A 56,071-nucleotide genomic window follows, 5' to 3' on the forward strand; every position below is an offset into this window, starting at 1 on the left:
CCCGGCGGCGGGCGGCCCGCCGCCTTCTGGTACCACCCTCGCTCGTTGGATGTTGTGTTTCTTTCCCCGCTCCCACCCCCCCCCCCCAAACACTCACGACCCGCTAGGCGTCGGTCGACTTCTTCCAGAGGTTGATGTCGCCTTCGGTGGCGTACTGGTCGATGTCGCGGAGCTCCTCGGCGGTGAAGTCGAGGTTGGCCAGCGCGCCGACGTTGTCCTCGAGCTGCTTGACGCTGCTCGCGCCGATGAGCACCGAGGTCATGCGCGGGTCCCGCAGGCCCCAGGCCAGCGCGAGCTGGGCGAGGGACTGGCCGCGGCGCTGCGCGATCTCGTTGAGCGCGCGGACCTTCGCCAGCGCGGTCTCGTCGATCGTGTCCGGGTTGAGCGACTTGCCCTGCGCCGCGCGCGAGTCCGACGGGACGCCGTCGAGGTAACGGCTGGTCAGCAGCCCCTGCGCGAGCGGGGAGAACGCGATGCAGCCCGCGCCCTCCGCCTCGAGGGTGTCGAGCAGCCGGTCCTCTTCGGTCCAGCGGTTGAACATCGAGTACGACGGCTGGTGGATGAGCAGGGGAGTGCCCAGCTCACGCAGGAGCCTCGCGGCCTCGCGGGTCTTCTCCGACGAGTACGAGGAAATGCCCACGTACAGCGCCTTGCCGGAGCGGACCGCGGTGTCGAGCGCGCCGACCGTCTCCTCCAGCGGGGTGTCCGGGTCGAACCGGTGCGAGTAGAAGATGTCGACGTAGTCGAGGCCGAGCCTGCCCAGCGACTGGTCGAGCGAGGCCAGCAGGTACTTGCGCGAACCCCACTCGCCGTACGGGCCGGGCCACATGTCGTAGCCGGCCTTCGAAGACACGATCAGCTCGTCGCGGTACGGCTTGAAGTCGTCGGCGAGCAGGCGCCCGAAGTTGGTCTCGGCCGAGCCGTACGGCGGGCCGTAGTTGTTGGCCAGGTCGAAGTGGGTGATACCGAGGTCGAACGCGCGCCGCGCGATGGCGCGCTGGGTGTCGAACGGCTTGTCGTGGCCGAAGTTGTGCCACAGGCCGAGTGAGATGGCGGGAAGCTTCAGTCCGCTCCGGCCACAGCGCCGGTAGGGGAACGAGTCGTATCGGCTGGTCGCCGCAACGTAGGTCACGATTCGGGATACTAGGGCGCGTCTCGTAGGTCCTGTGCGATGGGAGTCGTGATCCAGGTGGTCGCTGGCGGTGCCGCGGGATCATCCTCGTACCGGGTTGTACTCGGGTGATCGCGCGGTGCCGTCAGCGACCACCTGGGCGCGGCTAGCGCGTGCAGGACCTACGAGACGCGCCCTAGCTGGTCATCCGAGCTTTGAGTGCCTGGACGCCGTCGCCGGAAAGATCAGGAAGCGCGCCGTCGACGCGCCCGGCGGCGAGCAGCAGGATGGCGCGCAGCGGACCCTCGACGAGCTCGCCGTCGCCACCTGACCAGTCGGCGTCGGTGGTCTTGAGCCGCAGCCCGCGGAGCTTCTTCTTCGCGTGGAAGGGAAAGCCGATCGTCCACACGCGCTCCAGCGCGACCAGGCCCGCCGCGGTCGGTATCGGGCGCTCGCGGCCGAGCGGGACCATGATGTCCTGGCCGTGCACCAGGATGTCGAGCAGCGGCTCGGTCGGCTTGGTGCCCGGCGCGCGCCGACGTGATCCGATCATTGACCGCAATTCGGTCACCAGTTCGGCGTTGGTGTGCCGCTCGGCGACCTCGGCCGTGACGTTGACGATCATCCGGTCGAAGTTGCCGCGAGCGCGGACGGCCTCGGTCACGGACCGGCCGACGCTCATCAGCTTCAGAATCGAAAGGTGGGCGGCGACGTCACGGACCAGCCACTTGTCGCACAGGCTTCGCCGGTTCCATTCCGCTTCGGACAGTTCGGTCAGCTGGTCGGCGAGTGTGGCCCGCTCGTGGTCGACTTCGCGCCAGTATTCGGTCATGACTACTCCTTGAGTGCCGCGGCGCCGTCGCCGGACAGGTGGGGAAGTGCGATCTCGGTCCGTCCCGAGACCAGCAGCAGGAGGTCTTCGACGGGGCCCTCGATCAGCTCGCCTTCGCCGGCGGACCAGCTGACGTCGACCGCGTTGAGGCGGAAGCCTTTCAGCTTCTTCTTGGCGTTGAACGGGAATCCCATCGACCAGATCCGCTCGACCGCTTTGAGCGCGGCCGCCGGCGGCATCGGCCGGGGCCGGCCGAGCGGGCGCATGATGTCCTGCGCGTGCAGCAGGATCTCGAACAGTGGCTCACTCGGCTTGGTCAGCGGAGCCAGCCTGCGCGAGCCGACGATGGCGCGCAGCCCGGCGACGAGTTCGGCGTTGCTGAACGGCGCGGCCTCCTTGATCGCGGACTCGTGGGTCATCCGGTCGAAGTCGCCCTTGGCCCTGATCAGCCCGCCGAGCATCTCGCCCCAGGTCTCGCGCGTCGGATACGTCAGGTGCGCGACGACCTCACGCGCCGTCCAGCCCTCGCAAAGTGAGGGCGTTTTCCACTCCGCCTCGGTGAGGTCGTCCAGCTGATCGGCGAGGCTCGCGCGCTCGCTGTCGATGTCACCCCAGTACTCGGTCACCGGCCCGCTCCCTTGGATTTAGTAAGGCTGCCTGAATATAATGCTGCCTGAAGAGTACGAGGAGGACGCTTGGAAGACAACACCCCGGCGCTGCTTTACCTGGCCTACCTGCGGCTGTCGGAGGAGATCAACGAGGCGGGCAAGGCCGCGGACCCCGACGTCCGGCCCGCGCACGCGACCGTGTTCATCAACATGGAGCACGACGGCATCCGCCTGACCAAGCTCGCCGAGAAGGCGGTGATGACCCCGCAGGCCATGGGCGAACTGGTCGACGACCTGGAGAAACTCGGCTACCTGCGCCGGGTGCCCGATCCCAGCGACCGCCGGGCCAAACTCATCGTCTTCACCGAGCGGGGTGAGCGCGCGCTCGACACCGCGTTCGCCGTGATCGGCGAGCTGGAGCAGAAGCTGCGCGACTTCATCGGGGTGGAGGCGCTGGAGCGGGTGCACCGAGCGCTTCGCAAGATCATCGACGAGTACTGAGGAAAAAGGTCAGCGCGGCCGCTGAACAACCATCCGGAATTTCGCCGTCCGTGAGCAGTGCTCGCACTTCTGGCCAGGTGAACCATCCCAGCTGGGAGGTTTCGCTCTTGTCGGCCTCGCCCTGCTGGACGACTCCGCCGCAGACGAAGAACTGGAACTGGTGCGTACTGATGCCCGCGAGTGAGTACTGCGTGACGAGATGCTCGGCCGAGGAGATCGCGTAGCCGGTCTCCTCCAAGACCTCGCGCCGGACGGCCTCCTCGGGGGTCTCGCCTTCGTCGCACCAGCCTGCCGGGATTTCCCAGCCCGGCCGTCCGATGGTGAAACGATGGCGCCGCGTCAGCAGCACGCGGTCGTCTTCGACGATCACCGCGCCGACGGACGGGCCTTCGAAACGGATCACGTGATGGTCGAACCGGCGCCCGCCGGGGATTTCGACCTCGTCGAGATCGAGGTTGACCCATGGCGAGGCGTAGATCCGCCGTGAGCCGTGCACGGTCCACCGCGTCGAGTCCCCAGACATGACTTCAACTCTAAACTCGTTTCATGAAACCGTTCCGGTTCGGCATCGTCGGTCATGGCTGGCGCGCGGACTTCTACCTCCGCATCGCCCATGCGCTGCCCGAGCGGTTCACGGTCGTCGGCGTCGTCACGCGCACGGCCGAGCGCGGCGCCGAAGTCGAACAAGCCTGGGGTGTGCCCACTTACCGGGACATCGACGGCCTGCTCACACGAAACCCGGACTTCGTCGTGACGTCCGTGCCGCGCGAGGCGAACCCCTCGGTCGTGACGGAGCTGGTCCGGCACGGTCTTCCGGTGCTGTCCGAAACCCCACCGGCGCGGGACCGCGATGAGCTTCGAAAGCTTTGGGCTGAGGTCGGCGCGTCGGGCCTGGTGCAGGTGGCGGAGCAGTACCCGTTCCAGCCGATGCACGCGGTCCGGGAAAGCCTGGCGCGTAAGGGAATTCTCGGCACGGTCACCGGCGCGCAGGTGTCGTCGACGCACGACTACCACGCCGTCGCGCTCATCCGCGGGCTGCTCGGCGCCGGGTTCGCGCCCGCGACCGTCAGCGCGCGACGGTTCGCGGCGCCGCTGGTGAAAGGCCCCGACCGCGCGGGCCGGCCTGACCACGAGGTCATGACCACCGCGCACCGGGTGGTCGCCACGCTCGACTTCGGGGACGGCCGCGTCGGGCTTTACGACTTCACCGACGGGCAGTGGTGGCATCCGCTGAGGACACATCGGCATGTCGTCAGCGGGTCGCATGGCGAGATCGTCGACGATGTCGTGCATCGGATGGCCGCCAGCAGCCGGATCGAGCGCAGGCAGACCGGAATGGACAGCAACCTCGAAGGCCACGCGCTCGACTCGCTGACCCTCGACGGCGAGGTGTGCTGGCACAATCCTTATTTCCCCGCAAGGCTTTCCGACGAAGAGATCGCCATCGCGAGCATGCTCGAGCAGATCGGGAACCAGCCGTACCCGCTCGCCGAGGCGTGCCAGGATCACCTGATCGCTTTGGCCATCAAGGAATCCTGGGAAACGGGCAGGCCGGTCACCACCACTCGGGAAGCGTGGGCTACCGAACCGCGTGCAGCGACAAGCGATTCAGGGCCGCTTCGAGACCATTGAGGACGGCGTTGCAGTCGCGGCGCAGGGTTTCGGCGTCGTTCGCGGTCACCAGGAACACGCCCAGCCAGTTGCGTGAGCCACCCGACGGGTCGTATGGCGGCACCGGCTGGCAGGTCGGCATCGCGAAGGCCTTCGACTCCTCGATGGTGCTGCCCTCTGACAGGATGCTGCTCCAGTCGACGGCGCCCGGATTCCACAAAGGAGTTGTCTGCCAAGGGTTTCCGGCGGAATCGGTGGCGATCACCGCGACCGAGGCCGCCGCGCGGGTGCCCTCGACGAGCATGCGGGACGGGTACTCGACGTCCTCGCCGAGCAGCTGCCGGGTGAGCATGCCGATCACGTCGAGGCCGTAGACGGTCTCGATCTCCTCGGTGATCAGCACACCGCCGAACCGCGCGCCGGTCTCGATCAGCTTCGGGCCGTCGGCGGTGAGCTTGAGTTCGGTGTGCGTGCCGCAGGTGTCGAGGCCGAGCGCGTCGACCGCTTGGCGGGACACCTCTTCGAGCTGTCGCTGCAGGTCGACCGGCAGCGCGCACGGCGCGGTGCTCGCGACCTCGGTGAACGGCGGGATCGACGGCAGCCGCCCGGTGATGCACAGCGGGTGATAGACCCCGTCCGCCACGATGCCTTCGACGCTGACGTAGTCGCCGTAGCCCGAATCCGGGTACCAGCCCTCGGTGGAGCTGTCGATGATCTCTTCGACCAGCAGGTCGCCGTCGGTGCCGGACTGGTACAGCTCGTTCATTCCGACCTCGCTGCCCTTCTGCAGCGCTTGGGCGACTTCGGCCCACGCCGGGCCCGCCTCGTCAGGCGTGTTGAGCACCAGCTGGGCGACCGAACCCGCACCCCAGGCCGGCTTGAGCAGCATCGGCGCACGCAACGTCTCGAGGGCTTTGCGCAGGTCGTCTTCGCTGGTCACGCGCCGGAAAGCGGGGATCGGCGAGCCGGAAGCCGCCCACGCTTCGCGCATCAGCCGCTTGTCGCGGGCTTTGACCAGGTTCGGGCCGGCGCCGCGCAGGCCGAGCTTGGCCGCGACCTGCGAGACCATCAGCACGGCGAACTCGGACAGCGTGAGGATCGCGTCCGCGCCCAGCTCACGCGCGAACTCGGCGATGTAGTCGACGAGCGCGTCGCCGCGCAGGTCCGTGCGGCGCTCGGTGATGCTGGTGCACGCGGGCCGCCAGTCGTCCTCGCCCGCTTCCGGCATCGGGCTCAGCGCGAGCACGTGGAGTTCGCCGCAGGCCGCGATGCGCGGGAACGCGTACTCCAGCGGCGCGCCGCCCCTGACGTAGAGGTAGAGGATCTTGCTCATCATGTTCCTTTCAAGCTCGGCACGCGGTGCTGCCGTTTGACCAGATAGATCAAGGAGACGAGTGCGCCCATCAAGACGGCGGTGCCGATGGCCACGAGGATCAGGAACTCGTTCATCTTCCCGGCGGACAGATAGCTGCCGAGCGCCAAGATGACCAGCGCGCACACCGCGCGGTCGATCAGCGACTCGAGCGAGAGCAGGGTGGCGCGGCAGCGCGGGTCGGTGATCGCGTTGTTGATCAGCTGACGCTGGATCGGGAACGCCAGCCCGCTGGAGAACGAGAACACGCACAGGCACGCGATCGTCGCCGCCAGCCCGGCCGGGACCACCAGCGCGAGGCAGCCGCCCATGATCAGGGTCAGCACGAAGATCGCCCGGATGTCCCCGAGATAGCGTCGCGGCCAGGACGGGCGCGCGGCGCCGAGCGCCTCGAACACCGTCGTGCCCGCCATCACCAGGCCGAACGCCGCGACCGGCAGCTGCTTCGAGTCGAGGATCGGCTGGAACAGGTTGCTCTGCAGGATTCTGACCAGCGTGAACACCGCGACACCCTGCACCATCAGCAGGATCAGCATCCGCGACTTGCGCAGCAGCACCCAGGACGGCCCGAGCGAACCCCACTTCTCGGCCTTCTCATGCGGCTGGTCGCCGGGCAGCGGTGGCAGCCGCATCGCGACGACCGCGGCGACGCCGACACTCAGCGCCGAGAGCAGGTATGGCGAGGGCATGTACCACTGCATCAGCAGACCGGCGGCCGGGAGACAGACGATCCGGCCGACCAGGCTGTACGCCCGCGCGCCGCCCTCCGCCTGGCGATAACGGTCGTCGGCGCCCCGGCGGTGCAGGTATTCGTACAGGTAGGCACTTCCCGCGCCGGAGGTGAGTGAATAAGCGACCGCGGTCAGCAGGAAATGCGACAGAAAACCGAAATAGGACGGCCACAGCACCGGCGCCAGATTCGCGAGCAGGAGCGTCCCGGCCCCCGCGACGAGGAATTTCCGGTAGTCGAACCGGTCGGCCAGCACACTCGCCGGGATGTCCAGCAGCAGGAACGCGACGTAGTAGATGCTCTGGATGCCGAAGATCTCGCCGTCGGAAAGCCCGACCTGCCGCTGGTACAGGTAGAAGATGGGCAGCCACCAGAGCAGCCCGTTGAACAGGGAGAAGGTCTTGTAGAGCCGGATCACCCGGCTGACGTCGGTCACCCCGCGTACGGGCGTAGCTGGAGCAGGTACACCGTCTTCGCGTCCGCCGCCCACTCGATGTCGACCGGGCTGCCGAAGGTGTAGTCGGGCGCGAAATGTGACTGCAGCAGGCGGCCCGCGAGCGCGAGCTTCTGCAGCTGGTCCTTGGCCGCGCTGTCGAGGTCGACACCCGCGGCGCCGAGCGAGACCGTGCGGCCGCCGCCCTCGACCGTGTTGTAGAGGTACTGCAACGGGACCGTGTTGCCCTCCATCACGTCGGTGACCTTCGGCGTGGCGTTGAGGTAGACGTTGCGGAAGTCGCTCTGCGCCATGGGATTGCTGGTCACCAGCACGCCACCGAGGTCGGCGGCGACCTGCTCCTGGATGATCACGCCCATGTAGCAGTCGTCGAGCGAGATGCCAGCCTGCTCGCGCAGCCGCACGCTGCGCGCCGACACCAGCGAGGCCCAGACCTCCTTGATGCTGTCGACGATCGTGAGCGCGGTGCTGACGTGGTTGATCGACTCGTAGATGCCCGCCGCGGAGAAACCCGCCAGGTCTTCGGCGTTCGACGAACTGCGCACGACGAACGTGCTGGTGCCGGACAGGTGCTCGACGATCGCGTCGTCGATCTCCTTGAGGATCGGCTGCGGGATCTTCGCGCCGCGGATGAGCCGCTGCAGCTGCACGCAGAGCGCGTCGATTTCCCGGGCGCCGAGTTCCAGCGCCATCTTGAGCTTGCCGATGGCCTGCTGGATGCTCGGCGAGGACTCCAGGAACCGTTGGTGCAGTGAGAAAGGAAGCGCGATCCCGCGTGGCACGCTGAGGTGGTCGGCGAACAGCTTGGCCGCGGCGGCCGCCATCGCGCTCGAGTCTTCGGGATCGGCGACGCCGAGCTGCTTGGCCAGATAGCCCATCAGGTTCTTCCGCGGCGGGCGCGGGATGCGGTAGAAGCCGAACAGCCGGTTGGAGCCGTGCTCCATCACCTCGAACAGCTCACCGAGGTTGGCTGCCTTGGTGCCGTAGCGGTACGCGTCGTCCCAGCGCAGGCCGGGCAGCGGAACGATCGGGCTTTCGGTGACCTCGGGCCGTTCCAGCACGACCTGGCTGGCGACCCACGAGGGATGGTTGTCCGCTTCGGACGGCCGCTCGATGCGGTCGAGGCCGATCGCGGTCCGCGAACCGTCCACTGTGTACTCGACCCACTGGCCGTCGAGCGGCTCCGCCGTCTCGAACACGCCGAGCTGGACCGCGTTGGGGATCTGCCAGCCCGCGGCCAGGATGTTGGTGTGGGACAACGGGGTGGTGTGCTCGGCGTTGATGATCCCGGCGAGGCGCGGGATGTCGTCCGGCACCCGGTGCATGGCGATGATGTCGTGCCACTGCAAGGGATCCGTGGTCTCGCGATACTCCTGCTCGGTGCGGAACAGCCGGAGCCTGCCCCAGGTCTTGCCGGGGTTCAGTGCGACGAACGGCGCGGAGGAGAACAGTTCGTGCGCGAGGATGCGGGGCAGTTCGGCTGCCGGGATCTGCTCGACGTAACCCTCTTGCAGATGGTTGGCGGGCTTGAGCAGCAGCGGCAATGCCTGGTCGACGTGATCGCGGACGAAATTGTAGAAGAACTGGAGCATCTCGGCGGTCATGGTGTCCGCTTCGACGGTTTCCAGTGAGAAGAACCGCGGTTCCTGGTTCACCTCGGGATCGGCGAGCCTGTGCAACGAGAGAATGCCGAGGCAGAATCGGCGATCCGGTTTGTTGTAGACCTCGTAATTGAATGAGTCGAGCGAATTTTCCAATTCCATCATGGGAATTCCGAGAATATGCCGTGCGATGTATTTCACGTGGAAGAGGTCGTGCGCGCTGTTGATGAAGTGGATCTTCGAGGTCTCCCCGTCCACCACCAGTTTGACGTACGGGTAGCTGGACAGCGTGCCCGAGAGCTGCGAGAACGCCGACAGGGTCAGCCGCTCGCCGATCAGTGCCGGAATCGATCCGGACAGTTCCGGCGTGCTGCCGGGTTCGCTATTCGTCGTCATGCCTGCCACATCAGTCGCGGTTGTTCCGTTCGCCTTCCAGGAGGCCGATACTCAAGGCTATAAGCGGCACTCGCGCGGATGCTACCCCTAATTGTCCGGAATAGGGGAGCGTCCGGCCTGCTAGTGTTCATCCTTACAGGTGGAATGCCGAACAAGGGGTCCAAAAGATGCGCGTTCTGTTCGCCGGTGTCCCGGCCATCGGGCACCTGTTCCCGTTGGTGCCACTGGCGGCCGCGCTGCAAGCCAGAGGTAACGAGGTGTTGTTCGGCTCGCTCGACGGCGGCGAAGTGGTGACCTCCTCCGGTTTGCCTTTCGTCAACGCGCTGCCCGGTTTGGACTGGCGCACCGAGCTGCGCCGTCGTGCCTCGGCGGAACGCCCTGACCTGCTCGCCCGTACGGTCGAGACCAACTCGGGTGACCGCGAGGTCTTCGTCAGGCTCGCGGCTCTGGTCAACGACTCGGTCGTCGAATCCTTTGTGGACCTCGCGCTGCGCTGGCGCCCCGACGTGGTCGTCTACGACTACCTGTTCCCGGCCGGTCTGCTCGCCGCCGCCCGGCTCGGCGTCTCCGCGCTGCAGTGCGACCTGGGATTCATCCGGACGGGTCGGCTGCGCGACCTGATGCTGGCCGACCTGGCCCCGGCGCTGGATCGCCTCGGCATCGATGTCCCTGCGCCGGTGGGCGTGCTCGACGTCGCACCGCCCAGCATGGCTCTGGCTCAGAAAGACGGCTGGCCGATGCAGCCCATCGCGTTCAACGGCGTGTCCACCCTGCCCGCCTGGCTCGCCACCCGCGCGGACCGGCCACGGGTGGCGGTCACGCTCGGCACCGTCCCGCCGAAGGTCGACGGACTGACCAGGGTGGACCGCCTCATCGCGGCCGCCGCCCAGGTCGAGGCCGAGTTCGTGCTGGTCATGGGCAAGATCGACATCTCGACTCTCGGCGAGTTACCGGCCAATGTGCGCGCGGTGGGCTGGGTACCCTGGGACGGCGTCGTCGCGGGCTCGGACGCGACCATCCACCACGGCGGCGGCGGAACCGCACTCACCACGCTGGTCCACGGCGTCCCGCAACTCGTGCTCCCCGACGGCTCGGACCGCTACGCCAACGCCGACGCCGTCCACGCCAGGGGAGCGGGCCTGCGCGCGACCGCCGAAGACCTCTCGCCCGCCTTGCTGGGGCGGCTCCTCACCGACGAGAAGCTTCGCCTGGCCTCGCGTGAGGTCGCGGCCGAGATCGCCGCGATGCCCACGCCCGCCGACATCGCCGCCCGCGTCGAAGCCCTGGCCTGACCTGGGAAAAAAATCCCAATGCGGCTTTCGTCAGGTTTCAGCACGCCAATGTGGCTTTCGTCAGCTCAAAGCTGACGAATGCCACATTGGGATTTTTTGAGGGCGGGCGCCGGTTACTGGCGGGTAGAGTCGCGGGCGTGACCGGGACCAAGTTCTTTGAGTCGGTGGACGATGTCGAGGCCAGGCTGGCCGAGACCGGGTATCTGGCGTCCGAGGCCGTGGCGACCACTGTGTTCCTCGCCGATGTGCTGGGTAAGCCGTTGCTGATCGAGGGACCGGCGGGCGTCGGTAAGACCGAGCTGGCCAAGGCGGTCGCGCAGGCCAGCGGGTCGCGGCTGGTGCGGCTGCAGTGCTACGAGGGCGTCGACGAGTCGCGGGCGCTTTACGAGTGGAACCACGCCAAGCAGCTGCTGAGGATCACCGCGGGGCGCGATGAGACGTGGGATGACGCGCGGACCGACATCTTCAGCGAGGAGTTCCTGCTCGCCAGGCCGCTGCTGACCGCGATCAAGGGTGATGAGCCGACCGTGCTGCTCATCGACGAGACCGACAAGGCCGATGTCGAGATCGAGGGGCTGCTGCTCGAGGTGCTCGGCGACTTCCAGATCACCGTGCCCGAGCTGGGCACCATCAAGGCGACCCGGCCGCCGTTCGTGGTGCTCACGTCCAACGCCACCCGTGAGTTGTCCGAGGCGCTGCGCCGTCGCTGCCTGTTCCTGCACATCGGGTTCCCGGACGCGGAACTCGAGCAGCGGATCGTGCGGCTCAAGGTGCCTGGACTCGATGACACGGTGGCCGAGTCGCTGGTCAAGGTGATCACCGCGCTGCGGGCGATGGAACTGCGCAAGGCGCCCTCGGTGGCTGAGACCATCGACTGGGCGCGGACGCTGCTCGCGCTCGGTGCGGACAAGCTCAGCGACGATGTCGTCCGGGCCAGTCTCGGCGTGATCCTCAAGCATCAGGATGACGTGCTCAAGGCCGGTGCCCGGCTGGAGCTCGACCAGCCATGAGCGTGCCGACGCGGCTCGTCGAGTTCGTGGAAGCCTTGCGGGAGCACGGGATTCCGGCAGGCCCGAGTGAGACGGTCGACGCCGCCGCCGCGCTTCAGGTGCTCGGGCTCGCCGACCGTGAACGCATGCGCGAAGGACTGGCCGCCGCGCTCGTGCGGCGCGGGGGACAGCGGGCCGTGTTCGACGCGACCTTCGACCTCTACTTCCCGCTCGGTGAAGGAGCGCCCGAGCGGGCGCGCGGCAACCCGGCCGACACCGAGGACCTGCGCGCTCAGCTCGCGGACGCGCTCGCCGCCAACGACCAGGCCGAGCTCACGCAGCTGGCCGGGCTCGCCGTCGACATGCTCGGTCAGTACGGCGAGGCCAACGGTTCGGGCGGCGGCTGGTCCGCGCACCAGGCGCTGGACAAGCTGCAGCCGCAGACGTTGATCGTGCGCGTGCTCGCGGCCATCCGCGCCGGCACGCCCGCCGAGTTCACCGACCGGCTCGACCGCGACGACGTCCGGCGCCGTGTCGAAGACTTCCGTGAGCTGGTGCGGACCGAAGCCCGACGCCGGGCCTCGGAGCTGCGTGGACGCGAGCGCGTCGCGCGTCATGGCGTGGCCCCGAGCGCCGATCGCGTCGACTTCCTGCTGGCCAGCCGCGCGCAGCTCGCCGAGTTGCGCCGGGCCGTTCATCCGCTCTCACGCAAGCTTGCCACCCGGCTGGCCGCGCGCAGGCGCAGGCACGCGCGCGGGCAGATGGACCTGCGGCGGACGTTGCGGCGGTCACTGTCCACCGGCGGGGTTCCGCTCAAGCCGGCGTATCGCAGGCACGCGCCGGGGCGGCCGGAAATCGTGCTGCTGTGCGATCTTTCCGGTTCGGTGGCCGGGTTCGCGAACTTCACCATGCTGCTGGTCCAGGCGCTGCGGGATCAGTTCAGCAAGATCAGGGTCTTCGCGTTCATCGACGCCTGCGACGAGATCACCCACCTGGTGGACAGCGGCGCCGCCGATCCGGAGGACCTCGGCGCCCGCATCCTCGCCGACGCGACGCTGACCCGCTGGGACGGGCACAGCGACTACGGCAACTCGCTGCGGGAGTTCACCGAGCGCTACGCCGACGCCGTCGGTTCGCGGACCTCCGTGCTCATCCTCGGCGACGCCCGCACGAACGGCGGCGACCCGAATCTGCCCGCGCTGCGCCAGATCCTTGCGTCGGCTAAACATGCTTATTGGCTCAACCCCGAACGCACCGAACTGTGGTCGACGGGCGACTCGGCCGCACGTGAATACGCCACTTGCATTCCGATGCATGAATGCCGCAACGTGCGGCAATTGACGCGCTTGGTCACGCGTCTACTGCCGGACTGACAACGGTTCGCACCACCGCCTCCCGCGCCCGTCGTGATCGGCGGGCCGCTCACGTACCGTCGGTGGGTCCTAGCCGGCACGCCTGCACGGGGGAGTCGCATGACCGAGCCGAGCGCGTTCGGCCGACCGATCCGGCGGGGCGTCGTGTTCGGTGCCGGGGTGCTGCTGGGCCTGTTGGTCGGCGGCGGCGGGGTCGCTGTCGCCTGGTCGGCCACGGCGACGTCGGAGACGCCGAGCGGTGCGGACGCGGACGCCGCCGCGGCCTGTCTCGTGATCGACAAGGCGGAGACGCCGACGCTGAAAGGCCTCGATCTGACCGTAGCGCGCCGCTGGGACGCGGCGGCCGAACTCGCGGAAGCGGCCGCGGCCGGTGACGCCGGATATCAGCCGCTGGCGGATTCGCTGACGAAAGTGCGCCAAGCGATGCAGTTGACCAATCTCGGAATCGAGTTCACCACGTCGATCAAGCGCGCCAAGGAATTCTGCGCGAATCGCTAGGGTTTCAAAGCGGCTTTTCCGTAGGCGTCGGCATTGCTGAACACCTCGCGGCCATAGGCGGCCGAGTTGTTGTACGTCAGCACCGCGGTCCACCAGCCGACCGGGTCGGCGAGGTCGCCGCCCTTCGCGCACATGTAGCGGGCCGTGGTGAGCGCGGCGTCGTCGATGTTCTGCGGATCGGGCGCGGCGCCGTCACCGCTGGCGCGGGCGCTCCACCGCTTCCAGGTGGCGGGCAGGAACTGCATCGGGCCGACCGCGCGGTCCCACTCGGCGTCGGTGTCGAGCTTGCCCTTGTCGGTGTCGGCGATCTTCTGGAATCCCGGCGAGCCGTCGAGCGCGGGCCCGATGATCGGCGGGCTCACATCGCCGTCGGCGTCGACGTCGGAGTTGCCGTGCCTGCCGTGCTGCGACTCGATCCGGCCGATGCCGGCGATGGTCGCCCAGGTGATCTGGCAGTCCGGGGTCTTCGCCGCGGTGACGGTGGCGGCGTTGACGTACGCGCGCAGCGCGCGCAGGGGAATGTCAGTGCGGTCGGACACCTTCGCGACCCAGGCGTCGAGCGTCTCCGCCGACGGCAGCGCGCCCGCCTCGCCGGGGATCGCCGTCCGGGGCTCCGGCAGCAGCGCGGGCACTTCGAACCGCGGCTTGATGGGCACGACCGGGCGGCTGCTCAGGCTGTCGAAGATCCAGATCGAGACGGCGATCAGGCAGGCCACCACGAGCATGGCGACGATCGCGCAACCACGGCGGCTTTTCCGCTCGGGGTGCGGCGGCTGCTCCTGGTCCAGCAGGCTCAGCGGCGAGGTGCGCGAATCGGTCACCAGTCCCACGGTACGGGAACTCCGGGCTACCGGCCGGTCGCCCGTGCTCGGGCGCGATCTAGCTCACGCCCGAGCAACCTCGGAGCTTCAAGGCGCCGAGGGACCCACGTCGGCCGTGGTGAGCGGAAGCCGCACCGGCGCGGTGGTCGACGACGCTTCGACGGCGCCGATGTCCGGCGGCGAAAGCCGTTGCCGCCCTTCGACGTCCTCGGTGAGTATCGCGTTCGCCGCACCGGCTCGCAGCGCGGGACTGTCCGGCCCCGGCTGGAACACGCCTGCCACGCGGACCAGTTTCGGGTCGGCCACGCGGAAGCCCGGGCCGCTGATCCCTGGTGTGCCACCGAAGAGGAGGTTGGCCGCGTAGGTCGATTTCGTCGGCGTGGAACCATGTCCGATGTTCGTGCCGCCCGAGCGGACGATGTTGCCGGAGAAGGTCAGGTTCAGCGGCGGCGCGGAACCGCCGCCGAAGTCGACGCCGGACGTGATGCCGATGAAGGTGTTGCCCGCGACGACCGCGTTGCGCACCTGCGCGTGCCCCTTGAACTCACCGCTCGGCGGCACGCCGGGTGGCGGGTTGCCCGGCTTCGGGTCGCCCGCGTTGAGGATCAGCGGTTTGTCGATGACTTCGACGTAGTTGTTGTAGATCAGGTGGTTGTCCTCGCTGAGCCGGATGCCCTGCGCCTTCTTGTTGCCATCGCTGAAGACGAAGTTGCCCTGGATGACGTTGTCGACGCCCGCCCTGATGTTGATGGTGCCGGAACTGGCGCGGACCGTGTTGAAGCGGAACGTGTTCGCGGATCCCTTCAGCGACAGGATCTCCGCGTCGCCGTCGCAGTGCACGAGCAGGTTGTACTCGAACACGGTGTGGCTCTTGAAGTAGTCGCCCGGCGGGCCGAAACCGCCGACCCGCAACGCCTCGCCGCCCTGGTCGCCGGAGGCAAGGTCGTGGAAGTAGTTGTGGTCGACGAGCGTCGTGGTCGGCGTGTACGGGTTCTGTCCTATCTGGACGAAGTGGCCTTCCTGCTTCTTCGGGCCCATCTCGTTGTGGTCGACCCGGTTGCCGTCGCCGTTCTTGCCGTACAGCTGCACGAACTCCTTGGCGGAACTGCGGAATACACTCCGGGTCACACGTGAGCCGACCGTGTCGGTCATCCGGAAGTTCGCACTTCCGGTGAATGTGAAACCTTCAAAGGTGACATGGGACCCGGTGACCGCGACGGTTCCGGAACTGAATCCGGCCTTCAACCGGTTCTTCGCGGAGATGACGATCGGATTCGCGGCCGAGCCGGAATTCTTGGCCGCGACCGCGTTGTAGGTGCCGTCGGCCAGTGACAGGCAATCGCCGGGTTTCGCGGCGGTGAGCGCGGCGGAAAAGGCGCTGTTACCGCTCACCGGGATGGTCCGAAGGCAGGAGTCCCCCGACGGTGGCGCCGCGCCCGCCGGTGTCGCGGGAGAGAGCAGCAAAAGTGCTGTGAGCAGTGAAAACAGGCGTGAGCCTGCCATGGTTCGTCCTCTCGGCTGGACGTCTCACGGCGGCTCGAACAGCCTAATCGTAAGGGGATTTTCTCGCAATCGTCGAAGGTATCTTGTTCCTCGCTGACGGAACTCTTACGCTGAGCGCGCCGCCGCCACCCGCCTCCCAATGTAGAGAGGTTGCCGCACATATGTTGAGGAAGACGGCGGTTCTAGCCGCCCTTGCCGCGCTCGTTTTAGGCGCGCAGACAGCCGAAGCCCAGGTCGAACCCGGTGGCTGGAGCAGTGATTCCCCGGGATTCAACGTGCAGGAGCGAGGCTGTGGCAAGGTCGACAATCTGACCTTCACGCTGACCTGTTCCACCGCCAGTGGTGACCAGCGGGCGGAACGGCGCTATAACACGTACTCCGGTGGTACACACCAATTCGAAGGCTCGTTCCGGATCGTCAGCATGGGCGGGACGCGCATCAGCTTGAAGCAGACGTTCCGCGACGCGCCCAACGCGGGCCCGGACTTCATGATGGCCGTCGAGCGCGGCGGCAGGCTTTACGCCGTGCACGGTGGCGCCACGATCGCCTCCGGTGCGACCGTCGGCACCACGGTCAAGGTCAACACCGTCCACCAGGTCGGCAAGGAGCACCGCACGTACATCAACGGTTCGCTGAAGTACAAGTCGGCCAGCGCGGGCGGCAACTACTACGACAAGTTCGGCGCCTACCGCACGGCGAGCGGTCAGGGGCCGGTGACCGTGGTCTGGAGTGGCATCCAGTTCTGGAAGAAGTAGCTTGAAGCTGCTGAAACTGGCCGTGGTGGCGGGTATCGCGCTGAGCGCGTGCTCGTCACCCGGCCAGGCCCCGCAGGCGGAGCGGCTCAGCGCGGAACTCGTCACGCCGATCGAGGTCCGGCTGAACTGGCGCGCCGACGAACCGGGCGTCGCCGGTCGCGTTGTCGAGTTCGCGAACGATTCATCCGGCAAGTTCACGATCCTGCAGTTCATGCCGCCGTCGCAGACCACGTACACGCATCCGGACCTGATGCCGGAAACGCCGTTCTATTACCGCGTGCGGCCGTTTTACGGACCCGTCTCCGAGACGGCCGAGGTGACGCTGCCACCCGGTGACTTCGACGAGAACGACCAGCGGAACGACCATGAATGGGCGCCGCCGAAAGCGCTTCCCGAACCCGGCGTGGCCAAGCAGCCGATCAAGGGAACCGCCGGGGGAGCGCCCGGCAGGCTGACCGCGGAAGTCATGCACGCCAACGGGATCAAGTTCACCTGGTCGGACCAGGCGAGCGACGAGGATGGCTACCTGCTTGAGGTCAAACCGGAAGGCGCGCCGGACTTCCGCGAGGTGACCGTGCTCGATCCGGACATCAATTCCGTCGGTCTTATCACCATGCCCGACGAGAAGAAAGCCACCTACCGGGTCAGGGCGTTCTACTACGGCCCGGAGTCGAACGTGGTGCATGAGACGACCGGTAAGGACCCGTTGGACCGATGAGCGACCGGTGTCGGATTTGACCGTTGACAGCCGATCGGGGAGCTGGTGTGATCGGGCGCACAATGGTTAGGAAACTTTACTAACCATGACTCCGCCGCCGTCGTCACGTTCCGCCAGATGAACCAACCGGAGGCATTCGATGTCCCGCTCAAGATGGCGTGTACCACTGCTGACCCTGCTGGCCACCGCGGCCGCGACGGTCATCGCCCAGCCTGCCGTCGCGGCTCCAGTCCTGTACGAATCCGAAAACGCCGTGATCACCAAGGGGGTGGTCGAGTCCAACCACGCCGGGTTCACCGGCACCGGCTTCGTCAACTACGACAACACCACCGGCGGGTACATCGAGTACACCGTCACCGTGGCGCAGGCGGGCTCGGCGAAGCTGACTTTCCGCTACGCCAACGGAACCACGGCCAACCGGCCGCTCGACATCAGTGTCAACGGCACCCTGGTCTCGGACAACCTCGCGTTCCCCGGCACCGGCGCGTGGACGACCTGGAAGACCACCACCATCACGGCGAGCCTGCCGGCGGGCACGTCCAAGATCCGCGCGACGGTGGCGGGCATCGACGGCCCGAACTCCGACTCGCTGTCGGTCGAGGTCGGCGGCCCGCCGGACGATGTGCCGCCGTCCGCGCCCGGTACCCCGACCTCGTCCGCGGTCGGCTGCTCCAGCGCGACGCTGAACTGGGCGCCCTCGACCGACAATGTCGGCGTCGCCGGGTACAACGTCATCGCGAACACCGGCAACATCGTCGCCACGACACCGCAGCCGCCCGCGACGGTCACCGGCCTCAGCCCGGAGACGAGCTACACCTTCAGCGTCGAGGCGTTCGACGGGGCCGGCAACAAGTCCCCGCGCAGCGCGCCGATCGCCGTCACCACGACGAAGTGCACCGGCGGCACCACCCCGGTCGCGATCAACGGCCAGCTGCACGTGTGCGGTGTGAAGTTGTGCAATCAGTACAACAAGCCGATCCAGTTGCGTGGCATGAGCACGCACGGCATCCAGTGGTACGCCCAGTGCGTCAAGACGGCTTCGCTCGACGCGCTCGCCACCGACTGGGGCGCTGACATCCTGCGCATCGCCATGTACATCCAGGAAGGCGGCTACGAGACCAACCCGCGCAAGTTCACCGACCTGGTGCACGGCTACATCGAAGAGGCGACCAAGCGCGGCATGTATGCACTTGTTGACTGGCACCAGCTCAGCCCCGGTGACCCGAACTACAACACCGCGCGCGCGAAGACGTTCTTCACCGAGATCGCCCAGCGCCACAAGGACAAGGTCAACATCATCTACGACGTCGCCAACGAGCCCAACGGTGTCAGCTGGGCGAAGGTGAAGTCCTATGCCGAGCAGGTCATCCCGGTGATCCGCGCGCAGGACCCCGACGGCGTCGTCTTCCTCGGCACGCACGGCTGGGCGACGTTCGGCATCTCCGACGGCCGTAACGAGAGCGACATCCTCAACAACCCGGTCAACGCCACGAACATCATGTACACCTTCCACTTCTACGCGGCGTCGCACCACGACGAGTACCTCAACGCGCTGAAGCGGACCGTGGACAAGATCCCGGTGTTCATCACGGAGTTCGGCACGCAGACCTCCAGCGGTGACGGTGGCAACGACTTCGCGTACTCGCAGAAGTACATCGACTTCCTGAACGCGAACAAGATCGGCTGGACCAACTGGAACTTCTCGGACGACGAGCGGTCCGGCGCGGTCTTCAAGGCCGGCACCTGTGCGGGGAACAATTTCACCGGTACCTCGGTGCTGAAGCCCGCCGGTGTCTGGGTACGAGACCGTATCCGGACCCCCGACGACTTCCCGACCAGTTAGCCGGAGTTCCGACCTCTTAGTGGAACGGGGGTTTTCGCTCGCCGAAACGGTGAACGAAAGCCCCTGTTCTCGCGTATCCCTCAGTGGGGTGACGCATGTCATACCGTGCGGTATGGCAAGCGCGATCGAGTAACGGAATGGGTACGGGAAGGGGCGATCATGGCGATTGTGTGACTCTGGTTACCGCACGGTAACCAGGCAATGCGACCTAAGTCACCGACGGTGGTTGCCGCATTTCCGTGTCACCTTTTCAGCGGTCAGCGGTTCACCGGTTTCGCGGTACCGCGCACGGGTCGAATTTGACTGGAAGACCACTCATGTTTACGGTCTGTGCCGGGACTGAGCGGGACCACGGTTGAGCCGATCCGGCCAGCGAAACTTGGGGGCGTGACCCAGGTAACGGACACCAGACCGCGCCGAAATCGCTTGGCGCGCCGGAAGGACAACTGACCGCGGTGAAGAAGATCTCCATTCGGCGTAATGGTACTTCGTCTATTCGGACGCGAGTACTGATGATCGCCCTCATTCCGAGTGTCGTGCTGATGCTGGTCGGATTCGCGGTCGGCGGATATTTGATCTATGACGCGGTGCACGGCCGCGAGTACGCCACGAAGATCCGCGAATCGGAAGCCCCGTCGATCCCGTTCTTCGTCGCGTTGCAGGAAGAGCGCCGCCTCACGCTGCGTGAGCTCGCAGGCAACAAGACCGAGCACGCCGCGCTTGTCGCCCAGCGCACGAAGACCGATGCCGCCTCCGCCGGCGTCTCGGCCAACCTGCAGAAGTTCGTCGGCGACGCGCCGGACAGCGTCCAGCGCAACATCGCCACCGTCGGCGGGCTGTTCCAGAAGCTGCCGCAGACCCGCCAGCTCGTCGACAGCGGCCAGATCCCGTCGCTCGACGCGTTCAACTTCTACAACAAGATCCTCGACCAGTTCGTCGACGGTGTCACCGGTCTCGCGCAGGACGCGCCCAACGCGGAGAACGCCTACCAGCGGATCACCGCGGTGCCGCTGTTCACCGCGATCGACCAGCTGCAGCGCTCCGACGCGCTCGCCGCGGCCGCGGTCACCGGCGGCGGCTTCTCCGACGACGACTACCGCGCCTACATCAGCCAGATCGGCGCCTATCACACCCAGCTCGACGCCTCCGTCGGCCGGATGATCCCCGAGGTCAAGGCGAAGTACGACCAGCTGATCGCCAGCGACGCGTGGCGCACGGTGCAGACGGTCGAAAACGCCTTGCTGCGCAACAACCAGGCGAAGCTCCCGGCCGCGGTGCCGGAGGACCAGTGGCGCGCCGCCGCCCGCCAGGTCGGCGACACGATGATGAGCGTCTTCGTCGCCCAGAGCTCGAAGGCCACCGAGGGCGCCATCGACGAGGCCGACAACACGCTGATCGCCTCGTCCATCGCGGCCGCCGCGGCACTGGCCATCGCGATCGCGATTTCGATCATCGCGCTGCGGCTGTCGAACCGGCTCATCGGCAGGCTCGCCAGGCTGCGTGAAGACACCCTGGACGTCGCCGAGATCCGGATGCCCGAGATCGTCGACCGGGTCCGCAGCGGCGAGGACGTCGACCTCGACACCGAGGTCCGCCTGCTCGACCACGGCAACGACGAGATCGGTGAGGTCGCCGCCGCGTTCAACACCGCGCAGCAGACCGCCATCGCGGCCGCCGTGGAAGAGGCCAAGATCCGTGAGGGCACCAAGACGGTGTTCCTCAACATCGCGCACCGCAGCCAGATCATCGTGCACCGCCAGCTCAAGGTGCTCGACGCGGCCGAGCGCAAGCAGGAGGACCCGGAGCAGCTGGAGACGCTGTTCCAGCTGGACCACCTGTCCACGCGTGCCCGCCGCAACGCCGAGAACCTCATCATTCTCGGTGGCGGGCAGCCGGGCCGCCGCTGGCGCAACCCGGTCTCGCTGACCGAGCTGACCCGTGGCGCTTCGGCCGAGACCGAGGACTTCGCGCGGGTGAAGGTCGCGAAGCTGCCGAACATCGCCGTCAACGGCCCGGTCGTCGGTGACCTCGTGCACCTGCTCGCCGAGCTGATCGACAACGCGACCTCGTTCTCCCCGCCGGAGGCACGCGTCGACATCCGCGGCAACGTGGTCGGCAAGGGCGTCGTGCTCGAGGTCGAGGACCAGGGCCTCGGCATCGAAGCGGCGCAGGCGGAACAGCTCAACTCGATGCTGCGCAACCCGCCGGACTTCGGCATCATGGCGCTGTCCACCGAGCCGCGCCTCGGCCTGTTCGTGGTCGCGCGCCTGGCCGCGCGCCACGGTATTTCGGTGACACTGCGGGAATCCGCGTACGGCGGCACCCGCGCGATCGTGCTGATCCGCTCCGAGCTGCTCGGCGCCGTGCCCAACGACTCCGGCGACATGCCGCCCGCCGCCGCAGAGGAGACCGCCGTCGTGGCGCCTGCCGAGCGTCCGGAACTGCCGGAGCGCCGTCCCCGGCACCGGACCGAGCCCGAGCACACGTCCCGCCTGCAGCCGCAGCCGGAACCGCAGTACGCCGAGCCGCAGGAGCCCGCGTTCGAGGCGCCGTACGAGTACGAACCCGAGCCGGAACCGGAGCCGCAGCGCCTGCCGGAGCCGGTGATGGCCGCCGCGCCGCCGCGCTCGCCGGAGGTACCGCCCCGGGTGGACATGTTCCGCCCGCAGCAGCCGCCGACGCAGCAGGCGATGCGCCCGGTCGAAGCGCCGCGCCAGGCACGGCCGCCGCAGCCGCCGCGTCCACCGCAGCCCAACGCGCCCGCCGGTCCCGGCGGGTCCATGGCACCCGGCCGCCCGCCGTTGCCGCAGCGCCGCCGCCAGCAGAACCTGGTGCCACAGCTGCAGAACGACGCACCGGCCGACTGGCCGGAGGAGACCCGTGAGGAGTCGCCCGACATGGCACGGAACCGGCTCGCCGCGTTCCAGCGGGGCACTCGCCGGGCCCGTGACGAGGAGTTCGACAACGACACGTATGGAGATCGCACGTAATGGCCAACGCAGGAGTCAGTGAGCTCGACTGGTTGCTGGACGACCTGGTCAAACGGGTCGCGGGCGCCGACAGGGCCGTGGTGCTCTCAGCCGACGGACTGCTCATCGGCCGGTCCGGCAACCTGTCGGAGGAAGACGCGGAGCACCTTTCCGCCGTGGCGTCGGCTTTCCAGAGCCTCGCCCGTGGCACCGGCCGCCACTTCGGCGGCGGCCAGGTGCGCCAGACCATGGTCGAGATGGACCACGCGTTCCTCTTCGTCACCGCGGCGGGCCACGGCGCGTGCCTCGCGCTGCTCGCCACCGAGGACGCCGACATGGGCATGGTCGCCTACGAAATGAACATGATGGTCAAGCGGGTTGGCGCGGTTCTAACCGCCGCACCGCGCGTTCAGCACACGTCGCCGTGAACCGCGCGGGAGACATCTGGTTCGACGACCAGGCCGGTCCGCTGGTCCGGCCGTACGCGGTCACCGGCGGGCGGACCAAGTCGGACACGATCGGGCTCGACCTGATCACCCTCGTGGTGGCGCTGCGCACGGCGGCGGACGTGTACGACATGGAGCCCGAGTATCTGCAGATCCTGCGGATATGCCAGCATCCGATGTCGGTCGCCGAGGTGGCCGCGATGGTCGACCTGCCGCTGCCGGTCGTCAAGGTGCTGCTGAGTGACCTGATCGAAGGCAACCTGCTGATCTTCCGCACCGCGGCACCCGTCAGTGACAGGCCCAACAAACACGTACTCCAGGCGGTTCTTGATGGCATCCGGAAACTCTGAAGGTCGGCGAAGCCTCACCGCGACGGCGGTGAAGGTGATCATCGCCGGCGGTTTCGGAGTAGGCAAGACCACGCTGGTCGGTTCGGTCAGCGAGGTACCGCCACTGCGCACCGAGGAGGTCATCACCGAGGCCTCCGAGGGCGTCGACGACCTCTCGGGCGTGGAAAAGAAGAAGACGACCACCGTCGCGCTGGACTTCGGCCGGATCACCATCAACCCCGAGCTGATCCTGTACCTGTTCGGCACACCTGGCCAGAACCGCTTCTGGTTCATGTGGGACGAACTCGCCCGCGGCGCGCTCGGCGCGGTCGTCATGGCCGACACCCGCAGGCTCGACAGCTGCTTCCCGGCCGTCGACTTCTTCGAGCGGCGCGGCCTGCCGTTCGTGGTCGCGGTCAACTGCTTCGACGAGGCCTACCGCTACGGCACCGAAGAGGTCCGCGAGGCACTCGACCTCGACCCGTACGTGCCGATCCTGCTCTGCGACGCGCGCGAGCGCGACTCCACCAAGCAGATCCTCATCACGCTGATGGAACACGTCATGGCCGACGCCGACCTCGCCGCCGCCGGAGGCCGCCGCTAAGCCTGCCGCGCTGGTCGGCGTGTCGCCCGTTCACGCACGGGTGTCGTCCGTCTGCGCACGGATGGCGTCCATCGGCGTACGTTCGCTTGGGCACCGCGCGTGTGCGCGAACGGACGGCACGCGTGCACAGACGGACGACACGCGTACCTGGATGGACGACACGACGTCCGCAGCCGTTAGGCCTCGAGGTGGGCTTTGAGGCGGGCAAGGGTGGTCGCGATGTTGGCGTTGTTGGTGCCGGCGCGGTCGGGCTGGCCGGTGATGAAGTTGGCGATCGGCCGGAACCACATCGGCACGCGCAGCCAGCAGTTCTCGACCACGGTGCAGCCGCCGTCGCCTGGCCGGATGTCGTACTCCCATCGCGAGATCGGCACCATGAACGGCGTCCGCACCTCGAACGCGAAGTTCCGGCCGGGCTCGGCGTCGGTGATCCGGCAGGTGGTCACCCACCGGCGCCAGCCATTGCGGTTGTGCCCCTTGAACCGCGCGCCGACGGCCGGTCCCCGCACGCCGCCGAGCCAGCTGGCGCGGACGACCTCTTCGGCGAACTCGACCATGACGGTCGGATCGCTGACCAGCTTGTAGATCTCGGCCGGGGGCGCGGCGATGGTCACCTGCCCGGACGCGAACGGCTCACCCATGCTGGGACTAGAGCAGTACAGCGTTCAACAGGTCAAGAACCGCCCGGCGATTCGTGCGTTGCGCGCGTAGCGGGGGTGACGCATTCCCATGGCCCCCATACACCGGCTCACCCCAAAGCCCCGCCTGGCCTTCCCCATCCCCGAACGGTCGGCACGCGTGCCTGAAGGGTCGGCGGAGTCCCGACCCCGCAGGCACGGGTTCCGACTGCTCAGGCACGCGTGCCGACCTTCCAGGTACGGGTGCCGACTCCCTGGGTACGCGTGCCGACCGGTTGAGTGTGTGAGGGCAGGGGTCGTGAGTGTTGCCGCCGGTTAGAACCGGCCGTACCACTCACGACCCGGGCTCACGAGTCCGACAGGGTGTCGAGGATGCCTTGGCCGTATTTGGCGAGCTTGTTTTCGCCGACGCCGCTGATCGTGCCCAGCGCTTCGAGCGAGCTTGGCTTTTCGGTCGCGATCTGGCGCAGGGTGGCGTCGTGGAAGATGACGTACGCGGGCACGCCCTGCTCCTTCGCCGTCGCGCCACGCCAGGCGCGGAGCTTCTCGAAGGTCGGGGCGGCCTCGGCGGGCATGTCGATCGACGAAGGGCGCTTGGCCTTGGCGGGCTTCGAAGCGGCCGTGCGCTCGGGCTCGCGGCGGAGCATGACCTCGCGCTGGCGGCCGAGTACGTCGGCGCTGGTTTCGGTGAGGACCAAGGTTCCGTAGTCGCCTTCGACCGCCAGGAGGCCTTGCGCGAGCAGTTGCCGGACGACGCCGCGCCACTCCGTGTCGCGCAGTTCGGTGCCGATGCCGAAGACCGTCAGCTCGTTGTGCTTGAACTGCTCGACCTTCGGGGTCTGCTTGCCCAGGAGGATGTCGATGATCTGGCCCGCGCCGAACTTCTGGCGGCGCTCGTTCTGCAGGCGGTAGACCGTCGAAAGCAGCTTCTGCGCGGGGATCGTGCCGTCCCAGGACTCCGGCGGCGTCAGGCAGGTGTCGCAGTTGCCGCACGGCTCGCCCTGCTGGCCGAAGTAGTTGAGCAACTGGACGCGGCGGCAGGTCACCGTCTCGCACAGCGCGAGCATCGCGTCGAGGTGCTGGGACAGCCTGCGGCGGTGCGCCAGGTCGCCTTCTGAGGTGTCGATCATTTTCCGTTGCTGCACAACGTCTTGCAGGCCGTACGCCAGCCACGCCGTCGACGGCTGCCCGTCGCGACCGGCGCGGCCGGTCTCCTGGTAGTAACCCTCGACGGACTTCGGCAGATCCAGGTGGGCCACGAATCGGACGTCCGGTTTGTCGATGCCCATGCCGAACGCGATGGTCGCGACCACGACCAGGCCGTCCTCACGCAGGAACCGGGACTGGTTCTTCGCGCGGACACGGCTGTCGAGCCCCGCGTGGTACGGGACGGCCTTGATCCCGTTCTGGTTCAGGAACTCCGCCGTCTTCTCGACCGAAGCCCGGCTGAGGCAGTACACGATGCCCGCGTCGCCGGCGTGTTCGTTGCGCAGCAGGTCGAGCAGCTGCCGCTGCGGCGAGTTCTTCGGCACGATGCGGTACTGGATGTTCGGCCGGTCGAAGCTCGCGACGAAATGCCGGGCCTCGCCGAGGTTCAGGCGCGAGGCGATCTCGGCGTGCGTCGCCTTGGTGGCGGTCGCCGTCAACGCGATCCGCGGGACCTCCGGCCAGCGCTCGTGCAGATCGGACAGGCCCAGGTAATCGGGCCGGAAGTCGTGGCCCCACTGGGAAACACAGTGCGCCTCGTCGATCGCGAACAGCGAGATCTTGCCCTTGTCGAGCAGTGACAGCGTCGACTCGACACGCAGCCGTTCCGGCGCCAGGTACAGCAGGTCGAGCTCACCGGTCAGGAAAGCGCGCTCGACTTCGCGTTTCTGCTCGAAATCCTGGGTCGAGTTCAGGAATCCGGCGCGCACGCCGAGGTCGGTCAGCGCGTCGACCTGGTCCTGCATCAACGCGATCAGCGGCGAGATGACCACGCCGACACCCGAGCGCACCAGCGCGGGAATCTGGTAGCACAACGACTTCCCGCCACCGGTCGGCATCAGCACCAGCGCGTCGCCGCCGGAGACGACGTGCTCGATGATGTCCTGCTGCCCTCCCCGGAACGAGTCGTACCCGAAGACGCGGTGCAGCACCTGCAGCGCGTCGCTGGTCGCGAGGTCGTTGGGGGAAGCCACGCCGCGATACTACGAGCAACCACCGACACCCGGCCGGACCGGCAGGCCTACCGGACCGAAAGCACCGGATTTCACGACCATTCGACCACGGTGATGTACTCGTCGGACGTGACCGCGAACCGCGTGCCGTCCGGATGCACGGCCACGGTCTCCGGCTCGTAGGTCCAGCCGTAGGGCAGCGCGCGATGGCCGGTCGGCAGGTGCGGCCACGAGGCGACCACTTCGCCGGTCACGGGATCGAGAAGCTTCGGATACTCATAGAAGCTGAGCAGGTGATCGCCGAACCTCGCGATCGTGCCGAGGTGCCCCTGGTAGGAGACCTTGCTCGTCCAGTCCGCGGCTTCCATCGACCAGACACCGAGTTCGCCGTCGTTCTCCGAGCCGATCGAGAACACCGCCAGCCGGTCGTCATCGAGCCAGCACGCCGACTCGACCTCACCGGCGGGCGGTTCCGGAGACCGGGGTGTCCGGACCGCGTCGAGCGTGCGGGGATCGGCGAGCGCGGCGTCGAGATCGAAGACCTCGGCGATCCCGATCGGATGCCAGACCCAGCCCGCGCTCAGCAGCCACCGTCCACCGGGACTGACGGCCAGCCGCGAGTGGTAGATGTCCGACTCGTAGACGCCTTCTTCGAGCGGACGGGAGGTGAGCCGTTCCCCGGTCTCCGGCAGTTCGATCTCCAGCCGGTCGCGGCGCTCGGGGCAGTGGATGAGCACTTCCCGTCCGTCCGTGAGCCGCCCGAACGTCACGGGATAGAAGAACGCGTCGGGATCGTCGTCGTCACGGGTGAGTTCGCGGAGGATCTCGCCCCGGTCGAGCAGCAGGCCGTCGACGCCGTACTCGTGGTAAATGACCTGGTAGCGCCCGGACGGCGACACGGTCGCGCCGTCGTAGAAGTCGGGGAAGGGATACTGCGGACCGCCGTCCAGTGGGCCGTCGGGGTACCAGGTGTAGCCGCTCACCCAGTCGGCGAGTCCGTCGCCGTGCCAGGTCAGGGTCTTCGGTGCTTGGCCGGTCGTCGGCCATTTCTCTTCACTCTTCATTTCACCTCGCATGGTGACAGGCCGCCGCGCCGCGCGCCGCCGAATTTCGGGTGTATCAGCGCCGCGCCGTCCGGCTCCGTCCGGGTGGAGGTGGGGCAAATGAGTGTCGTGATCTTGCTGGCTCTGCTCGGCGCCGGCCTGCTGGCGGCGGTGTTCGTCTACCGCAGGAGGAAGGGACGCAAGCCGAAGGCGGCGAGCGCCGCGGCCGCGCTCGACGTGCCGAAGTTCCGGGTGGTGACGCTCGGCCTGCAGGGCTCGGGCAAGACCTTGCTGCTGACCAGCATGTACCGCAGGCTGCAGGTGCCTGGCGGCCGCGGCTTCCACGTCAAGGCGCCCTACGAGCAGTTCATCGAGCTGAGCCGCTGGTACCGCCAGATCGCCGACGACGGCGAATGGCCGGAGGGCACCACGCGCGGCGAGATGCGCGAGTTCGAGTTCAGCGTGATGACCGACGTCGGCGACGACACCAAGCCGGTAGTCAAGATCGGCTACCTCGAATACCCCGGCGAGCTTCTCACCGACCCGGACGTCGCGGGGTCGACCGCGCAGGCGCGGCTGCTGGAGTCGATCGGGAAGGCCGACGCGCTGATCGGCATCATCGACGGTCTCCGCGTGCTCCAGGCTTATCAAGGCGATCGACGCGGCATGGCGATCCTGCAGGTCACGCTCGACGCGATGATCAACGCGATGCTGGAGTCACGCAAACCGATCGCCTTCGTGATCACCAAATGGGACCTGCTCGACCAGCTGCACGCCGACGAGAACACCCGGCTGCACATCGTGCGCACGCTGCTGATGAGCATCCCCGGTTTCCGTGACCTGGTGCGAGTGCAGAGCACGCGGCGGGTGATCCGGCTGATCCCGGTCACCGCGGTCGGTCACGACTTCGCGGTGCTCGACGGCGGGCAGGTGCGCAAGAAGGCCACCGGCAAGCTGGAACCCGCTCATGTCGACATGGCGCTTTCCGCGGTGGTGCCGGACATCCTGCGCCAGGTCGAGCTGTCACTCGACCGCGAGACGCGCGAGGCGATCATGACCGAGGCGCGCCGCCGTACGAAGATGGGACCGGCCGAAGCGTTGCAGACCTTGGCCGAGTTCGTCGCGACGCGTGCCGGGAAGATGCTGCTCTCCACGGCCGGTGGCGGGCTGCTCGCCGATTCGGGGCTGGCGTTGTTCCTGGACTCCCATTTCGACGACGGCGGCCGCAAGGCGACCGCGCTGAACGAGGCGGATCGGCGCGCCGACGAGCACATTCTCGCCAGGCGGCGGGTGGTCTCCGAGCTGCAGCAGCAGGTGGCCGTGCTGGAAGCGAAGCTGCCGAGTTCGCGGCTGGGGGACTGACCGATGCGTGCGTGGCCGTTCCTCATCGCGCGGGGCAGGCGCCGGGGCTACTCGGTGCTGCTAGCGCCGGATTTCCTTGTCACCGAACAGGATTACGGTTTCCTGGAGGACAACGTCCGCCCGTTGCCAGGTTCGGCGCCGTTCGCCGTCGCCGGGGTGACGAGCCCGTTGGGCAGGCCCGTGTGCCTGGTCTGGGCGGACCATCCGGTGGCCGAAGCGGACATCGACGGCGGGCCGACCCGTGACGAGCACAGCCGCCCGTTGCGGCTCATGGCCGGATTCCTGTGCTCTGGCAAGGTATCCGAGCCGTCCACAGTGGACATAGACAAGGCGCGTCAAGACGCGCTGGCGACGTATCGCCGTTTCCTCGAAGACGAGGAGCACTTCGCGGTCGAGTCCTCGGCGGCCTTCGAAGCGGTTTCTGCAGGCACCGAGCCGCCCGAGGAACAGCCGCCGCCCGAGCCCAAGCCGCGTTACTGGGTGTGGCTGGGACTGGCGGGCCTCGTCGTCGGCGGTGCCGTCACCGGGGTGACGCTGCTGACCGGCTCGGAGCCGGAATCGCCGCCGCTCAACCCGTGCGGCAAGGCGACGACCAGCCTGGCCGTGCTGACCACCGGGTCGAGCCCGACGGTCAGCTGCCTGCCAACGAAGTCCAGTCGGTGAGCACGGTCTTCCCGTCGGCGGTGCGCAGCCGGAGCCTGAACGTCCCAGCGGGCTTCGGCCGCACCACGAACCAGCCCACCGCGTCGACCGGCACGGTCGTGGTGCCACCGTCACGAAGCCGCACGTCGAGCTCGCCCGCCTGCGGCGGCACGACCTGACCGTGCAACGCGTCCGGCCCGACCTCGACCTCCAGCGTCACCTCGGCCGCGGAGTAGGTCAGCGCGCGCACCGACGCCGAGTCGGCGCGCGTGCCTGCCACTTCGGCGCCTGCCGAGTCGAAGGTGAGCGCGGCGAGTTCGGCGTCGACCCCGCGCCACGCGAACGCGGCCTTGCCCGCGTTGACGAACCCGGCGGGCACCTCTTCGGCGGTGCGCAAGGCCGCTTCCAACTCGGCCAGTAACTCTTCCTCGGTCATGGTTCAGCCCTCCGTGCCATTGATAAAGGGCGTCAGCGCGGAACTCTTGCGCAGCGTGCCGAGGCAGCGCATGCGGTTGGGCCCGATCCCGCCGACCGGGATGTCCAGCTCGCCGGAGATTTCGGCATACGGCCTCGGCGGGTCGGCGAACAGCATGGTCAGCAGGCGGCGGCACCGTTCCGGCAACTCCGCGAACGCCTGCCGCAGTGCGACGAAGCGTTCCTGCCGGAGCAGCCATTCGTCGGCGGCCGCGCCCTCGGCGTCGGGTAGCCGGTCGTCCTCGACCGGCACCTGCTTGCTCTGTCCACGCAGGACACGGAGGCATTCGTTGCGCGCGACCGTCGCCAGCCAGCCCGGGAGCGCGGCGGGCTCGCGAAGCTTCTCAAGGCCTTCGACGAGCCGTAGCCACACGCTCGCGCCGACATCGTCCGCATCGGCGCGCGAGAGCCGGTGCCGCATGCATACCGACCAGACGAGTGGCGCGTAGCGCTCGACGAGCTGGTCCCAGGCGCGCTGGTCGCCGTCCTGGGCCCGCTTGACCAGTGCCACCACCGACGGGTCATCACGCATGGTGGCAATCATTGCGGGAAGTGCACCTTTTTGGCCACCGCGCCGGGACCATCGGTGACGGCCGCGAGTGCCGCGGCGCCGGAGAGCCCTTCGCCCATCGCCTTCGCGAGCGCGCCGGTGACGGTCGCCGCGGCGAACGACGTGCCGCTCCAGGTGGCCTTGCCGGTGAAACCGGTGTGCGCGAACTCCAGCAGATCCACCTCGCCCACGACGTAGGCGCCCTGCTGGACCATGCCCGGCGCCTCCATGTCCACCCACGGCCGGATCATCGAGAAGGGTGCGTCCACCGCGCCGACCGCGATGACGTCGTCGAACGCGGCGGGGAAGATCTTCAGCGGGTTCGTCTGCAGCCGCCGGTTGCCCGCGGCCGCGACGACCACCACATCGTCGCCGAGCCGGTCGAGCGCGCGCCGCAGTGCGAGCGGCTCCACGTCGTTCTCGGTCACCACGCCGAGTGACAGGTTCAGGATCTTGATGTCGGTGTGCCGGAAGCTCGCGATCTTGCGCGCGGTCTCCCAGAGCGAGCGGGCGCCGCTAGTGCCGTCGAGCCCCGCCTTGACGGTGATCCGGGCGCCTGCGGCGTGTTCGCGGATCTTGCCGACCACGAAGGTGGCGTGCCCGGCCCAGACATCGACGATGTCCTTCTCGGCGATGACGATTTCCTCGTCGGCCACGACTTCGCCGCCGAAGGTCGAGTGCCGGAACAGCGGCGTGTCGACCACTCCGATGTGGATGCCCTTGCCACCGGACGGCGGGCCGACCACGACCTCGACATCGGTGTCCAGCGGGTCGAGGACGCCCTTGTGCTGCGGGTAGCCGATGACCGCCGAGTCGTTCTTGCCGAGCAGCGGCAGCGGTCCGCCCTCCGAAAGCATCTTCGCGGTCAGGTTGGCGATCAGCGTGTCGAGCTCGGCTTCCGAGTGCACCGCCAGGTTCCGTAGGAGCGCCAGCCCCAGGTCCTCGCTGACCTCCCAGTCACCGCCCCAGGCGCCGAGGTTCTTCAACGCGGCGGTCACGGCGTCGAGATCCTGGGTGTCGACGATCAGCTCATCGTGCGCGGTCATGGGGAGCCTGCCTTCCTGGGTCACTACCTCAACGGAGTGGTTCGCCACCGGTTTGATCCCACTCCCGCGAATTTCGTTTCACTCCGGGCCGGCACCGTTCATGCTTTCGGGGTGGAAAGACCGACGGCCCGGCAGCAGGCGCTCGCGGCGCTGCGCCGTGCCGACGTCGACGCGGGCCGGGCGGCGCCGGTCGCCGAGCGGGCCGTCAACCGGGCGCTGCGTGAGGGTGACAAGGAAGCGGTCTCACTGGCCGAGCGCGCCTGGGGACGGGCGGTGCTGCAGAAAGACGTCGACAGCGCGATCCGGCATCTGCGGCGGTCGATCGACTTCGCGGGCGGCTGCCCGGTGCTCGCGGGGGAGTCGCGGATCCCGCTGGCCGGCGCCTTGTTGCAGCGAGGGAGGCCCGATGCCGCGCTGCGGGAGATCGAGCTGGCCATCGAGGTGCTCGACGGGCCCGGTCTCGCGCGGGCACGGGCGCAGCGCGCGGACATGCTGCATCAGATCGGCAGGCTGGACCGGGCACAGGCCGAGTACCAGGTCGCCGTTCCGCTGCTGCGGCGCGCCGGTGACCAGATCAGCCTGCAGCGCACGCTGGTCAACCGGGGGATCCTGTTCACCGAGCGGTACGCGTTCGCCGCCGCGGAGGCCGACCTGACCGAGGCCGACGCGCTGGCCAGGCGGCTCGGCAGGCAGCTCGCGGTCGGGATCATCGCCGAGAACCTCGGCTTCCTGGAGACGGTGCGCGGTGACGTGCCCGCCGCGCTCGCACACCTCAGCCGGGCCGAGCACATCATCGGCGAGCTGGGCGGGCAGCTCGGGCCGGTGTTCTCCGACCAGGCCGAGCTGCTGCTCTCCGTCGGCGCGCGTGCCGAAGCCGGGGAAGCGGCGGGCCGGGCCGTCGAGGCGTTCGAGAACGAACGCCGCCGGTTGCTGATCCCGCCTGCCCGGTTGCTCGTCGCGCAAGCGGCCCAGCTCGGTCAGGACTGGGCGACCGCGCTCGACCAGGCGACGCGGGCACGTCGCGAGTTCACGCGCCAGCGCCGGAGTGAATGGGCCGAACTCGCCCAGCTCGCCATTCTGCGCGCGCGGCTCGCGTCGGGGACCGGCACGCGGATCGCCAACAGCCGGGTCGAAACCATGGTCGACACCCTCGCCGCGGCCGGCTGGCCGGCCTCGGCGCTGGAAGCCAGGCTGGCCGCCGCGCGGTTGGCGTTCGAGCGCGGTGACCGGGTGCGCGGGCATGCCTACCTGAGCGCCGCGAGCGCGTCGACACGACGTGGACCTGCGACTTTGCGTGCGCGCGGGTGGTACGCGCGTGCGCTGCTGGCCTGGGAGGACGGTGACGCGCGCGCGACCACTCGCGCGGTTCGCGCCGGGCTGCGCATCCTCGACCAGCACGCTGCGGCGCTCGGCGCGACCGACCTGCGTGCGCACTCGGCCGCGCACCGGATCGAGCTGAGCGAGCTGGGGCTGCGGTTCGCGCTGCGGTCCGGCACACCGTCGGCGGTCTTCGAATGGGCCGAGCGAGGCAGGGCGAGCAGGCTCGCGCACCGGCCGGTCCGCCCGCCCGACGATCCGGAACTCGCCGCCTTGCTGGCCGAGCTGCGTGCCACGGCCGAGCAGATCTACCGGTACGGCCAGACCGGGCTGCGCGCCAAGCAGGCCGCGCTCGAACGCCGGATCCGCGACCGCACCCGGCTGCGTCCCGGCGCGCCGGTCGAGGGCGTCGAGCCGGTGAAGGCGCCCGCGCTCGGCGACCGCGCGCTGGTCGAGTTCGTGCAGCTGGACGGCATGCTGCACGCGGTGACGCTGGCCGGCGGCCGGTTGCGGCTGCGGACGCTCGGCGCGGCCGCGCCGGTGGCCGACCTCGTCGACCGGCTGCCGTTCGCGCTGCACCGCCTCGCCAGGCGCGGCGGGTCCGCGGCTTCGCGTGCCGCCGCGATGACCTTGCTCGACAGCGCCGCCGCCGCGCTCGACCAGGCGTTGTTCACCGCGCTGCCCGAGGTCGGCGACCGGCCGCTGGTGCTGGTGCCGACCGGCTCGTTGCACAGCGTGCCGTGGTCGGTACTGCCTTCGTGCCACGGACGGCCGGTCACCGTCTCGCCGTCCGCGACGCTGTGGCACGCCGTCGCGGCCAGGCGCACCGGTTCGTTCGGCACGGTCGCCGTCGCGGCAGGCCCCGGGTTGACCGGCGCGCACCACGAGGCGCACGCCGTCGCCGCGTTGCACGGCACGACCCCGCTGGCAGGCGACGCGGCCACAGTGGACGCGGTGCTCAAGGCGGTCGCGTCGGCCGACGTGCTGCACCTGGCCGCACACGGCAGGCTCGCCGTCGACCAGCCGCTGTTCTCCGACTTGAGGCTGCACGACGGGCCGCTGGTCGTGCACGATCTGGAACGGCTCGACCGGGTGCCGCGCCTGGTCGTGCTGGCCTCGTGCGACAGCGGCCGGTCCGTGGTCTGCACCGGCGACGAGCTGCTCGGCCTCAGCGCGACGTTCATGGCACGCGGCACCGTCCAGCTCGTCGCTTCGGTCGTGCCGGTCCCGGATGCCGAGACCGCGCCGCTGATGATCGAGTTCCATCGCGGACTCGCCGAAGGGCTGCGGCCTGCCGTCGCGCTGGCCGAGGCCCAGAAGGCGTTGCGCGGCAACGGCCACGCCGGTCTCGTGGCGGCCGCGGGCTTCGTCTGCTTCGGTGCTGGGCACTGAGCGTCCGCGGGCGGTGCGCTAGGCTTGCCGCATACCGGAAAGGTTGAGCAACCAGCCGTCTGGATTCGCCGTACGCCCTGAAACGGAGACGCCTGTGGTTGCTGAGTTGTTCGAGGTCACCGTCGAGCCGGATGAAACGGTCACCAAAGTGATCGCCCGAGGCGAGATCGACCTCATTTCCACCCCCGAGCTGGAGACCGCGCTGCGCACGGCGCTGGACGATGCCAGACCGCCGATGACCGTGCTGGTCGACCTCGCCGGGGTCTCGTTCCTGTCCTCGTCAGGCATGTCCGCGCTGATCCAGGCCCACCAGAGCGGCCAGGAGCAGGGCGTGGCCGTGAGCATCGTGGTCGAGGAGCGCGCCGTGCAGCGCGCGCTCACCGCCGCCGGGCTGGACCAGCTGCTCGACATCGTGTCGCGGGACGCACACAACCCCGCGCAGTAAGGACGACCGGCTTGCTCACGAGTCTTTGTCGTGGCGGGCTTGGGCGGCGAGCACCGCGTGCCCGTTGGCCGCGATCCAGCGCACCAGGCCGTCCAGCGGCCGCGAAACCCCGCGCCCGAGTTCGCTGAGCTCGTAGCTCACCTTGGGCGGGACGGACGGCTCGACCGTGCGGTCGATCAGGCCGTCGCGCACCAGCAGCCGGAGCTTCTGGGAAAGCATCTTCTCGCTGACACCGTCGATCTTGTCGCGCAACTCGAAGAACCGCAGCGGTCCGGGTTTGAGCGCCGCGATGATCAGCGTCGACCACCGGCCGGTGATGTGCTCGACGATCATGCGTCCCGGGCACTCTTTGTTGAACACGTCACCCACCGGGGCGGGGTCACCGTCGCTGATCAGCGAGCCGTCACGCATGTCAGGAGCTTACCAATCAGTATGTACTTACGAAAGGTAAGCCCGATGGCTAGCGTCGGACTCCTTGAAACCAAAGGAGAAACCCATGAAGATCGCCATCGTCAGTGGAGCCGGACGCGGCATCGGCGCGGCCACCGCCCGTGAACTCGGCCAGCGCGGTCACCACGTCCTCGTCAACTACCACCGCGACGCGGCCGCCGCCGAACTCGTCGTCAAGGACATCGCGGCCGCCGGCGGTTCGGCCGAAGCCGTCCAAGCCGATGTGCGAGATCCGGCGCAGGTCGCCGAACTGGTCTCACGCGCGGGCGGACGCGTGGATGTGCTGGTGTGCAACGCGAACACGGCCAACCCGCCGTTCGCGCCGTTGGCCGTGCTGCCGTGGGAGGACTTCGCGGCGAAGGTCAACGGCGAGCTGGCCGGGGTGTACTTCCTGACCCAGCAGGTGCTCGAGCTGATGCGGTCGCGCGGTGCGGGGCGCATCGTCTACGTGTCGAGTACCGCCGCGGACAAGGTCGGCAGCGTCATCGCGCACTCGACCGCGAAGGCCGCGCTGAACACCTTCAGCCGTCACGTCGCCGCGGACGCGGCCCGCCACGGGATCACGGTCAACACGGTCGCGCCCGGTCCCGTGCGCACCGACGCGACCGCGGCCGTTTTTCCCGCCGCGGCAACGGACTACCTCAGCGAGCGTTCGATCGCCGGGCGGGTGCTGGAGCCGTCGGACATCGGGCGTGCGATCGCGCTGGTGGCCGATGACGGCTTCGGCGCGGCGACGGGCCAGGTCATCCGGCTCGATGGCGGGCTGGACGTGCTCGAGCAGCAACTTGACGGCTTGGCCCGCATCTTCGCCGGTTAAGGGGGCGTGAGCGTTGCATGTCCCGGCAAGTCGCCCACCTCGCGCCGACTGAGCGCACAGACGCCACTTATGCAACGCTGAGTGACACATATGCCCCGTTCGTTCCTGCGCAAAAGCGACAACGCGGGACAAAAAGAGCCGACAAGGTTCCTTTGTGGACGTTTGCGGGTACCCGGGCGAAGGGTGATCTTCGCGAAACCCGAGTTTGGGCCATTGGACTGCCTGAACTCGGGTTTCGCGTATCCGACTTTGCCGAGCCCCCTGAAGTTCGGGTTGTGAAGGGAGCCTTCACAACGCTCGGCGTGGTGAACTAGGCCCTCATCCGCTCCGCCCGCAACGCTCACGAGCCTTTAGTTCTTCAGCGACGGGGTGGCGTCGGCTTCGAGGTGGACGGCGATCAGGTTGAGCAGGAGGTCCGTGTCGACGGGCTTGGTGACGTACTCGTCGGCTCCCGAAGCCAGTGTCCTGGCGCGGTCCTCCTCGGTCGCCTTGGCGGTCACCGCGATGACCGGGAGGTCGGCGTGCGCGGCCGTCTCCCGGATGGCGGAGATGGTCGCGTTGCCGTCCAGTTCCGGCATCATCACGTCCATCAGCACCAGCGCGGTGTCCTCCTGCTGCTCCAGCACCCGGATCCCCGCGACGCCCGTGTCCGCGTAGACGACCGTGAGCCCGTGCTGCTCCAGGACAGCGGCCAGGGCGAAGACGTTGCGCAGGTCGTCGTCGACGATGAGCACCTTCTCGCCGTGGAAACGGGGCAGTGTCGCCGACACCGCGGGCAGCGTGTCCGGCGCGATCGCGGGCATCGTGGCGCGTGGCTTCGACGGGATCACCCAGTGCGCCGGGTCGACCGGGAGGTACAGGGTGAACGTGCTGCCCTGGCCCGGCTCGCTGTGGACGCGGAGTTCGCCGCCGAGCAGCTCGGTCAGCTGGAGGCTGATCGACAGGCCGAGGCCGGTGCCGCCGTACTTGCGGCTGGTCGTGCCGTCGGCCTGGCGGAACGCCTCGAAGATGATCGCCAGCTTGTCGGCGGGGATGCCGATGCCGGTGTCCTCGACCGCGAACGCCAGCACGCCGGGCGCCGCGCGCAGGCTCTCTTTGTCCACTTCGGACGGATCGGCCATCCGGATGTGCAGGCGGACACTGCCTTCGTCGGTGAACTTCGCCGCGTTGGACAGCAGGTTGCGCAGCACCTGCTGCAGCCGGTGCTCGTCGGTGTGCAGGCTGCTCGGCACCGGCGGGTCGATGACCACCGCGAACTCCAGGCCCTTGTCCTGGGTGAGCGGGCGGCACAGCGATTCCACGTAGTCGACGACCTCGGGCAGCGTCACGTCGGACACCTGCAGGTCGACGTGGCCGGACTCGACCTTCGCGAGATCCAGGATGTCGTTGATCAGCTGCTGCAGGTCACTGCCCGCCGAGTAGATCGTCTTGGCGAACTGGATCTGCTTCTCGGTGAGGTTGCCTTCGAGGTTGTCGGCGAGCAGCTTCGCGAGGATCAGCGCGCTGTTCAGTGGCGTGCGCAGCTCGTGCGACATGTTCGCCATGAACTCCGACTTGTACGCCGAAGCCATGGTCAGCTGCCGCGCGCGCTCTTCGAGTTCCTGGCGTGCCTGCTCGATCTCGGTGTTCTTGATCTCGATGTCGGCGTTCTGCTGCGCCAGCAGCGCGGCCTTCTCGGCGAGCTCGATGTTGGAGCTCTGCAGTTCCCCTTGCTGTGCCTGGAGTTGCTCGGTGCGTGCCCGCAGTTCCTGTGCCAGGCGCTGGGACTCGGTGAGCAGTTCCTCGGTCTGGGAACTGGTCTGGATGGTGTTGACGTTGATGCCGATGGTCTCCTTGAGCTGTTCGAGGAGATCCAGGTGCACGTCGCTGAACTCGTTGACCGAGGCCAGTTCCACCACGCCGAGCACTTCGCCTTGGAACAGCACGGACAGCACGATCAGGTTCACCGGCGACGCCGAGCCGAGCCCCGACGAGATCCGCGTGTAACCGGCAGGCGCGTTGCGCATCAGGATCGTGCGCTGGTCGACCGCGGCCTGCCCGACGAGCGACTGCCCGAAGTTGAACCGCATCTGCTCGGAGGAGTCCGGCAGCCCGTAGCCCGCGATGCGGTCGAGTACCGGCTGCCCGGCTTCGTTTTCCCTGGTCAGGAAGAACGCCGCCTGCTGCGCGCCGATCAGCGGCGCCAGCTCGCTGAGTACGCGCGACGTCATCGTCGCCAGGTCGCGGTGCCCCTGCATGAGACCGGAGATCCTGGCCAGGTTGGTCTTGAGCCAGTCCTGCTCGCGGTTGGTCCGCGTGGTCTCCTTCAGGTTGGCGATCATCTGGTTGATGTTGTCCTTGAGCTCCGCGAGCTCACCGGACGCCTCCACGGTGATCTGCCTGGTCAGGTCGCCCGCGGTCACCGCCGTCGCGACCACCGCGATCGCGCGGACCTGCGCGGTCAGGTTGCCAGCCAGCTGGTTCACGTTCTCGGTGAGCCGCTTCCAGGTGCCCGACACGCCTTCGACCTCGGCCTGGCCGCCCAGCGTGCCTTCCGTGCCGACCTCGCGGGCGACTCGGGTGACCTCCGCGGCGAACGCGGAGAGCTGGTCGACCATCGTGTTGATCGTCGTCTTGAGTTCGAGGATCTCGCCGCGCGCGTCGACGTCGATCTTCTTCGTGAGGTCACCGCTGGCGACCGCGGTGGTGACGGTCGCGATGTTGCGGACCTGGCTGGTCAGGTTGTCCGCCATGAAGTTGACGTTGTCGGTCAGGTCCTTCCACGTGCCGGCCACGTTCGGCACCCGCGCCTGGCCACCCAGGATGCCTTCGGTACCGACCTCGCGTGCCACACGCGTGACCTCGTCGGCGAACGCGCGCAGCGTCTGGACCATGCCGTTGATCGTCTCGGCGAGCGCGGCGATCTCGCCCTTCGCGTCCACGGTGATCTTCTTGCCGAGGTCACCGCCGGCGACCGCGGTCGCCACGGCGGCGATGCTGCGGACCTGGCCGGTCAGGTTGTCGGCCATGACGTTCACGTTGTCGGTCAGGTCCTTCCACGAACCCGCGACGCCGCGCACCTGTGCCTGGCCGCCCAGCTTGCCTTCCGTGCCGACCTCGCGGGCGACTCGGGTGACTTCGTCCGCGAAGGCGGAGAGCTGGTCGACCATGGTGTTGATCGTGTTCTTGAGTTCGAGGATCTCGCCGCGCGCGTCGACGTTGATCTTCTGCGTCAGGTCGCCCTTCGCCACCGCGGTGGTCACCTGGGCGATGCTGCGGACCTGGCTGGTGAGGTTGTCGGCCATGAAGTTCACCGAGTCGGTGAGGTCGCGCCACGTGCCCGCGACGCCCGGCACCTCGACCTGGCCGCCGAGCTTGCCCTCACTGCCCACTTCCCTCGCCACACGGGTGACCTCACCCGCGAAGGCGGAGAGCTGGTCGACCATCGTGTTGAGGGTGTTCTTGAGTTCGAGGATCTCGCCGCGCGCGTCCACGGCGATCTTCTGCGACAGGTCGCCCTTCGCCACCGCGGTCGCCACCTGGGCGATGTTGCGGACCTGCGCGGTCAGGTTGTTCGCCATGAAGTTCACGGACCCGGTGAGGTCGCGCCACGTGCCCGCGACTCCCGGCACCTGCGCCTGCCCGCCGAGCTGACCTTCCGTGCCCACCTCGCGGGCCACCCGGGTGACCTCGTCCGCGAAGGACGAGAGCTGGTCGACCATCGTGTTCATGGTCGTCTTGAGTTCGAGGATCTCGCCGCGCGCGTCGACCGTGATCTTCTGGGTCAGGTCGCCCCGCGCGACCGCGGTGGTCACCTGGGCGATGTTGCGGACCTGGCTGGTCAGGTTGTCGGCCATCGAGTTCACGTTGTCGGTCAGGCCACGCCACGTGCCCGCGACGCCCGGCACCTGCGCCTGGCCGCCGAGCTTGCCTTCGGTACCGACTTCCCTCGCCACACGGGTGACCTCACCCGCGAAGGCGGAGAGCTGGTCGACCATGGTGTTGAGCGTGGTCTTGAGCTCGAGGATCTCGCCCTTGGCGTCCACGTTGATCTTCTGCGACAGGTCACCCTCGGCCACCGCGGTCGCCACCTGGGCGATGTTGCGGACCTGGTCGGTGAGGTTGTCGGCCATCAGGTTCACGTTGTCGGTCAGGTCACGCCAGCGGCCCGCCGCGCCGGGTACCTCCGCCTGGCCGCCGAGCTTGCCCTCGCTACCCACTTCGCGGGCCACCCGGGTGACTTCGTCCGCGAAGGCGGAGAGCTGGTCGACCATGGTGTTGAGGGTGTTCTTGAGTTCGAGGATCTCGCCGCGCGCGTCGACGTTGATCTTCTGCGAAAGGTCGCCCCGCGCCACGGCGGTGGTCACCTGTGCGATGTTGCGGACCTGTTCGGTCAGGTTGTCGGCCATGTAGTTGACCGAGTCGGTGAGATCGCGCCAGGTGCCGGTGACGCCGGGCACCTGCGCCTGGCCGCCGAGCCGTCCCTCGGTGGCGATCTCCCTCGACACCCTGGTGACCTCGGTGGCGAACAGCGAGAGCTGGTCGAGCAGGCCGTTGACGCGATGACCCAGCTCGGCGAACTCGCCGTGCAGCTGCCTGCCGTCGAGTTCCAGCTCCATCGGCCGCGAGAGGTCGCCTGCGGCGACCGCGCCGATGACCCGGTTGAGCTCCTTCGTCGGCCTGGTGACGTCCTGGATGAGGCCGTTGACCTCGTCGATGGCGATGGCCCAGCCGCCGGGGCCGATCTCGGTGGAGACGCGCTCGTCGAGCCTGCCCTCTTGGCCGACGGTGGTCCGCACACGCTGTAGCTCGCTGACGAGAAGCTGGTTGCGCTCCGCGATCTCGTTGATCGCCTCGGCCAGTCGGGCGGTGACACCGCCGCCCTGCGGGACGATCCGGCGCCGGAAGTTCCCGTCGCGCAGCTCGTGAGCAGCGGAAAGCAGGCGTTCGAGCGCGCGCTCGTCGGCTGCCGGTTCAGCGTGTGTGGTCATGCTCGCTCTTTCCACCTTGCCGAGGGTCGCATGGTCGTTGTTCAGCCTCCCATGATTCGCTCTATGCTTCGACACAGCCTGCCAACGAGGCCACAGCGCACCGTGGTCGGTCCGCTACGCTGGGGCAGGAGGTAACTTCGAGATGGCAGCAGGGCCGGTGACCGGACGCGAGGCCGGGCTCAGCCCGGCGGCGCGCGGCCCTTCCGTCGAGGGCTACCTCGCCGACGTCGGAGCCAGGCTGATCGGCATGCTCGACCGTGAGCGAGCCGCCCGCCTGATCGCGGAACTCGCCGTCGGGCCGCTCGGCGATGTCGCGCTGCTCGTGCTGCCCACCACCCGTGGCCGCTGGGAATGGTGGCGCCAGGAGCGTGGCCGCCCGGTGGAACACGGCCGGGTCCGCAAGGTGCCCGTCGAGTTCGCCTCCACCCTGGCGCGGGCCGTCACCAGTACTTCCGGCATCGCCGCGGCCGAGCTCCCGCAGACCGAGATCAAGGCACTGCCGCCGGCGTTCGCGGGTTCGCTCGCGCGCTGCGCCCGGCTGTCCGTGGTCTCGCTCGCCCAGGACGAGCACGGCATCCCCGGCGCGCTGGTCTTCGGGCGCTGGGAGGACGAAGACGTCTTCGGCGACCGGCAGGCGCACGCGTCGACCGCGTTCGCGCAGCGCGCCGCGTCGACGCTGGCCGGGGCCCGCAAGCACGAGCGGTGGAAGGACGCCGCGCACGGCTTGCAGACGACCTTGCGCCCGCCCGAATTGCCCCAGGTCAACGGCACCGAGATGGCCGTCTGGTACGAACCGGGCGACGGGCCGCTCGGTGTCGGCGGCGACTTCTACGACGTGCACCCGCGCTCCGACGGCAGCGCGATGTTCGTGCTGGGCGACGTCTGCGGCAACGGGCCTGCCGCCGCCGCGCTGACCGGCCGCGTGCGGCACGCGCTGGCCGCGTTGCAGCTGGTCGAACGCAGCGGCGACCGGCTGCTCAGCCTGCTGAACCAGACCATGCTGAACGCCGGGAGCAGCCGGTTCGCCACCCTGATCGTCGGTTCGATCATGGAACACGCGGGCGGCGTCCGGCTGACCATCGCCACCGGCGGCCATCCGCCGCCACTGGTGCTGCGCGGCTCCGGCGAGGTCGAGGAACCCGTGCTGGCCGGCATGCTCGTCGGCATCTCACCGCAGGCCAAGTTCGCCGAATGCACCGTCGACCTGGCCGAAGGCGACCTCTGTCTGTTCTTCACCGACGGCATCACCGAGGCACGCGGGTTCGCCGACCGCACCGAGCTCTACGGCCAGGAACGCCTGCGCAAGGCGCTCTCGGACTGCGGCGGGTATGACGCGCCAGCTACTGTCGAACAGGTCCGCGTATCCGTCCAGCAGTGGCTGGGTGACGCCGATCATGACGACATCGCCCTGCTGGCCATCCAGTGCATCACGGGGAAATGACCGGTTTCGTGCCATGATCGGGTTCTCGGCGTGACTACGAGGAGGATCTGGTGGCAGCGGTCAATCCCGTCAAGCGGGTGGCGTTGACGGTGGCAGGCGGTCTGCTGGTGATCGTCGGTGTGGTCCTGCTCGTACTGCCCGGCCCCGGCCTGTTGCTGGTGCTCGCTGGCCTCCTCATCCTCGCCGCCGAGTTCCCGGCGCTGGAACGCTTCGTCGACCCCGTGCAGGAACGCGCGATGAAGGCCGCCGAGGACAGCGTCTCGTCGCCGTTGCGCATCGCGGGTTCGGTGCTCGCCGGGCTGGCCCTGCTCGCCGCCGGGATCCTCTGGGGTCTGCGCGCGTTCCCGTGGCTGCCGTTTCCCGGGTGGAGCACCGGATCGAGCCTGATCATCTCCTCGATCATCCTGTTCGCGCTGCTGATCTGGAGCTACCGCCGCGTCCGTGCGCGCCGCGCTTCGGTCTGAGACTCAGGCGAGGCGGCCGCCGCCGTCCACGTGCAGCACCGTGCCGGTGGTGAACCGGTTGGTGAGCGCGAAGAGTGCGGCTTCGGTGAGGTCTTCGGTCGTGCCGACGCGGCGTGCCGGGTTCTTGGCGGCCACCGAGTCGAGGAACGCGGCCTTGCCCTCGCCCATGCCGTCCCAGGCGCCGGAGTCGACGATGCCGGGGGAGATGGCGTTGACGCGCACGGGGGCGAGTTCGACGGCCAGCGCCTGCACGAGGTGAGCCAGCGCGCCGTTGGTGGTGGCCATGACCGTCCTTTGCGGAGCGGGCCGCCAGGCGATCACGCCGGAGAAGAAGAGCATCGAGCCGGTGACGTCGAAATGCTTGGCCAGCAGGATCGGGCCGGTGACCTTGGCGGCGAACGCGGTGTCGATGGCCTGCTTGGTGAGCTCGGCGAGCGGGCCGTTGGCCGCGGCGCCCGCGGTGCTGATCAGGTGATCGACCTGGCCCGCTTTGGCCGCCAGCGCGGCGATCGAGTCCTCGTCGGCCAGGTCGACCGCGATGGTTTCGGTTCCGTCGCCGATCTCGCCCGCGGTCCATTCGAGCCTGCGCGGATCGCGTCCGGCCAGTACGACAGTCGCACCTGCCTTCGCGACGGACAGGGCGATGTCGCGCCCCATTCCCGAACCGGCGCCGATCACGACGACGCGGCTGCCTTCGAGGCGGGATGCACTGGTCATTGCTGAACTCCTTCGGTGATGGTGTGAATCCAGCTTCGAGGCTCGGAAGCCATGCGTCCAATGCCTGTTTCCGCTGGGATGTATACGCTGAGAGCATGGTTACGGTCAGGCAGCTGGAATGCTTCGTCGCGGTGGTCGACCACGGCACGTTCACCGCCGCGGCCACGGAGTTGCTGGTGACGCAGCCCGCGCTGTCCCGCAGCGTCCGCGAGCTCGAGCGGATCGTCGGCGCGCCGTTGCTGGAGCGGTTGCCACGCCAGGTCGTGCTGACGCCGGTCGGCCGCGCGGTGCTGCCGGTCGCGCGCGCGACGCTGGCCGACGCGCGACGCGTGCGCGAGGTCGGGCGGCGCGCGGCCGGGCTGCTGACGGGCGAGCTGCACGTCGCGGTCGTCCAGTCGCTGACGCTGGGTGCGTTGCTGCCCGCGGTGCACGAATGGCAGCGCGCCCATCCGCAGGTCGAGCTGCGCCTGACCGAGTTCGCCCACCGCGACGAGCTGGAGGAGTCGGTCCGCGACGGCTTCGCGGACGTCGCCGTCGGCCCCCGGCCCGACGACTGGGCCGGTCCGATCCGCGACCTCGGCATCGAGGAGTTCGTGGTCGTGCTGCCCGCGGGCGAGGCGGCGCCGGACGGCCTCGCGCTGAGCGAGCTCGCGGACCGGCGCTGGGTGCACTACGACCCGGTCAACGGTCTCGCGGCGGTGGTCGACCAGGCCTGCGCGGCGGCAGGCTTCACCGCCCGCGTCGCCGTGCGCACCGCGCAGACCAGCGCCGCTCCCCGGCTCGCGGCGGCCGGGCTCGGGCCGGCGCTGGTGCCCGCGAACATCCTGGCCCCGTCCGACCCGGTGAACGTCGTCTTTCCCACACCGGCGGTCCGGCGCCCGATCGCGGCCTTCACCCGCCACCGCCCCGACCCGGTCACCGCCGCCTTCATCGAGCTGGTCGCCCGCCTGTCAGCGGTGGTCCCGCCGCACCTGCGGCGCCCGGTCCCCGAGTAGCTCGACGGTCACGAACGCGAGCGTGCCGTCCCCGATGTTTTCCAAGTCATGCAACAGGAACTCGTCCTCGGCGAAGGTGAAACTCAAGCTGTCGCCCGCCCGGTAGGTCACCTCGCGCGTGGTTCCGTCATGTGTGTGCTGACGGCTGCGGCCATGGGTGAGCGCGGTCCACGAGTAGTCGAGCACGTGGCGATGCGCGGGCAACCGTTCCCCTGGTTCGAGCCGGATATCCCACACCCGAGCCCACGGACTCTCGTCCAGCAACCGCCCGCCGACAATGCCGTTGTACTGGTTGTCCCGGAATTCCTGGACCAGGTCGGTCGGCCAATCCTCGAAACCCCGCCCGACGATCACGCCCGCCAGCGGCTCCGGCGGCAATCCTGACTTCATCTCTGTCATGACGCCAGCATCGGCCCCGCCAGCCCATGCCGTCCAAGGCCGATCCCGCATCGAACCCATGCCTACCGCGCATGGCATTCACGTACCCGAGCGGTCGGCACGCGTACCCGAGCGGTCGGCACGCGTACCCAGAGAGTCGGTACGTGTGCCGACTCGTCAGGTACGCGTGGCGACTCTTCGGGTACGCGTGGGCTAGCCGAGGAGGGCGGGGCGGGTCCAGGGGGTGTCGAGGACGTGGTGGGACAGGAAGGCGAGGACGGTGGCGTACCAGAGCTTGGCGTGGTGAGGGGCGAGGATCCAGTGGCCTTCGTCGGGGAAGTAGAGGAACTTGTGCGGGGTGGTGGTGTCGGCCTTGGTGCGGGACGAGAGGTCCCACCAGAGGCGGGTGGCTTCGGTGATGGGGACTCGGTAGTCCTTGTCGCCGTGGATGATGAGCATGGGGGTGGTGATGGCGTCGGCGGAATGGTGGGGTGACTGGGCGTCGGCCGTCTCCGGGGTCATCTCGCGGTGGAAGAACCAGGGGATGTCGCCGGTCTCGGCCGAGTCGTGGAGGCGCCAGATCGAGGCGTGGGCGACGATCGCGTCGAAGCGGTCGGTGTGGCCGGCGATCCAGTTGGCCATGTAGCCGCCGAATGATCCGCCCATCGCGGCCGTGCGGTCGCCGTCGATGTCGGGGCGGGCGCACGCGACGTCGGTGAAGGTCATCAGGTCCGTGTACGGGGCGCCGTTCCATTGGCCCCAGCCTCGCCGGATGAAGTCGAGGCCGTAGCCGGTCGACAGTGCGAAATCCGGGAGCAGGACCGCGAAACCTCGTTCCACCAACGGCCACGGGTTGGCGCGCCACGACCACGTGTTCTGCGAAAGCACCGGGCCGCCGTGTACTTGCAGCACGAGCGGCGCCGGTTTCTCCGAGCCGGCGTCGTGGGGGAGTGCGAGCCAGGAGCGGATCCGGGTGCCGTCCTCGGCGGTGGTGACGACCTCCTCGAGCCTGCCGGGTACCGCGACCGGTTCGACCGGGCTCGGCAGCAGTTCGATCTTCGAGCCGTCCAGCGCGACCCTGACCGGGGCAGGCGGGCTGTCGATGGCCGCGCGCAACGCGTACGCCCAGCCGTTGTGTCCGATGTGGACGTTGGTGTACGCCGCGTCGTCGTGGGTCAGCCGGGTGTGCTCGCCGGTCGCCACGTCGATGCGCCACAGCGGGGCCCTGCCGTTGTCGTCCGCGACGGCCACCAGCGCCGAGCCGTCCGGCGTCCAGACGGCCGAATGCGGCCAGCGGTCCCACTCCAGAGTCAGTGCGCGGATCTCGCCGCCGTCCAGTGGCAGCACGCCGAGCCAGCGGTCGCCCGGTTCCTCCGGGGTGAAGCGGCGTTCGACGCCGAACGCGACACCGGTGCCGTCGGGGGAGATGCGGGGTGAGTCGTATTCGTGCTCGGGATCTTCGGCGAGCACACGGCGTTCGCCGGTCGCGACGTCGATGGCGACGAGAGTGGACCGTTGCGAGCCCGCCGGTTCGGCGACGATCCACACGGCGACGATCGTGCGGCCGTCCCGGCTGATGTCCCAGCCACCGCTCGTGCTCAACGCCCGCCCCACATGCCCGGTGAGGTCACGGGGCTCGTCGCCGGACAGCACGAACAGGCGCGTGGACTCCGGCCCGAGATCATGATCCCAGTAACGGACCGGGAACTCCTCGTGCAGGATCGCGGTGACGCCGCCGTCGGCGCGCTGTTTGCGGATTTCCTTGTCATGATCGGGATCCACGGCCGACGGGTGCAGGTCCGAGCCGAACACGATCGTCCCGTCGGCGGCGACGACCACGCCCCGCGTGTCACCCGATAGAGCGACGAGCACCCGGGCGTCGCCACCGTCCGCGGGCTGGCACCAGAGTGCCGTTCCGGACTTTTCGCCCTCCGGGTTCGGGCGCGACGACACGAACAGCAGGTCACCGCTCGGCGTGAACGCGGCGCCGGACTCGCCTTCGGCGCTGCGCGTCAGCCGTTTGGCCGAGCCGAGCCCCTCGGGATCGAGCGACCACAAAGCCGTGGTGTAGCGGGACTTCTTGCTGTTCGGCGTCGACACCGCCACCACGAGCCTGGTGCCGTCTGAGGACAGCGTCAGCCCGTTGATCCGGGGATGGGTGATGAAAGCGTCGAGATCAGAGAAGATCACCGACTCTTCTTACCAGTGCCGGACCGATACGTACCAGGCGTCCGTTGCGGTGAACGGCTCCGTTACGCAGCGGCGCGAACACCGTTTTCGAAGAAGGCCAACCGGATCTCGTCGTCCATCGCGCGCTCGGGGTGGTTCATCAGCCCGAACGCCAGGCCGTCGGCGCTGGTGATGCCCGCGATGCCGCCCTGCGAACCGTCCAATTCGGACCCGTCGGCATAACGCAGCGCCGGTCGCCACGCGGAGGTCGCCTCGTCGAGGTGGCTGAAGCGGCCCTCGCCGTGCGCGAACGGGAAGGCCAGCGTCTGTCCACTGAGGCCGGTCAGCCACGGGCTCTCGTTGCCGGGCTCGACCACGTGCCGCGCGTGCGGCTCGTTGCGGAAGGTGCCTGCCGCGTTGACCTTCAACGCCACGCCCTCGCCGAAGCAGCCTGCGCGGAGCGCGATCTGGAAACCGTTGCAGATCCCCAAAACCGGCCGGGTCAGGCAGGCCTTGAACTGGTCGGCGAGCCGGGTCTTCAGCAGCAGCGACGCGACCGAGCCGCCACCCAGGTGGTCACCGAACGAGAAGCCGCCCGGGATGCACAGGATGTCGGCGTCGTCGAGCCGCTCGGAGCCGTCGAGCACGTCCGCGACGAACCGCAGCCTCGGCTCGGCGCCGACGTCGCGGAACGCGCGCAGGGTTTCGTCCTGGCAGTTCGTGCCGGGCAGGTACAGGACGTTGACGGTCGGTTTCACGCGATCCTCGCAGTAAAGGAACCTGTCCAGCGGTCGGCGACGGCCGGGGTGAGCAATTCGGTGCCTGCCACGCGGACGCCGGTCTCGTCGACCAGCCGTCCGAGCACGACGGCGTTCAGTGCTTCGGGCAGCGAAGCGAGCGTGGCCTCGTCGAGTTCGACGAGAGCGCCGGCGCGGTGCTCGGCGAAGAGCAGCTCCGCCTGTGCCGCTTCGGGGTTCAGCTCGACGCCGAGCCCGCTCGCGAGCGCGCCCTTGACCAGCCCGGCGGCGACGCCACCCGGCCCGATCCGCGTAGCACTGCGGAAGCCGCCCCGGCTGGCGGCGAGCGCCGCGAGGTAAGCGTCCACAGTGGACAAGTCGACACTGTCCAGCGGCCCTTCGGAGACACCGAGCAGTCGGCCGGCGACGGTCGCGACCGGCGACGGGGTCCTCGGGCCGATCAGCGCGAGCACACTGCCCGCGCCGGTCCACTGCTCGGGCGTCAGTTCGGCGGCGTCCGGTGCCTTGCCCAGCGCGGTGAGGAACACCGCGGGCGGCACGCTGACCACGCCTTCGTCGGTGGCGGTCGAGCCGGCCGACGAGTCCTTGCCGGAGATGACCGGGACGCCGAAGTGCCGGACCAGCAGCGCCAGCTCGTCGACCATGCCGACCAGCCATTCCTGCCAGTTCTCGGCCAGGTGCGGGGTGTAGAAGTTGTCGGTCAGGCAGATGTCGTTGAGCGCGACGCCCGCGAGCACCTGCCCGGCGACCACGTCGACGAACATCTGGCGCAGCGCGTCGACCGGGTGCACGTCGAACAGCCACGGGTTGAAGGCGGTCGAGAGCACGGCCGCCGCGCGCGAGCCGTCGACCGGCGTTCCCGCCCAGTAGCCGGTGGACACCCGGTGCTCGCCGCCGTACTGCGGGCCGTAGAAGGTGTTGCCCTGCACCGTGCTGTCGTACTGCGAGTCCGCGTAGTGCTGCGAAGCGACCTCGGCGTCGGCGACGACCTGCTCCAGCAGCTTGCCGATCTCGTCGACCGCCATCGACGGCCACGACGGCGCGGGCGTGGTGATGGTCGGGACAGGCCCGGTTTCGATGCGGGGGATGTCGAAGTCGAGCATCTCGTACGGCACGTCGAAGCCGAGCTCGCCGAACTCGCCGGGCTCGGCCTGCGCCAGCACGTCCGCCTCGGTCAGCGCGGGCTGGTGGAACACGGTGTACCGGCCGGTGTCGGTGAACCGCCCGATCGCGGTCGTGCGCACCTGGTGCCGCTTGAGGATCCGCGACGCCGCGGCGTACTCCGAAGGCGGGATCGCGAGCAGCATCCGTTCCTGCGACTCGGAAAGCAGGATCCGCCACATCGGCAGTGCCGACGTCTTCAGCGGCACGAGCGCGGTGTTGATCCACACGCCGCCCGGGTCGCCGATCTCGCCGACCGCGCTGTTGAGCCCGGCGCCGCCGACGTCGGTCAGCGCGCGCAGGCAGCCGGCGTCACGCAGGTCGACCAGTGCCTTGCGGAACTTGACCTGCTCCAGCGGGGCGCCGATCTGCACCGAGGTGACGTCCATGGTGCTGCCGGCGGAACTCGCGGACGCGCCGTGCATGCCCTCGTTGCCGGTCAGGCCGCCGATGAGGACCACCAGGTCACCCGGCTGCGGGGTGCCCGGCTGCGCGGCCGAGGTCGGCATGATGCCGATGCTGCCGCCGAGCGCGAACGGCTTCGCCCGGTACGCCGGGTGGAAGGTCATGTGCGAGTAGGTCATCGGCACGCCGAAGGTGTTGCCGTACTCCTTGATCGCGCGGATGGTGTCCGAGGCGATCTGGCGCGGCGCGGGACGCCCGGCGATCGGCGCGGGCGTCTCCGGGACACCGAGCGCGGTGTACTCGAACGAGCCGATCGGGTCGGCGACCAGCCCGGTGCCGAGGATGTCGCGCAGCACGCCGCCGAGCTTGGTCAGCTGGCCGAAGTAGGCCGAGATGGCCGACGGGCCGTTGTGCGTCTCCGCCTTGACGGCGATCGCGTGGTCCTCATAGAAGTCCCAGACACCGGCGTTGTCGTGGAACATGCTGAGGATGTTGGGGTTCTGGGTGTCCTTCGACGCCGCGACCAGACGGCCGAGCAGGCTGCCGAGCGACTTCCAGGTGGTGTGCGCGCAGTGGTCGCTCCACCGGGCGTCGAGCGCCTCGAACAGCACGTCGGTGACCGATTCGGTGCCGAGCTGCTCCTGAATGCCCCGGATGTGCTTCATCTGCGCGAGCGAGAGGTTGCGGCCCTCGGCCTTGCCGAGTTCGGCCAGCTCTTCGTCGCTGAGCTTGGTGAGGTCGTAGTACCGCGCGGGCTCGTAATGCCCGCTGGGCATGAGCGTCTCGTAGCGCGGCTCGGTCTCGTGCAGTTCTTCGATCGTCTGGTTGAAGCGGGTGGCCCTGATGATCTCGGCCAGCTTCGGCGAGGACGACTTGTAGCTGGTCGCCATCTTGCCCGCGACCGCGTCGAGGCCGAGCGCGGCGCACATCGCGACGAGCGAGTCGCTCTCGTTGTCGACGACACCGCGGCGGTAGGCCACCTGGACCTCGCCGTCGGCGAGCGCGACGTCCGCGACGGTCACCTTGCCGATGGGCCCGTGCAGCGCGTCGCAGACGGCGGCGATGCCCTCGGCGCCGGGCTCGGTGGCGAACTGGATGTAGTAGTCGTGCCAGATCTCCAGATCCGGCAGGCCCAGGTCACGCCCGGCACGCTCCACATCGGGCTCCGCGGCACCGGCCGTGCGCACCGAAAACTTGTGGATCACTCGTCCCCCTCTAGGGCGGTCAGGGCGGGCGTTTCACGGTGGATTGTGCAGCAGTGATGACGCTCACGCAGCCGTGGGGTGCGACCCGTACCTGGTCGTGGTGTGCTCTCGCACCTCCGCCACCACCGGCGAGGTCGCGAATGCCCTCGCGACCTCGGTGAGCCACTCGGTCTCCGACTCGATGCTGGCGTCGACTCGGAGGCCCCGCACGTGCGGGGCCGCGGGCCAGCTGTGCCCGGCCTCCTTGGCGATCAGCGCGGCGGCGAGCGACGCGGCCTCGAGCGTCGCCGGGCTCTGCGGGGCGCGCACCCACTCGGTCACTTGCGGCGGGATGTGGCGGCGGAGCACGAGCACACCGTCGCGGATCTCGATGATCCGCCGGTAGAGCGCGAATTCGGGGTCGCGGGGCATGCCGGTGAGCGCGATGCCGGGCTGCGCGGCGAACAGCGCCGACCACAGCGGCGCCATCGCGCGGTAGCGGCGGATCGCGCTGATCCGGCGGTGCAAGCGGATCAACTGCTCACTCCAGGTCGCGAGCATCGCGCCCACGATCCACAGCGCGACGGTCAGCCAGGCGAGGTTCAGGTTGACCGCCATGAACGTCTCGCGGCTCAGCCCGGTCAGCAGGATCCACAGTGACGGCAGGCAGGCCCAGGTGGCCCAGCCGATCGTCCACACCGCGCCCGCCGCCACCGTGCGCAGCCCGATGCGGAACGGGCCCGGCGGGCATTCGGCGGCGTAGCGGTTGATCATCCTGGCGAACACGACCAGGCAGCCGGCGCCGTAGAGGTAGAGGACCAGCTGGTAGCCGACGAGCGACGGCCGGACCGCGTTGGCCTTGGTGAACCCGCCGTCGCCGGTGTCGAACCTGGTCGTGGCCAGCAGGACGGTCATCGTCAGCCAGGCCGCGACCAGGTAGCGGAAGCCGCTGCGGGGTTCCGGCGTGCGGGTCGACCCGGCGAGCCGGACCAGGAAATGCACGGCGAGCAGCTGGAACGCGTTGCCGAGCAGGCGCGAGGTCAGCGGGAACGGCTCGAACCGCATGATCAGGTTCGTCGTCGGCGGCGCGACGAACACGATGCCGATGGCGAGGCTCGTGAAGAACAGCAGCAGGTACTCGAGGACAGGAGTCAGCTCGCGACCGCGGTTGGCGAACAGCTTGTAGGCGACGACGAGCAGGATGGCCCCGCTGACGACGTAATGGGTCACCGGCGCCTGCCGCCGAACGCGGCTTCGAGCGCACCGAGGCCGCCCGCGTGCGTGGTGGGCGTCTCGCGGCGAACCTGGCGCATGATCAGGGACGCGACCAGCTCGGCTTCGCGTTCCTGCTCTTCGGCGTAGGTGGTGCGGCCCAGCACCCGGCGGATGAGCTCGGGGGAGAGGTTCGGCATGAGCGCCGCCGGCACCGCGGCGTCGAGTTCGGGCGAACCGGCGTGCCCGCAGAGTAAATGGCCGATTTCATGCAGCAAGATATGTTCTTGGTGCAGTGCGCTGGTTTCGGTGGTGTAGAAGACGTAATCGGCTTGATCGGTGGCCGCGAGCACACCGCATGGCGCGCTCGAATTCGTTGCCATCGGGACCAATTCGATACGTCGTCCGCGCCGTCGCGCCAGCGTTTCGAGGAAACCGGTCATCTCGAATGGCGTAGGTATTTCTACCGACGCGACGATTCCCTCGCACCGTTTCCACAGTGCACTTCGCGAGGACAGCACTTTCCTCCCCTGCTAAGCCCTTCAGCCGGTGCTGTCGCTGGACATCCCCCGCTGCGCTTCCCTCCGTTGAATAGTATCGATGATGTCGTTTATCGTGCCAAGACCTTCTTCCGAAAGCGTGACGGCACGCAGAGCGACTTGACGGACCGCGTTGTTGCGCAGCGCGCCGAGCAGTTCGAGTTCCTGGGCGATCTTGTCGCCTTGCTCGTCATCGAAGAAATACGCGGGCGGGACCTGGAAGAACGCGGCCAGCGCCTCCAGATGGCGTTTGGTGGGATTGTCCCGTCTGCCGGTACGCAGCTGCCATAGATAGGTCGCGGAGAAGGATTCGCCGGTCGCCTCCCGGCAGGCCTTGGCGACCTCCTCGTGACTGTGCTGCTCGCCGTTGGGGCGGCGCACGACGCTGAACAGGTGGTCGATCCGCTCGGCGAGCTGTCCCGCTCCCGGCTCCTGGTCCATCCGCTGGCCTCTTTCGTGAGCTCAGGTGTATGACCAGCTTACTCCGGTTCGCCTCAGTTGACAGTCGCCAGGGTTGTCGGCCATGCTTCGGACGTCAGCTGAGGTGAATGTCTGGCCGACCTTCACTCATCGAGGCTGGCGTCAGTGGGGCCGGAGGGGGTCTTCACTCGAGGGAACAGGGGAGTGTCGATGAGGAAGCTGTTCTGTGTGGTGGCGTTCGCCGCCACCGGGGTCTGCCTGGTACTGCCAGCCGCGGCCAGTGCGGCGGGTGGTGAGTACTTCACCGGGACTGGCGTGGGAAACAGCGCCTCGGAAGCGCTCAACCGGGCCGTCGTCGGCGCTTTCCGCAACGCGGCGACCGGTGGGTACCAGGAGGCGCAGTGCACGATCACCACGACGGCGGTGAAACCGTCGGAACCGCAGTGGTACCAGGGTTTCGCGCGGATCGAGTGCGTCAAGTGAAGTTCAGGGAAGCGGTGACGGTCGCCGCGCTTGCCGTCGTTGCCGGGTTTTTCTCGGTCGGGTCCGCTTCGGCGAGCCCGGCTGGGTGCGTGTACGTCAACTACACGTACTCGCACGCGCTGAGCGCCAGCGGTCCGTATGTCTACGAGGGACCGACAGGGGATGAGCGGCTTGAGCCGCGCTATCGCGGGGACACGATCCGGGTCTGTTCCTGATGTTGTTTCGAGAGGGGAAAAGAAAGTGAAGAACATTGTCAAGCGGGCTGCGGCCTGCGCGTTGTTCGCCGCCGTGGCCGGTGTGGGCCCGGTGGTGCTGGCGTCGCCTGCCTCGGCTTCCGTCGCGGTGAAGGAAACGCGGACGTTCAACTGGACGGCGTACGAGAACTCGCCGAAGGAGGCGATCCAGAAGGCGACCAAGACCACGCTGGGTTTCGCGGCCGCCGCGCAGTTCTCGCCGGCGCAGTGCGCGGTGACCTGGAGCGACTCCACGCGGCTCGGTCCTGGTTACTACGCCGGAAGCGTTGTGCTCAGCTGCACGCGCTGAGGTGAATGAGTAAAGGGTGAGTGCCGTCCGCGGAGGACGGCACCCACCCTTTTTCGTTGGCTTACTTGACTATCTGTTCCTTGACGACGATGTGGCCGTCATCCGGGTTGATCTTGCCGCCGAGTCGCTGGAAGGCGCCGTCGGTGAGGTCGAGGCACTTCGGGACTTCCTTCGTCCAGGCGTAGGTGCCCCGGTCGTTGATGACCACGGTCAGCGACTTCTTGGTCTTGACGTTGGTGACCTTCACCTTGGTGCCGAACGGCAGCTGCGGGTTCCGGCTGAGTGAGGTCGCGGCCGCGTCCCTGTTCCCGTCGTAGAAGTCGCCGTTCGCGGTGCGCGCACCCGCGGGCATCACGCCGTAGTGGGTGGCCCAGCAGTTCTGGCCCTTGGGTGGCGTGTCGGCCGCGCTCACCCCGGTCGCGGTCAATCCGGCCAGTGCGACGAAGACCATTGTGGACGCAATTCTACCGATCACGGCATTCTCCTGATTTCCCGAATGAATGTTGAAAAGAGCTTCGGAAATTCGACCTTGGCATGGGTTCGCGGCGGCTCGAAAGGTCACCCACTCGTCAGGGTGACAGTGCGAACCTCTACCGCTCGGTAGACGTGATGTGCGCTTCGTGGCACGTCTGACGTGCGGAAAAGGTTCTACGTTCGACCTAAACCCCACGATTGTGTGGATGACTGTCGAGCTTCTTGCGGCCGTCGCGGCGACGTTGCTAGCTTCGAAATCGGCCAAGATCGGCGGCGGGAGCGGGCCCATCGCGAATTGGTCGAATCCCATTTCATGAGGAGTATTCGCAATGTCGGTTAAACGGGTGCTGACTGTACTGGCCGCGTTCGTGGCAGCGGGCACGATGATCGCGGCGCCGCTGGCTTCGGCGTCGACTTCGGGCGAAGAGGCCTTCGTGGTGAACAAGGACCAGTTCAACAAGATGTTCCCGAACAGGAACGGCTTCTACACCTACGAAGGTCTGGTCGCGGGCATGAAGTCGTTCGGGAAGTTCGCCAACGAGGGCAACGACGACACCAAGAAGCGGGAAGCGGCCGCGTTCCTGGCGAACGTCAACCACGAGAGCGACGGGCTGAAGGCGGTCAGGGAGTACAACACCGCGAACTACGCGCACTACTGCGACCCCGGCGCGGCAGGCGGCTGCCCGGCTGGCAAGGACCAGTACTACGGCCGCGGCCCGATCCAGCTGAGCTGGAACTACAACTACAAGGCCGCCGGTGACAGTTTCGGCGTCGACCTGCTGAAGAAGCCTGATCTGGTGGCGACGGACGCGGCCATCTCCTGGAAGACCGGCCTGTGGTTCTGGAACACCCAGTCCGGCGCAGGCGGCATGAAGCCGCACGACGCGATGGTGCAGAACAAGGGCTTCGGCCAGACGATCCGCAGCATCAACGGCGCGCTGGAGTGCGACGGCAAGCGCAAGGACCAGGTGGAGGCCCGCGTCAGCGCGTACCGCAACTTCACCAAGATCCTCGGCGTCGACCCCGGCGGCAACCTCTACTGCTGAGTTGTCGTGAGTGGTATGGCCGGTTCTAACCGGCCATACCACTCACGAGGCCTGGTGCAGTTCGGCGAGCAGTGAGGTGACTGCTTTCTTGGGCTTCAGACTTGCATCCCAGGGGAGGGCGTCGCCGGGGCCGACGGGGTATTTGCCCGCGTCAGCCGTGGAGCCGTAGCGGTCGGTGAAGCCCCACGCTCCGAAGGTCGTGCAGTTCGGCTCGTCCCGGCAGACCGCGAGTTTGCCTGCGAACTCCTTGGCCTGCATGGTGGTGTCGCCGCCAGAGACCACGTCCATCTCCGAGATGCGGACCTTCAGTCCCAGCGCCGCCAGTGCGCGGACGTGCTTGCGGAAGGTCTCCGGCGGGGTGCGGTCGCCCTTTTCGTATTCGTGGTTCTGGAGGCCGACGCCGTCGATGGGCACGCCGTCCGCGCGCAGTTTCTTGACCAGTTTGTACAGGGAATCCCAGCGGCCACCGTCCTGCTCGGCGCCGTACTCGTTCAGGTAGAGCACCGCGTCGGGGTCGGCGGCGCGGGCCGCGCGGAAGGCCTGGGGGATGTAGTCGGCGCCCATGGCCTGGTGCCAGAGGTTGTGCTCGAGGCCGTCGGAGTTGTCCTCGTTGATGGGCTCGTTGACGACGTCCCATTCGGCGACCTTGCCCTTGAAATGGCCCGCGACCGCCTTGATGTGGTCCAGCATCACGGTCTTCTTGTCCGAGGCCGAGCGTATCCAGGCCGGCAGCGCCTCGAACCAGACCAGGGTGTGCGCGTGCACGGCCATGTCGTTGGCGCGCGCGAAGTCCACCAGCATGTCGGCCTCGGCGAACGCGAACACGCCGCGTCGTGGCTGGACGAACTGGGGCTTCATGTCGTTTTCCGGGGTCAGGGCGTTGAACTCGCGGCCTGCGATGGCGCGGTAGGCGTCGTCGGCGACCAGCGGTCCACTCGCGACGGCGGTGCCGATGCCGACTGGGCGTGACATGCCCGATGCTTTGGTGCGTAAGGAAGAATTCGACTGTGGCTGCTTCCAC

Annotated in this window: 52 protein-coding genes (1 of these 52 only partly in view); 25 read left to right on the forward strand and 27 right to left on the reverse strand. The window is 68.3% G+C overall.

Annotated elements, in window-relative coordinates; translation table 11 throughout:
* Positions 1–103: 103 nt before the first annotated feature.
* The 3 genes from mgrA to ACFV15_RS00385 all read right to left on the reverse strand — a co-directional run bounded on the left by mgrA (position 104) and on the right by ACFV15_RS00385 (position 2,569).
* Entirely contained in the window at positions 104–1,132 is a 1,029-nt protein-coding gene (gene mgrA / locus ACFV15_RS00375; protein WP_378347948.1) for an L-glyceraldehyde 3-phosphate reductase, read from the reverse strand.
* Positions 1,133–1,307: 175 nt separating this feature from the next.
* On the reverse strand, positions 1,308–1,943 hold the full coding sequence (locus ACFV15_RS00380) for a maleylpyruvate isomerase family mycothiol-dependent enzyme (protein ID WP_378347949.1): 636 nt from the start codon (positions 1,941–1,943) through the stop codon (positions 1,308–1,310).
* Positions 1,944–1,945: 2 nt separating this feature from the next.
* Positions 1,946–2,569 carry a maleylpyruvate isomerase family mycothiol-dependent enzyme gene (locus ACFV15_RS00385; RefSeq protein ID WP_378347950.1) on the reverse strand — a complete coding sequence of 208 codons (624 nt, stop codon included), beginning with the start codon at positions 2,567–2,569 and terminating at the stop codon, positions 1,946–1,948.
* A 69-nt stretch (positions 2,570–2,638) separates the two neighbouring features.
* Between ACFV15_RS00385 and ACFV15_RS00390 the strand changes: the two genes are divergently transcribed.
* Positions 2,639–3,052 carry a MarR family winged helix-turn-helix transcriptional regulator gene (locus ACFV15_RS00390; RefSeq protein WP_378347951.1) on the forward strand — a complete coding sequence of 138 codons (414 nt, stop codon included), beginning with the start codon at positions 2,639–2,641 and terminating at the stop codon, positions 3,050–3,052.
* Here ACFV15_RS00390 and ACFV15_RS00395 read toward each other — a convergent pair.
* Complete coding sequence (locus tag ACFV15_RS00395) at positions 3,036–3,575, reverse strand: NUDIX hydrolase (RefSeq protein ID WP_378347952.1); 540 nt, start codon at positions 3,573–3,575, stop codon at positions 3,036–3,038. The two genes, ACFV15_RS00390 and ACFV15_RS00395, sit on opposite strands and share 17 nt — an antisense overlap.
* Before the next feature lie 23 nt (positions 3,576–3,598).
* On the opposite strand from ACFV15_RS00395, the gene ACFV15_RS00400 reads away from it, so the two are divergent.
* Positions 3,599–4,684, forward strand: coding sequence for a Gfo/Idh/MocA family protein (locus ACFV15_RS00400; RefSeq protein WP_378347953.1), 1,086 nt, complete (start codon positions 3,599–3,601; stop codon positions 4,682–4,684).
* Here ACFV15_RS00400 and ACFV15_RS00405 read toward each other — a convergent pair.
* From ACFV15_RS00405 to ACFV15_RS00415, 3 genes are read right to left on the reverse strand one after another with little or no spacing between them, the layout of a single operon-like run.
* On the reverse strand, positions 4,632–5,996 hold the full coding sequence (locus ACFV15_RS00405; RefSeq protein ID WP_378347954.1) for an acetyl-CoA carboxylase biotin carboxylase subunit family protein: 1,365 nt from the start codon (positions 5,994–5,996) through the stop codon (positions 4,632–4,634). The genes ACFV15_RS00400 and ACFV15_RS00405 overlap by 53 nt on opposite strands.
* Positions 5,996–7,201, reverse strand: a complete 1,206-nt coding sequence (locus ACFV15_RS00410; RefSeq protein WP_378347955.1) for an MFS transporter — start codon at positions 7,199–7,201, stop codon at positions 5,996–5,998. Before ACFV15_RS00410 ends, ACFV15_RS00405 begins: the two co-directional genes overlap by 1 nt.
* Complete coding sequence (locus tag ACFV15_RS00415) at positions 7,198–9,216, reverse strand: PEP/pyruvate-binding domain-containing protein (protein ID WP_378347956.1); 2,019 nt, start codon at positions 9,214–9,216, stop codon at positions 7,198–7,200. The genes ACFV15_RS00410 and ACFV15_RS00415 overlap by 4 nt, the downstream gene beginning before the upstream one ends.
* A gap of 167 nt (positions 9,217–9,383) precedes the next feature.
* On the opposite strand from ACFV15_RS00415, the gene ACFV15_RS00420 reads away from it, so the two are divergent.
* From ACFV15_RS00420 to ACFV15_RS00435, 4 genes are all read left to right on the forward strand, one after another.
* Complete coding sequence (locus tag ACFV15_RS00420; protein ID WP_378347957.1) at positions 9,384–10,508, forward strand: glycosyltransferase; 1,125 nt, start codon at positions 9,384–9,386, stop codon at positions 10,506–10,508.
* Between the two features lie 137 nt (positions 10,509–10,645).
* Positions 10,646–11,518 (forward strand): AAA family ATPase, encoded by an 873-nt coding sequence (locus tag ACFV15_RS00425; RefSeq protein WP_378347958.1) that lies wholly within the window; start codon positions 10,646–10,648, stop codon positions 11,516–11,518.
* Positions 11,515–12,870, forward strand: coding sequence for a VWA domain-containing protein (locus tag ACFV15_RS00430; protein ID WP_378347959.1), 1,356 nt, complete (start codon positions 11,515–11,517; stop codon positions 12,868–12,870). Before ACFV15_RS00425 ends, ACFV15_RS00430 begins: the two co-directional genes overlap by 4 nt.
* Positions 12,871–12,969: 99 nt before the next feature.
* Entirely contained in the window at positions 12,970–13,368 is a 399-nt protein-coding gene (locus ACFV15_RS00435; protein WP_378347960.1) for a hypothetical protein, read from the forward strand.
* Here ACFV15_RS00435 and ACFV15_RS00440 read toward each other — a convergent pair.
* On the reverse strand, positions 13,365–14,189 hold the full coding sequence (locus tag ACFV15_RS00440; RefSeq protein ID WP_378347961.1) for a murein transglycosylase: 825 nt from the start codon (positions 14,187–14,189) through the stop codon (positions 13,365–13,367). The genes ACFV15_RS00435 and ACFV15_RS00440 overlap by 4 nt on opposite strands.
* Before the next feature lie 87 nt (positions 14,190–14,276).
* Complete coding sequence (locus ACFV15_RS00445; RefSeq protein WP_378347962.1) at positions 14,277–15,692, reverse strand: polysaccharide lyase 6 family protein; 1,416 nt, start codon at positions 15,690–15,692, stop codon at positions 14,277–14,279.
* 161 nt (positions 15,693–15,853) lie between these two features.
* Here ACFV15_RS00445 and ACFV15_RS00450 point away from each other — a divergent pair, with 161 nt between their 5' ends.
* From ACFV15_RS00450 to ACFV15_RS00480, 7 genes are all read left to right on the forward strand, one after another.
* Entirely contained in the window at positions 15,854–16,447 is a 594-nt protein-coding gene (locus ACFV15_RS00450; protein WP_378347963.1) for a hypothetical protein, read from the forward strand.
* A 1-nt stretch (position 16,448) separates the two neighbouring features.
* Entirely contained in the window at positions 16,449–17,165 is a 717-nt protein-coding gene (locus tag ACFV15_RS00455) for a fibronectin type III domain-containing protein (protein WP_378347964.1), read from the forward strand.
* A 139-nt stretch (positions 17,166–17,304) separates the two neighbouring features.
* Positions 17,305–19,008: a cellulase family glycosylhydrolase gene (locus ACFV15_RS00460; RefSeq protein ID WP_378347965.1), complete on the forward strand. Its 1,704-nt coding sequence runs from the start codon at positions 17,305–17,307 to the stop codon at positions 19,006–19,008.
* A gap of 512 nt (positions 19,009–19,520) precedes the next feature.
* Positions 19,521–21,998: a nitrate- and nitrite sensing domain-containing protein gene (locus ACFV15_RS00465; RefSeq protein WP_378347966.1), complete on the forward strand. Its 2,478-nt coding sequence runs from the start codon at positions 19,521–19,523 to the stop codon at positions 21,996–21,998.
* Positions 21,998–22,405 (forward strand): roadblock/LC7 domain-containing protein, encoded by a 408-nt coding sequence (locus ACFV15_RS00470; protein WP_091290651.1) that lies wholly within the window; start codon positions 21,998–22,000, stop codon positions 22,403–22,405. Before ACFV15_RS00465 ends, ACFV15_RS00470 begins: the two co-directional genes overlap by 1 nt.
* A complete protein-coding gene (locus ACFV15_RS00475) occupies positions 22,402–22,773 on the forward strand; it encodes a DUF742 domain-containing protein (protein WP_378347967.1) in 372 nt (123 codons plus the stop codon). The genes ACFV15_RS00470 and ACFV15_RS00475 overlap by 4 nt, the downstream gene beginning before the upstream one ends.
* Complete coding sequence (locus ACFV15_RS00480; protein WP_378347968.1) at positions 22,754–23,356, forward strand: ATP/GTP-binding protein; 603 nt, start codon at positions 22,754–22,756, stop codon at positions 23,354–23,356. Before ACFV15_RS00475 ends, ACFV15_RS00480 begins: the two co-directional genes overlap by 20 nt.
* Positions 23,357–23,532: 176 nt before the next feature.
* On the opposite strand, the gene ACFV15_RS00485 is transcribed toward ACFV15_RS00480, so the two are convergent.
* The 3 genes from ACFV15_RS00485 to ACFV15_RS00495 all read right to left on the reverse strand — a co-directional run bounded on the left by ACFV15_RS00485 (position 23,533) and on the right by ACFV15_RS00495 (position 27,217).
* The gene (locus ACFV15_RS00485; RefSeq protein ID WP_378347969.1) at positions 23,533–23,997 is read right to left on the reverse strand and encodes an SRPBCC family protein; all 465 of its coding nucleotides are present in this window, start codon (positions 23,995–23,997) and stop codon (positions 23,533–23,535) included.
* 344 nt (positions 23,998–24,341) lie between these two features.
* Complete coding sequence (gene recQ, locus ACFV15_RS00490; protein WP_378347970.1) at positions 24,342–26,174, reverse strand: DNA helicase RecQ; 1,833 nt, start codon at positions 26,172–26,174, stop codon at positions 24,342–24,344.
* A gap of 71 nt (positions 26,175–26,245) precedes the next feature.
* Positions 26,246–27,217 (reverse strand): hypothetical protein, encoded by a 972-nt coding sequence (locus ACFV15_RS00495; RefSeq protein ID WP_378347971.1) that lies wholly within the window; start codon positions 27,215–27,217, stop codon positions 26,246–26,248.
* Positions 27,218–27,316: 99 nt separating this feature from the next.
* On the opposite strand from ACFV15_RS00495, the gene ACFV15_RS00500 reads away from it, so the two are divergent.
* Positions 27,317–28,558 carry a hypothetical protein gene (locus tag ACFV15_RS00500; RefSeq protein ID WP_378347972.1) on the forward strand — a complete coding sequence of 414 codons (1,242 nt, stop codon included), beginning with the start codon at positions 27,317–27,319 and terminating at the stop codon, positions 28,556–28,558.
* A 3-nt stretch (positions 28,559–28,561) separates the two neighbouring features.
* On the forward strand, positions 28,562–29,221 hold the full coding sequence (locus tag ACFV15_RS00505; protein ID WP_378347973.1) for a hypothetical protein: 660 nt from the start codon (positions 28,562–28,564) through the stop codon (positions 29,219–29,221).
* On the opposite strand, the gene ACFV15_RS00510 is transcribed toward ACFV15_RS00505, so the two are convergent.
* From ACFV15_RS00510 to ACFV15_RS00520, 3 genes are read right to left on the reverse strand one after another with little or no spacing between them, the layout of a single operon-like run.
* Positions 29,190–29,636, reverse strand: coding sequence for a hypothetical protein (locus tag ACFV15_RS00510; RefSeq protein ID WP_378347974.1), 447 nt, complete (start codon positions 29,634–29,636; stop codon positions 29,190–29,192). The two genes, ACFV15_RS00505 and ACFV15_RS00510, sit on opposite strands and share 32 nt — an antisense overlap.
* 3 nt (positions 29,637–29,639) lie before the next feature.
* Positions 29,640–30,206, reverse strand: a complete 567-nt coding sequence (locus ACFV15_RS00515; protein WP_378347975.1) for an RNA polymerase sigma factor — start codon at positions 30,204–30,206, stop codon at positions 29,640–29,642.
* 8 nt (positions 30,207–30,214) lie between these two features.
* Positions 30,215–31,270, reverse strand: coding sequence for a S8 family serine peptidase (locus tag ACFV15_RS00520; RefSeq protein WP_378347976.1), 1,056 nt, complete (start codon positions 31,268–31,270; stop codon positions 30,215–30,217).
* Positions 31,271–31,381: 111 nt separating this feature from the next.
* On the opposite strand from ACFV15_RS00520, the gene ACFV15_RS00525 reads away from it, so the two are divergent.
* Positions 31,382–33,979 (forward strand): CHAT domain-containing protein, encoded by a 2,598-nt coding sequence (locus ACFV15_RS00525; protein ID WP_378347977.1) that lies wholly within the window; start codon positions 31,382–31,384, stop codon positions 33,977–33,979.
* Between the two features lie 94 nt (positions 33,980–34,073).
* The gene (locus tag ACFV15_RS00530; protein ID WP_378347978.1) at positions 34,074–34,424 is read left to right on the forward strand and encodes an STAS domain-containing protein; all 351 of its coding nucleotides are present in this window, start codon (positions 34,074–34,076) and stop codon (positions 34,422–34,424) included.
* 15 nt (positions 34,425–34,439) lie between these two features.
* Here ACFV15_RS00530 and ACFV15_RS00535 read toward each other — a convergent pair whose 3' ends face one another.
* The gene (locus ACFV15_RS00535; RefSeq protein ID WP_378347979.1) at positions 34,440–34,835 is read right to left on the reverse strand and encodes a winged helix-turn-helix transcriptional regulator; all 396 of its coding nucleotides are present in this window, start codon (positions 34,833–34,835) and stop codon (positions 34,440–34,442) included.
* Positions 34,836–34,920: 85 nt separating this feature from the next.
* On the opposite strand from ACFV15_RS00535, the gene ACFV15_RS00540 reads away from it, so the two are divergent.
* Complete coding sequence (locus ACFV15_RS00540) at positions 34,921–35,691, forward strand: SDR family oxidoreductase (protein WP_378347980.1); 771 nt, start codon at positions 34,921–34,923, stop codon at positions 35,689–35,691.
* A gap of 350 nt (positions 35,692–36,041) precedes the next feature.
* Here ACFV15_RS00540 and ACFV15_RS00545 read toward each other — a convergent pair whose 3' ends face one another.
* Positions 36,042–40,661, reverse strand: a complete 4,620-nt coding sequence (locus ACFV15_RS00545) for a HAMP domain-containing protein (RefSeq protein WP_378347981.1) — start codon at positions 40,659–40,661, stop codon at positions 36,042–36,044.
* A gap of 142 nt (positions 40,662–40,803) precedes the next feature.
* Here ACFV15_RS00545 and ACFV15_RS00550 point away from each other — a divergent pair, with 142 nt between their 5' ends.
* A complete protein-coding gene (locus ACFV15_RS00550; RefSeq protein ID WP_378347982.1) occupies positions 40,804–42,102 on the forward strand; it encodes a PP2C family protein-serine/threonine phosphatase in 1,299 nt (432 codons plus the stop codon).
* Positions 42,103–42,152: 50 nt separating this feature from the next.
* Positions 42,153–42,566: a PGPGW domain-containing protein gene (locus ACFV15_RS00555; RefSeq protein WP_378347983.1), complete on the forward strand. Its 414-nt coding sequence runs from the start codon at positions 42,153–42,155 to the stop codon at positions 42,564–42,566.
* A gap of 3 nt (positions 42,567–42,569) precedes the next feature.
* Here the strand turns inward: ACFV15_RS00555 and ACFV15_RS00560 are convergent, their stop codons facing one another.
* Complete coding sequence (locus ACFV15_RS00560; protein ID WP_378347984.1) at positions 42,570–43,283, reverse strand: SDR family oxidoreductase; 714 nt, start codon at positions 43,281–43,283, stop codon at positions 42,570–42,572.
* A gap of 95 nt (positions 43,284–43,378) precedes the next feature.
* Between ACFV15_RS00560 and ACFV15_RS00565 the strand changes: the two genes are divergently transcribed.
* Positions 43,379–44,278, forward strand: a complete 900-nt coding sequence (locus ACFV15_RS00565; protein WP_378347985.1) for a LysR family transcriptional regulator — start codon at positions 43,379–43,381, stop codon at positions 44,276–44,278.
* On the opposite strand, the gene ACFV15_RS00570 is transcribed toward ACFV15_RS00565, so the two are convergent.
* The 7 genes from ACFV15_RS00570 to ACFV15_RS00600 all read right to left on the reverse strand — a co-directional run bounded on the left by ACFV15_RS00570 (position 44,234) and on the right by ACFV15_RS00600 (position 52,525).
* Entirely contained in the window at positions 44,234–44,677 is a 444-nt protein-coding gene (locus tag ACFV15_RS00570) for a hypothetical protein (RefSeq protein WP_378347986.1), read from the reverse strand. The genes ACFV15_RS00565 and ACFV15_RS00570 overlap by 45 nt on opposite strands.
* A gap of 192 nt (positions 44,678–44,869) precedes the next feature.
* Positions 44,870–46,846 carry a S9 family peptidase gene (locus ACFV15_RS00575; protein ID WP_378347987.1) on the reverse strand — a complete coding sequence of 659 codons (1,977 nt, stop codon included), beginning with the start codon at positions 46,844–46,846 and terminating at the stop codon, positions 44,870–44,872.
* Positions 46,847–46,908: 62 nt separating this feature from the next.
* Positions 46,909–47,583: a phosphoribosylformylglycinamidine synthase subunit PurQ gene (locus ACFV15_RS00580; RefSeq protein ID WP_378347988.1), complete on the reverse strand. Its 675-nt coding sequence runs from the start codon at positions 47,581–47,583 to the stop codon at positions 46,909–46,911.
* A complete protein-coding gene (locus ACFV15_RS00585) occupies positions 47,580–50,354 on the reverse strand; it encodes an AIR synthase-related protein (RefSeq protein WP_378347989.1) in 2,775 nt (924 codons plus the stop codon). Before ACFV15_RS00585 ends, ACFV15_RS00580 begins: the two co-directional genes overlap by 4 nt.
* Before the next feature lie 63 nt (positions 50,355–50,417).
* The gene (locus ACFV15_RS00590) at positions 50,418–51,563 is read right to left on the reverse strand and encodes an MAB_1171c family putative transporter (RefSeq protein ID WP_378347990.1); all 1,146 of its coding nucleotides are present in this window, start codon (positions 51,561–51,563) and stop codon (positions 50,418–50,420) included.
* Positions 51,560–51,988 carry a hypothetical protein gene (locus ACFV15_RS00595; protein WP_378347991.1) on the reverse strand — a complete coding sequence of 143 codons (429 nt, stop codon included), beginning with the start codon at positions 51,986–51,988 and terminating at the stop codon, positions 51,560–51,562. Before ACFV15_RS00595 ends, ACFV15_RS00590 begins: the two co-directional genes overlap by 4 nt.
* 99 nt (positions 51,989–52,087) lie before the next feature.
* Positions 52,088–52,525 (reverse strand): XRE family transcriptional regulator, encoded by a 438-nt coding sequence (locus tag ACFV15_RS00600; protein WP_378347992.1) that lies wholly within the window; start codon positions 52,523–52,525, stop codon positions 52,088–52,090.
* Positions 52,526–52,714: 189 nt separating this feature from the next.
* On the opposite strand from ACFV15_RS00600, the gene ACFV15_RS00605 reads away from it, so the two are divergent.
* Genes ACFV15_RS00605 through ACFV15_RS00615 form a run of 3 tightly spaced genes read left to right on the forward strand, consistent with a single transcriptional unit; the run spans position 52,715 to position 53,530 of the window.
* Positions 52,715–52,987 carry a hypothetical protein gene (locus ACFV15_RS00605; RefSeq protein WP_378347993.1) on the forward strand — a complete coding sequence of 91 codons (273 nt, stop codon included), beginning with the start codon at positions 52,715–52,717 and terminating at the stop codon, positions 52,985–52,987.
* Positions 52,984–53,202 carry a hypothetical protein gene (locus tag ACFV15_RS00610; RefSeq protein WP_378347994.1) on the forward strand — a complete coding sequence of 73 codons (219 nt, stop codon included), beginning with the start codon at positions 52,984–52,986 and terminating at the stop codon, positions 53,200–53,202. Before ACFV15_RS00605 ends, ACFV15_RS00610 begins: the two co-directional genes overlap by 4 nt.
* Positions 53,203–53,227: 25 nt before the next feature.
* Positions 53,228–53,530 carry a hypothetical protein gene (locus tag ACFV15_RS00615; RefSeq protein ID WP_378347995.1) on the forward strand — a complete coding sequence of 101 codons (303 nt, stop codon included), beginning with the start codon at positions 53,228–53,230 and terminating at the stop codon, positions 53,528–53,530.
* Between the two features lie 61 nt (positions 53,531–53,591).
* On the opposite strand, the gene ACFV15_RS00620 is transcribed toward ACFV15_RS00615, so the two are convergent.
* The gene (locus ACFV15_RS00620; protein WP_378347996.1) at positions 53,592–54,005 is read right to left on the reverse strand and encodes an RlpA-like double-psi beta-barrel domain-containing protein; all 414 of its coding nucleotides are present in this window, start codon (positions 54,003–54,005) and stop codon (positions 53,592–53,594) included.
* A 328-nt stretch (positions 54,006–54,333) separates the two neighbouring features.
* Between ACFV15_RS00620 and ACFV15_RS00625 the strand changes: the two genes are divergently transcribed.
* On the forward strand, positions 54,334–55,050 hold the full coding sequence (locus tag ACFV15_RS00625; RefSeq protein ID WP_378347997.1) for a chitinase: 717 nt from the start codon (positions 54,334–54,336) through the stop codon (positions 55,048–55,050).
* Between the two features lie 42 nt (positions 55,051–55,092).
* Here the strand turns inward: ACFV15_RS00625 and ACFV15_RS00630 are convergent, their stop codons facing one another.
* Positions 55,093–56,071, reverse strand: partial view of an endo-1,4-beta-xylanase gene (locus ACFV15_RS00630; RefSeq protein ID WP_378347998.1) — the 3' portion only. Its footprint extends 665 nt past the window's final position; only the last 979 of its 1,644 coding nucleotides appear in the window; its start codon lies beyond the right edge, outside the window; its stop codon occupies positions 55,093–55,095.

Origin of the sequence: Amycolatopsis sp. NPDC059657 (assembly GCF_042734395.1) — a bacterium.
GTDB lineage: Bacteria > Actinomycetota > Actinomycetes > Mycobacteriales > Pseudonocardiaceae > Amycolatopsis.

What these genes read in the sequence shown, in the direction of transcription:
- ACFV15_RS00380 (WP_378347949.1), bottom strand. Translation starts at nt 1,943, where the DNA reads ATGACCGAATACTGGCGCGAAGTCGACCACGAGCGGGCCACACTCGCC.
- ACFV15_RS00395 (WP_378347952.1), bottom strand. Translation starts at nt 3,575, where the DNA reads ATGTCTGGGGACTCGACGCGGTGGACCGTGCACGGCTCACGGCGGATC.
- ACFV15_RS00400 (WP_378347953.1), top strand. Translation starts at nt 3,599, where the DNA reads ATGAAACCGTTCCGGTTCGGCATCGTCGGTCATGGCTGGCGCGCGGAC.
- ACFV15_RS00405 (WP_378347954.1), bottom strand. Translation starts at nt 5,996, where the DNA reads ATGAGCAAGATCCTCTACCTCTACGTCAGGGGCGGCGCGCCGCTGGAG.
- ACFV15_RS00415 (WP_378347956.1), bottom strand. Translation starts at nt 9,216, where the DNA reads ATGACGACGAATAGCGAACCCGGCAGCACGCCGGAACTGTCCGGATCG.
- ACFV15_RS00420 (WP_378347957.1), top strand. Translation starts at nt 9,384, where the DNA reads ATGCGCGTTCTGTTCGCCGGTGTCCCGGCCATCGGGCACCTGTTCCCG.
- ACFV15_RS00430 (WP_378347959.1), top strand. Translation starts at nt 11,515, where the DNA reads ATGAGCGTGCCGACGCGGCTCGTCGAGTTCGTGGAAGCCTTGCGGGAG.
- ACFV15_RS00435 (WP_378347960.1), top strand. Translation starts at nt 12,970, where the DNA reads ATGACCGAGCCGAGCGCGTTCGGCCGACCGATCCGGCGGGGCGTCGTG.
- ACFV15_RS00445 (WP_378347962.1), bottom strand. Translation starts at nt 15,692, where the DNA reads ATGGCAGGCTCACGCCTGTTTTCACTGCTCACAGCACTTTTGCTGCTC.
- ACFV15_RS00450 (WP_378347963.1), top strand. Translation starts at nt 15,854, where the DNA reads ATGTTGAGGAAGACGGCGGTTCTAGCCGCCCTTGCCGCGCTCGTTTTA.
- ACFV15_RS00460 (WP_378347965.1), top strand. Translation starts at nt 17,305, where the DNA reads ATGTCCCGCTCAAGATGGCGTGTACCACTGCTGACCCTGCTGGCCACC.
- ACFV15_RS00465 (WP_378347966.1), top strand. Translation starts at nt 19,521, where the DNA reads ATGATCGCCCTCATTCCGAGTGTCGTGCTGATGCTGGTCGGATTCGCG.
- ACFV15_RS00470 (WP_091290651.1), top strand. Translation starts at nt 21,998, where the DNA reads ATGGCCAACGCAGGAGTCAGTGAGCTCGACTGGTTGCTGGACGACCTG.
- ACFV15_RS00480 (WP_378347968.1), top strand. Translation starts at nt 22,754, where the DNA reads ATGGCATCCGGAAACTCTGAAGGTCGGCGAAGCCTCACCGCGACGGCG.
- ACFV15_RS00485 (WP_378347969.1), bottom strand. Translation starts at nt 23,997, where the DNA reads ATGGGTGAGCCGTTCGCGTCCGGGCAGGTGACCATCGCCGCGCCCCCG.
- ACFV15_RS00495 (WP_378347971.1), bottom strand. Translation starts at nt 27,217, where the DNA reads ATGAAGAGTGAAGAGAAATGGCCGACGACCGGCCAAGCACCGAAGACC.
- ACFV15_RS00500 (WP_378347972.1), top strand. Translation starts at nt 27,317, where the DNA reads ATGAGTGTCGTGATCTTGCTGGCTCTGCTCGGCGCCGGCCTGCTGGCG.
- ACFV15_RS00505 (WP_378347973.1), top strand. Translation starts at nt 28,562, where the DNA reads ATGCGTGCGTGGCCGTTCCTCATCGCGCGGGGCAGGCGCCGGGGCTAC.
- ACFV15_RS00510 (WP_378347974.1), bottom strand. Translation starts at nt 29,636, where the DNA reads ATGACCGAGGAAGAGTTACTGGCCGAGTTGGAAGCGGCCTTGCGCACC.
- ACFV15_RS00515 (WP_378347975.1), bottom strand. Translation starts at nt 30,206, where the DNA reads ATGCGTGATGACCCGTCGGTGGTGGCACTGGTCAAGCGGGCCCAGGAC.
- ACFV15_RS00520 (WP_378347976.1), bottom strand. Translation starts at nt 31,270, where the DNA reads ATGACCGCGCACGATGAGCTGATCGTCGACACCCAGGATCTCGACGCC.
- ACFV15_RS00535 (WP_378347979.1), bottom strand. Translation starts at nt 34,835, where the DNA reads ATGCGTGACGGCTCGCTGATCAGCGACGGTGACCCCGCCCCGGTGGGT.
- ACFV15_RS00540 (WP_378347980.1), top strand. Translation starts at nt 34,921, where the DNA reads ATGAAGATCGCCATCGTCAGTGGAGCCGGACGCGGCATCGGCGCGGCC.
- ACFV15_RS00545 (WP_378347981.1), bottom strand. Translation starts at nt 40,661, where the DNA reads ATGACCACACACGCTGAACCGGCAGCCGACGAGCGCGCGCTCGAACGC.
- ACFV15_RS00550 (WP_378347982.1), top strand. Translation starts at nt 40,804, where the DNA reads ATGGCAGCAGGGCCGGTGACCGGACGCGAGGCCGGGCTCAGCCCGGCG.
- ACFV15_RS00560 (WP_378347984.1), bottom strand. Translation starts at nt 43,283, where the DNA reads ATGACCAGTGCATCCCGCCTCGAAGGCAGCCGCGTCGTCGTGATCGGC.
- ACFV15_RS00565 (WP_378347985.1), top strand. Translation starts at nt 43,379, where the DNA reads ATGGTTACGGTCAGGCAGCTGGAATGCTTCGTCGCGGTGGTCGACCAC.
- ACFV15_RS00570 (WP_378347986.1), bottom strand. Translation starts at nt 44,677, where the DNA reads ATGACAGAGATGAAGTCAGGATTGCCGCCGGAGCCGCTGGCGGGCGTG.
- ACFV15_RS00595 (WP_378347991.1), bottom strand. Translation starts at nt 51,988, where the DNA reads ATGACCGGTTTCCTCGAAACGCTGGCGCGACGGCGCGGACGACGTATC.
- ACFV15_RS00600 (WP_378347992.1), bottom strand. Translation starts at nt 52,525, where the DNA reads ATGGACCAGGAGCCGGGAGCGGGACAGCTCGCCGAGCGGATCGACCAC.
- ACFV15_RS00605 (WP_378347993.1), top strand. Translation starts at nt 52,715, where the DNA reads ATGAGGAAGCTGTTCTGTGTGGTGGCGTTCGCCGCCACCGGGGTCTGC.
- ACFV15_RS00625 (WP_378347997.1), top strand. Translation starts at nt 54,334, where the DNA reads ATGTCGGTTAAACGGGTGCTGACTGTACTGGCCGCGTTCGTGGCAGCG.